47 protein-coding genes and 1 tRNA gene (1 of these 48 only partly in view) are annotated in these 56514 nt (G+C 68.5%); 22 read left to right on the forward strand and 26 right to left on the reverse strand.

Going from position 1 to position 56514, the window contains the following annotated elements; all coding sequences use genetic code 11:
- Nucleotides 1-271 precede the first annotated feature (271 nt).
- The 4 genes from CBM2588_RS11980 to CBM2588_RS11995 all read left to right on the forward strand — a co-directional run bounded on the left by CBM2588_RS11980 (nucleotide 272) and on the right by CBM2588_RS11995 (nucleotide 5461).
- Nucleotides 272-832, forward strand: coding sequence for a hypothetical protein (locus tag CBM2588_RS11980; RefSeq protein ID WP_115680686.1), 561 nt, complete (start codon nucleotides 272-274; stop codon nucleotides 830-832).
- Nucleotides 833-1046: 214 nt separating this feature from the next.
- Nucleotides 1047-3752, forward strand: coding sequence for an aconitate hydratase AcnA (gene acnA / locus CBM2588_RS11985; RefSeq protein ID WP_115680687.1), 2706 nt, complete (start codon nucleotides 1047-1049; stop codon nucleotides 3750-3752).
- 233 nt (nucleotides 3753-3985) lie between these two features.
- The gene (locus tag CBM2588_RS11990) at nucleotides 3986-4150 is read left to right on the forward strand and encodes a hypothetical protein (RefSeq protein ID WP_172581746.1); all 165 of its coding nucleotides are present in this window, start codon (nucleotides 3986-3988) and stop codon (nucleotides 4148-4150) included.
- 108 nt (nucleotides 4151-4258) lie between these two features.
- A complete protein-coding gene (locus tag CBM2588_RS11995) occupies nucleotides 4259-5461 on the forward strand; it encodes a DUF2863 family protein (protein WP_115680688.1) in 1203 nt (400 codons plus the stop codon).
- 63 nt (nucleotides 5462-5524) lie between these two features.
- On the opposite strand, the gene trmB is transcribed toward CBM2588_RS11995, so the two are convergent.
- The gene (trmB, locus tag CBM2588_RS12000; protein ID WP_115680689.1) at nucleotides 5525-6211 is read right to left on the reverse strand and encodes a tRNA (guanine(46)-N(7))-methyltransferase TrmB; all 687 of its coding nucleotides are present in this window, start codon (nucleotides 6209-6211) and stop codon (nucleotides 5525-5527) included.
- A 118-nt stretch (nucleotides 6212-6329) separates the two neighbouring features.
- On the opposite strand from trmB, the gene CBM2588_RS12005 reads away from it, so the two are divergent.
- A complete protein-coding gene (locus CBM2588_RS12005; protein ID WP_115680690.1) occupies nucleotides 6330-7970 on the forward strand; it encodes an ABC transporter substrate-binding protein in 1641 nt (546 codons plus the stop codon).
- A gap of 55 nt (nucleotides 7971-8025) precedes the next feature.
- Here the strand turns inward: CBM2588_RS12005 and CBM2588_RS12010 are convergent, their stop codons facing one another.
- The 6 genes from CBM2588_RS12010 to CBM2588_RS12035 form a co-directional block, all read right to left on the reverse strand.
- Nucleotides 8026-8898, reverse strand: coding sequence for a spermidine synthase (locus CBM2588_RS12010; protein ID WP_115680691.1), 873 nt, complete (start codon nucleotides 8896-8898; stop codon nucleotides 8026-8028).
- 64 nt (nucleotides 8899-8962) lie between these two features.
- Nucleotides 8963-9715 carry a tetratricopeptide repeat protein gene (locus CBM2588_RS12015; protein ID WP_115680692.1) on the reverse strand — a complete coding sequence of 251 codons (753 nt, stop codon included), beginning with the start codon at nucleotides 9713-9715 and terminating at the stop codon, nucleotides 8963-8965.
- A gap of 227 nt (nucleotides 9716-9942) precedes the next feature.
- Nucleotides 9943-10380, reverse strand: a complete 438-nt coding sequence (locus tag CBM2588_RS12020) for a universal stress protein (protein ID WP_111521449.1) — start codon at nucleotides 10378-10380, stop codon at nucleotides 9943-9945.
- A 231-nt stretch (nucleotides 10381-10611) separates the two neighbouring features.
- The gene (locus tag CBM2588_RS12025; RefSeq protein WP_115680693.1) at nucleotides 10612-11115 is read right to left on the reverse strand and encodes a DNA-deoxyinosine glycosylase; all 504 of its coding nucleotides are present in this window, start codon (nucleotides 11113-11115) and stop codon (nucleotides 10612-10614) included.
- A 99-nt stretch (nucleotides 11116-11214) separates the two neighbouring features.
- On the reverse strand, nucleotides 11215-13125 hold the full coding sequence (htpG, locus tag CBM2588_RS12030) for a molecular chaperone HtpG (RefSeq protein WP_115680694.1): 1911 nt from the start codon (nucleotides 13123-13125) through the stop codon (nucleotides 11215-11217).
- A gap of 118 nt (nucleotides 13126-13243) precedes the next feature.
- On the reverse strand, nucleotides 13244-14794 hold the full coding sequence (locus CBM2588_RS12035; protein WP_115680695.1) for a PLP-dependent aminotransferase family protein: 1551 nt from the start codon (nucleotides 14792-14794) through the stop codon (nucleotides 13244-13246).
- Nucleotides 14795-14878: 84 nt separating this feature from the next.
- Here CBM2588_RS12035 and CBM2588_RS12040 point away from each other — a divergent pair, with 84 nt between their 5' ends.
- The 7 genes from CBM2588_RS12040 (at nucleotide 14879) to CBM2588_RS12070 (ending at nucleotide 20447) form a co-directional block, all read left to right on the forward strand.
- Nucleotides 14879-15556: a VOC family protein gene (locus CBM2588_RS12040; RefSeq protein ID WP_115680696.1), complete on the forward strand. Its 678-nt coding sequence runs from the start codon at nucleotides 14879-14881 to the stop codon at nucleotides 15554-15556.
- 48 nt (nucleotides 15557-15604) lie between these two features.
- Nucleotides 15605-16318: an alanyl-tRNA editing protein gene (locus tag CBM2588_RS12045; RefSeq protein WP_115680697.1), complete on the forward strand. Its 714-nt coding sequence runs from the start codon at nucleotides 15605-15607 to the stop codon at nucleotides 16316-16318.
- Nucleotides 16315-16977 carry a LysE family translocator gene (locus CBM2588_RS12050; protein ID WP_115680698.1) on the forward strand — a complete coding sequence of 221 codons (663 nt, stop codon included), beginning with the start codon at nucleotides 16315-16317 and terminating at the stop codon, nucleotides 16975-16977. Before CBM2588_RS12045 ends, CBM2588_RS12050 begins: the two co-directional genes overlap by 4 nt.
- Nucleotides 16978-17096: 119 nt before the next feature.
- Entirely contained in the window at nucleotides 17097-18014 is a 918-nt protein-coding gene (locus CBM2588_RS12055; protein WP_115681472.1) for a DMT family transporter, read from the forward strand.
- An 11-nt stretch (nucleotides 18015-18025) separates the two neighbouring features.
- Nucleotides 18026-18493 (forward strand): RidA family protein, encoded by a 468-nt coding sequence (locus tag CBM2588_RS12060; RefSeq protein ID WP_115680699.1) that lies wholly within the window; start codon nucleotides 18026-18028, stop codon nucleotides 18491-18493.
- Nucleotides 18494-18568: 75 nt separating this feature from the next.
- A complete protein-coding gene (locus CBM2588_RS12065; protein WP_115680700.1) occupies nucleotides 18569-19753 on the forward strand; it encodes a PLP-dependent aminotransferase family protein in 1185 nt (394 codons plus the stop codon).
- A gap of 49 nt (nucleotides 19754-19802) precedes the next feature.
- Nucleotides 19803-20447 (forward strand): glutathione S-transferase family protein, encoded by a 645-nt coding sequence (locus CBM2588_RS12070; RefSeq protein WP_115680701.1) that lies wholly within the window; start codon nucleotides 19803-19805, stop codon nucleotides 20445-20447.
- Between the two features lie 27 nt (nucleotides 20448-20474).
- On the opposite strand, the gene CBM2588_RS12075 is transcribed toward CBM2588_RS12070, so the two are convergent.
- On the reverse strand, nucleotides 20475-21125 hold the full coding sequence (locus CBM2588_RS12075; protein WP_115680702.1) for a LysE family translocator: 651 nt from the start codon (nucleotides 21123-21125) through the stop codon (nucleotides 20475-20477).
- Nucleotides 21126-21539: 414 nt separating this feature from the next.
- On the opposite strand from CBM2588_RS12075, the gene CBM2588_RS12080 reads away from it, so the two are divergent.
- The gene (locus CBM2588_RS12080; protein WP_115681473.1) at nucleotides 21540-23222 is read left to right on the forward strand and encodes an L-lactate permease; all 1683 of its coding nucleotides are present in this window, start codon (nucleotides 21540-21542) and stop codon (nucleotides 23220-23222) included.
- A gap of 179 nt (nucleotides 23223-23401) precedes the next feature.
- Nucleotides 23402-25231, forward strand: coding sequence for an ABC transporter ATP-binding protein (locus CBM2588_RS12085; protein ID WP_115680703.1), 1830 nt, complete (start codon nucleotides 23402-23404; stop codon nucleotides 25229-25231).
- Between the two features lie 161 nt (nucleotides 25232-25392).
- Here the strand turns inward: CBM2588_RS12085 and parC are convergent, their stop codons facing one another.
- From parC to CBM2588_RS12100, 3 genes are all read right to left on the reverse strand, one after another.
- Nucleotides 25393-27735 carry a DNA topoisomerase IV subunit A gene (parC, locus tag CBM2588_RS12090; protein WP_115680704.1) on the reverse strand — a complete coding sequence of 781 codons (2343 nt, stop codon included), beginning with the start codon at nucleotides 27733-27735 and terminating at the stop codon, nucleotides 25393-25395.
- 79 nt (nucleotides 27736-27814) lie between these two features.
- Nucleotides 27815-28612: a lytic transglycosylase domain-containing protein gene (locus CBM2588_RS12095; RefSeq protein ID WP_439897431.1), complete on the reverse strand. Its 798-nt coding sequence runs from the start codon at nucleotides 28610-28612 to the stop codon at nucleotides 27815-27817.
- Between the two features lie 158 nt (nucleotides 28613-28770).
- Nucleotides 28771-30762, reverse strand: a complete 1992-nt coding sequence (locus CBM2588_RS12100) for a DNA topoisomerase IV subunit B (protein ID WP_115680705.1) — start codon at nucleotides 30760-30762, stop codon at nucleotides 28771-28773.
- Between the two features lie 340 nt (nucleotides 30763-31102).
- Between CBM2588_RS12100 and CBM2588_RS12105 the strand changes: the two genes are divergently transcribed.
- On the forward strand, nucleotides 31103-32314 hold the full coding sequence (locus CBM2588_RS12105) for an MFS transporter (RefSeq protein WP_115680706.1): 1212 nt from the start codon (nucleotides 31103-31105) through the stop codon (nucleotides 32312-32314).
- Complete coding sequence (locus CBM2588_RS12110) at nucleotides 32314-32454, forward strand: hypothetical protein (protein WP_172583583.1); 141 nt, start codon at nucleotides 32314-32316, stop codon at nucleotides 32452-32454. Before CBM2588_RS12105 ends, CBM2588_RS12110 begins: the two co-directional genes overlap by 1 nt.
- A 28-nt stretch (nucleotides 32455-32482) precedes the next feature.
- Here CBM2588_RS12110 and CBM2588_RS12115 read toward each other — a convergent pair whose 3' ends face one another.
- Nucleotides 32483-34417: an ATP-binding cassette domain-containing protein gene (locus tag CBM2588_RS12115; RefSeq protein ID WP_115680707.1), complete on the reverse strand. Its 1935-nt coding sequence runs from the start codon at nucleotides 34415-34417 to the stop codon at nucleotides 32483-32485.
- Between the two features lie 354 nt (nucleotides 34418-34771).
- On the opposite strand from CBM2588_RS12115, the gene CBM2588_RS12120 reads away from it, so the two are divergent.
- Nucleotides 34772-35950 (forward strand): benzoate/H(+) symporter BenE family transporter, encoded by a 1179-nt coding sequence (locus CBM2588_RS12120; protein WP_115680708.1) that lies wholly within the window; start codon nucleotides 34772-34774, stop codon nucleotides 35948-35950.
- 19 nt (nucleotides 35951-35969) lie between these two features.
- On the opposite strand, the gene CBM2588_RS12125 is transcribed toward CBM2588_RS12120, so the two are convergent.
- Nucleotides 35970-36488 (reverse strand): hypothetical protein, encoded by a 519-nt coding sequence (locus tag CBM2588_RS12125; protein ID WP_115680709.1) that lies wholly within the window; start codon nucleotides 36486-36488, stop codon nucleotides 35970-35972.
- A gap of 264 nt (nucleotides 36489-36752) precedes the next feature.
- Between CBM2588_RS12125 and CBM2588_RS12130 the strand changes: the two genes are divergently transcribed.
- Nucleotides 36753-37085 (forward strand): DMT family transporter, encoded by a 333-nt coding sequence (locus CBM2588_RS12130; RefSeq protein WP_115680710.1) that lies wholly within the window; start codon nucleotides 36753-36755, stop codon nucleotides 37083-37085.
- Between the two features lie 96 nt (nucleotides 37086-37181).
- Here CBM2588_RS12130 and CBM2588_RS12135 read toward each other — a convergent pair whose 3' ends face one another.
- The 3 genes from CBM2588_RS12135 to CBM2588_RS12145 all read right to left on the reverse strand — a co-directional run bounded on the left by CBM2588_RS12135 (nucleotide 37182) and on the right by CBM2588_RS12145 (nucleotide 38014).
- Nucleotides 37182-37460 carry a hypothetical protein gene (locus CBM2588_RS12135; protein ID WP_115681475.1) on the reverse strand — a complete coding sequence of 93 codons (279 nt, stop codon included), beginning with the start codon at nucleotides 37458-37460 and terminating at the stop codon, nucleotides 37182-37184.
- A 124-nt stretch (nucleotides 37461-37584) separates the two neighbouring features.
- The gene (locus tag CBM2588_RS12140) at nucleotides 37585-37806 is read right to left on the reverse strand and encodes a DUF2188 domain-containing protein (protein WP_115680711.1); all 222 of its coding nucleotides are present in this window, start codon (nucleotides 37804-37806) and stop codon (nucleotides 37585-37587) included.
- A 133-nt stretch (nucleotides 37807-37939) separates the two neighbouring features.
- A tRNA-Arg gene (locus CBM2588_RS12145) sits at nucleotides 37940-38014 on the reverse strand.
- A gap of 315 nt (nucleotides 38015-38329) precedes the next feature.
- Here CBM2588_RS12145 and CBM2588_RS12150 point away from each other — a divergent pair.
- Both CBM2588_RS12150 and CBM2588_RS12155 read left to right on the forward strand, forming a co-directional pair.
- A complete protein-coding gene (locus CBM2588_RS12150) occupies nucleotides 38330-38623 on the forward strand; it encodes a hypothetical protein (RefSeq protein WP_115680712.1) in 294 nt (97 codons plus the stop codon).
- A 62-nt stretch (nucleotides 38624-38685) separates the two neighbouring features.
- A complete protein-coding gene (locus CBM2588_RS12155; RefSeq protein ID WP_115680713.1) occupies nucleotides 38686-39462 on the forward strand; it encodes a PP2C family protein-serine/threonine phosphatase in 777 nt (258 codons plus the stop codon).
- Nucleotides 39463-39489: 27 nt separating this feature from the next.
- On the opposite strand, the gene CBM2588_RS12160 is transcribed toward CBM2588_RS12155, so the two are convergent.
- From CBM2588_RS12160 to CBM2588_RS12200, 9 genes are all read right to left on the reverse strand, one after another.
- On the reverse strand, nucleotides 39490-40833 hold the full coding sequence (locus CBM2588_RS12160) for a sigma-54 interaction domain-containing protein (RefSeq protein ID WP_115680714.1): 1344 nt from the start codon (nucleotides 40831-40833) through the stop codon (nucleotides 39490-39492).
- Nucleotides 40830-43943 (reverse strand): peptidase domain-containing ABC transporter, encoded by a 3114-nt coding sequence (locus tag CBM2588_RS12165; RefSeq protein WP_172583584.1) that lies wholly within the window; start codon nucleotides 43941-43943, stop codon nucleotides 40830-40832. Before CBM2588_RS12165 ends, CBM2588_RS12160 begins: the two co-directional genes overlap by 4 nt.
- On the reverse strand, nucleotides 43924-44676 hold the full coding sequence (locus CBM2588_RS12170; protein WP_115680715.1) for a peptidylprolyl isomerase: 753 nt from the start codon (nucleotides 44674-44676) through the stop codon (nucleotides 43924-43926). The genes CBM2588_RS12165 and CBM2588_RS12170 overlap by 20 nt, the downstream gene beginning before the upstream one ends.
- Before the next feature lie 78 nt (nucleotides 44677-44754).
- Complete coding sequence (locus CBM2588_RS12175; protein ID WP_115680716.1) at nucleotides 44755-46137, reverse strand: HlyD family efflux transporter periplasmic adaptor subunit; 1383 nt, start codon at nucleotides 46135-46137, stop codon at nucleotides 44755-44757.
- A complete protein-coding gene (locus CBM2588_RS12180) occupies nucleotides 46134-48851 on the reverse strand; it encodes an FHA domain-containing protein (protein ID WP_115680717.1) in 2718 nt (905 codons plus the stop codon). Before CBM2588_RS12180 ends, CBM2588_RS12175 begins: the two co-directional genes overlap by 4 nt.
- 228 nt (nucleotides 48852-49079) lie before the next feature.
- Nucleotides 49080-50543, reverse strand: a complete 1464-nt coding sequence (locus CBM2588_RS12185; protein ID WP_115680718.1) for an efflux transporter outer membrane subunit — start codon at nucleotides 50541-50543, stop codon at nucleotides 49080-49082.
- A 183-nt stretch (nucleotides 50544-50726) separates the two neighbouring features.
- A complete protein-coding gene (locus CBM2588_RS12190) occupies nucleotides 50727-50993 on the reverse strand; it encodes a hypothetical protein (protein WP_115680719.1) in 267 nt (88 codons plus the stop codon).
- A gap of 304 nt (nucleotides 50994-51297) precedes the next feature.
- Nucleotides 51298-51726, reverse strand: a complete 429-nt coding sequence (locus CBM2588_RS12195) for a DUF4399 domain-containing protein (RefSeq protein WP_115680720.1) — start codon at nucleotides 51724-51726, stop codon at nucleotides 51298-51300.
- A gap of 58 nt (nucleotides 51727-51784) precedes the next feature.
- A complete protein-coding gene (locus CBM2588_RS12200; RefSeq protein ID WP_115680721.1) occupies nucleotides 51785-52210 on the reverse strand; it encodes a DUF4399 domain-containing protein in 426 nt (141 codons plus the stop codon).
- Nucleotides 52211-52658: 448 nt separating this feature from the next.
- On the opposite strand from CBM2588_RS12200, the gene CBM2588_RS12205 reads away from it, so the two are divergent.
- Nucleotides 52659-53753 carry a formylglycine-generating enzyme family protein gene (locus CBM2588_RS12205; protein ID WP_439897432.1) on the forward strand — a complete coding sequence of 365 codons (1095 nt, stop codon included), beginning with the start codon at nucleotides 52659-52661 and terminating at the stop codon, nucleotides 53751-53753.
- Between the two features lie 49 nt (nucleotides 53754-53802).
- Here the strand turns inward: CBM2588_RS12205 and CBM2588_RS12210 are convergent, their stop codons facing one another.
- The gene (locus CBM2588_RS12210) at nucleotides 53803-55887 is read right to left on the reverse strand and encodes a serine/threonine protein kinase (protein WP_115680722.1); all 2085 of its coding nucleotides are present in this window, start codon (nucleotides 55885-55887) and stop codon (nucleotides 53803-53805) included.
- 408 nt (nucleotides 55888-56295) lie between these two features.
- Between CBM2588_RS12210 and CBM2588_RS12215 the strand changes: the two genes are divergently transcribed.
- Nucleotides 56296-56514 carry the 5' portion of a hypothetical protein gene (locus CBM2588_RS12215; protein ID WP_062801216.1) on the forward strand. The gene runs 51 nt beyond the window's last position, so 219 of the gene's 270 nt are visible here — the first part of the coding sequence; it begins with the start codon at nucleotides 56296-56298; its stop codon lies beyond the right edge, outside the window.

Raw genomic sequence — 56514 nt, forward strand, 5'->3', positions numbered from 1 at the left:
TTGAGCAGCGCATCGACAACAAGATCATCCGTCCCAGCGCCAACTACACCGGGCCGGAGAACCTGAAGTTCGTGCCGATCGGCAAGCGCAAGTGAAGCCGGCCCAAGTGAAGCCGGCCCAACAGCGGCGCCGATTATGTAACCAAAGCCCAGAGCACTACGCCGCCCAGGCCAAATCGTAGAGAATAGCGGCGGCAATGATCCCAGCGCCGCCCGCCTGCCGGGGGCACATGACCATAAATCGATTTCAGTATCCGAAAGGCACTCACAAAATGAAACATCTTGTCCTTGCCGCCTGCATCGGCGCCTTCAGCCTGACCACCGCCACCGCCGTGATGGCGCAGGAGCCGGCCAAGAAGACCACCACCAAGAAGAAGTCGTCGACCAAGAAGAAGGCCGCCGCCGGCGCGGCCGCCGCGGCCGGCACCGCTGCGGCGGTGACCCCGAGCGGCGAGAAGTGGCAATGCGAGCTGGGCAACAGCCTGTATATCGCCGGCGACATGCTGCGTGACGAAATCCTGACCGTGCACTGGCAAGGCCGCGACTACAAGCTGCCGCGCCAGGCCACGGTGACCGGCGCCGACCGCTACTACGACGCCCGCACCGGCCTGGACCTGGTGGTGATCCCGAGCAAGGCCATGCTGTTCAACAAGAACCTGGGCCAGCGCCTCGCCGACGATTGCCAGAGTGCCGCCATGCAGGCCGGCGCCGCGGCCCCGACCCAGGCCGGCGGCCTGCGCGCGCCGGCCACCACCCCGCTGCTGGTTACCCCGCCGGACGGCCAGACGATTCAGCCGGGAAGCACCCAGCAAACCGCCGCGCCCAAGCAGTAAGCCGTACCGGGGCGCTGGCGGCCGCTGCCTTGCGGCCGCCAGCGCCCTTTTGCCTTGCCGTGCCGGGTGGCGGCCAAGCCGCACCCCGGTTAGAGTATGCAGTTGCAGTGCGCTGCCTGCCTCGGACCGCGGTCAAACGCCGTGGCAGCGCACCGGGGTCTCGATTCAGGTCCGAGCCAATGCCATCGCATCATCCTTCGATCGGAGTACGGCAATGCCCCACAACCTCAAGAACACGCTAAAAGAATTCAGCATCGGCTCTTCCGGCAAGGGCCAGTATTACTCCCTGCCCCAGCTGGGCGAGGCACTGGACCTGGACATCGGCCGCCTGCCGGTGTCGATCCGCGTGGTGCTGGAATCGGTGCTGCGCAACTGCGACGGCAAGAAGGTCACCGAGGAACACGTCCGCCAGCTGGCCAACTGGAAGCCCAACGCCGAGCGCGTCGACGAGATTCCCTTCGTGGTGGCGCGCGTGGTCTTGCAGGACTTCACCGGGGTGCCGCTGCTGGCCGACCTGGCGGCGATGCGCAACGTCGCCGAGAAGATGGGCAAGAACCCCAAGCAGATCGAGCCGCTGGTGCCGGTGGACCTGGTGGTCGACCACTCGGTGCAGATCGACCACTTCCGCGAAAAGAAGGCGCTGGACCTGAACATGCAGCTGGAATTCCAGCGCAACAACGAGCGCTACCAGTTCATGAAGTGGGGCATGCAGGCCTTCGACACCTTCGGCGTGGTGCAGCCGGGCTTCGGCATCGTGCACCAGGTCAACCTGGAATACCTGGCGCGCGGCGTGCACCGCAAGGACGGCGTCTACTACCCTGACACGCTGGTCGGCACCGATTCGCACACCACCATGATCAACGGCATCGGCGTGGTCGGCTGGGGCGTCGGCGGCATCGAGGCCGAGGCCGGCATGCTGGGCCAGCCGGTGTACTTCCTGACGCCGGACGTGGTCGGCGTCGAACTCAAGGGCCGCCTGCGCGAAGGCGTCACCGCCACCGACCTGGTGCTGACCATCACCGAGATGCTGCGCAAGGAGAAGGTGGTGGGCAAGTTCGTCGAATTCTTCGGCGAAGGCACCGCCAGCCTGGCCCTGCCCGACCGCGCCACCATCGGCAACATGGCGCCCGAATACGGCGCCACCATGGGCTTCTTCCCGGTGGACGAGAAGACCATCGAATACTTCCGCGGCACCGGCCGCACCGACGAGGAAATCGCCGCGTTCGAGGGCTATTTCCGGGCGCAGGACATGTTCGGCATCCCCGGCGCCGGCGAGATCGACTACAGCAAGGTGGTGACGCTGGACCTGGCCACGGTGGCGCCGTCGCTGGCGGGCCCCAAGCGCCCGCAGGACCGCATCGAGATCGGCAACGTCAAGAGCACCTTTGCCTCGCTGTTCAGCAAGCCGGTGGCCGAAAACGGCTTCAACAAGGATGCCGCCGACCTGAACCGCAGCTACAGCACCGCCGACGGCATCGAAGTGCGCAACGGCGACGTGCTGATCGCCGCCATCACCTCGTGCACCAACACCTCCAACCCCAGCGTGCTGCTGGGCGCCGGCCTGCTGGCCAAGAAGGCGGTCGAAGCCGGCCTGAGCGTGGCGCCGCATATCAAGACCTCGCTGGCGCCGGGCAGCCGCGTGGTCACCGAATACCTGAAGGCCGCGGGCCTGCTGCCCTACCTGGAAAAGCTGGGCTTCGGCGTGACCGCCTACGGCTGCACCACCTGCATCGGCAATGCCGGCGACCTGACGCCCGAGCTGAACGAGGCCATCACCAGCAACGACCTGGTCGCGGCCGCGGTGCTGTCGGGCAACCGCAATTTCGAGGCCCGCATCCATCCCAACATCCGCGCCAACTTCCTCGCCTCGCCCCCGCTGGTGGTGGCCTATGCCATCGCCGGCAACGTCACGCGCGACCTGATGACCGAGCCGGTCGGCAAGGGCAAGGACGGCCGCGACATCTGGCTGGGCGACATCTGGCCAAGCTCCGACGAGATCCACGCCCTGATGAAGTACGCGATGGACGCCAAGACCTTCAAGGGCAACTACGAGCAGGTCAAGAAGCCGAGCAAGCTGTGGGGCGCGATCCAGGGCACCAAGGGCCAGGTCTACGACTGGCCCCGCTCGACCTATATCGCCGAGCCTCCTTTCTTCCAGGACTTCAGCATGGAGCCGTCGGCGACCTCGGCGAGCGTGCGCGGCGCGCGCGCGCTGGGCATCTTCGGCGATTCGGTGACCACCGACCATATCTCGCCGGCCGGCTCGATCAAGGACACCTCGCCGGCGGGCAAGTACCTGCTCTCGCACGGCGTGCTCAAGGCCGACTTCAACAGCTACGGCTCGCGCCGCGGCAACCATGAGGTGATGATGCGCGGCACCTTCGCCAACGTGCGCATCAAGAACCTGATGATCCCGCCGACGGCGGACGGTGCGCGCGTGGAAGGCGGCATCACCATCCACCAGCCCACCGGCGAGCAGATGTCGATCTATGACGCGGCGATGAAGTATGTCGCCGAGGGCACGCCCACGGTGGTGTTCGGCGGCGAAGAATACGGCACCGGCTCGTCGCGCGACTGGGCCGCCAAGGGCACCCAGCTGCTGGGCGTGAAGGCCGTGATCGCGCGCAGCTTCGAGCGCATCCACCGCTCCAACCTCGTCGGCATGGGGGTGCTGCCGCTGCAGTTCAAGGGCGCCGACAGCGCCCAGACGCTGGGTATCACCGGCAACGAGACCTTCGACATCGAAGGCATCGAGGGCGACCTGAAGCCGCAGCAGGACGTGGTGCTGGTGATCACGCGCGCCAACGGCGACGTGCAGCGCGTGCCGGTGCTGCTGCGCATCGATACGCCGATCGAGGTCGACTACTACAACCACGGCGGCATCCTGCCGTTCGTGCTGCGCCAGCTGCTGGCCGCCTGAGCGCCATCAGCGCCATCAGCGCCATCCGCGCCAACGACGCCGCCCGTCCCGCCCTTTCCAGGTCCGGGGCAGGCGGCGTTTTTTCATTGGCGCTTGCGACCCGGGCATCACCTGCGGGCCCGCGCGCCGCGTGTAAGTTTGACGCAAGCCATGGCTGTCAAACTGTGTCGCACAAGAACGCGGCCGAACGACCGCAAGCCGGACCCCGGCATCACCCAGAACCAGGAGACACCATGGTCAAGATCCTCATCGCATTCATCGTGGTCGCCGGCGCGGCCCTCTACCTGCTGACCAAGGGCGGCAGCGACGTTTCCATTTCCGGCGAATCGCACAGCGTCGAGAGCCATGCGCCCGCGGCCCCGGCAGCGTCCGCGGCCCCCGCCCCGGCCGAGAAATAATCGTCGCGCAGGCAGCAGCATCCACAACGACCGCACGCATATAGCGGTCTCCCTGTCAACGCAACGAGTAGAATACCGTTTTACGCAAAAAACGGACGGTTTCTTTCTATGGCAGGTTTTCGCCCCAAGGCTTCCCCGCGACTCTCTCCCGACGCCGAGCGTCTGGTGGCCGATGCGCTCGCCCTCGACGCATCGGGCAGCCGCATGGAGGACGGATACTGGGAGCGGCGGCTTTCGCAGCGCCTTGGCCGCCTGCTGAAGAACGGTAGCCAGACCGCGCTCGACGCGGCGCTGGAGCACCTGTTCAAGCACAATGCCGACGCCTCCGACGTGCTCGCCGAGCAGGCCGAGACGCTGGCCGAATCCGCCTCGATCGAGGTCGACGGCCAGCACTATGACGCGCTGCTGATCGCCGCGCCGATCCTGGCGCACACCCGCTACGCGATCCCGTCCGGCACGCTCAAGCCCGAACTGGCGCAGACCCTGGCGGTGCACCTGCAGGCACATGTGCTCGCCAACGGCACCAAGGTCGCGCTGTCGCCCTACCTGTACAGCATCGACCAGCTGCCGCGCACGCACAGCGACACCTTCGCGCTGACGCACAAGCTGGCCGCGGCCGCCCTTGCCGGCGCGGTGCCCAAGGTCGACCTGCGCGACCTGCCCGAGACCGCGCCGATCCTGGCCGATCCGCGCTACCTGCTGGCGGTGGTGGTGGCGCCGCGCGAACAGGCGCTGTTCCGCTGGCAGGAAGACGCCAAGGACCATCACGCCGAGCGCTCGACCTGCCTGGAACAATGGCGCAGCCAGGTGCAGCCTTCGGTGGCGCTGCTGCTGCCGGGCTGCGAGTTCGAGCTGCTGCTGCCGGACGCGTTCTTCCTGTCCTGCCGCGAATCTGACAAGAGCATCCGCCCGCTGACCGTGCGCGCCGCCGTCAACTACCTGTGCGGCACGCTGGACATCTCCGCGGGTCAACTGGCCGCGGTGGTGGCCGCCTTCGGCGAGGAAGTGGTCGAGGAATACCGCGTCGGCTTCACCATGCGCGGCGAGAAGGATGTGATCTACGGCATCGTCTGGCCGGTCTACGGCCGCGAAGCCGGCGAGGTCGATGCCGACGAAAAAGGCAATCCGCTCGAGCAGATCTGCGAGGAACTGCGCAATGCCGGCGTCGAGGACATCTTCCGCCACGCCGCGCTGTTCGATCCGGAATACTGCGAAGATTGCGGCACGCCGCTGTACGCCGACCGCAACGGCGAGATCGTCCACGCCGAGCTGCCGGAAGACGCGCCGACGCAGCAGCCGCTGTTCCACTAAGACGCGCTGGCAGCGAGCCAGGCAGCGAAACGGCCCGCATGCGGGCCGTTTTTCATCGAGCGTTCAGCCGGGCTGCCGCTCGCTGACGCAGCGCCACAAGCCATGGCCGGAGGCCGCGTACTTGCGCTCGAACGGCGTCATCGGCTGCGCCGGCGCCCAGGCCTCGATCCGCGCCGGCCGTCCCGCCAGTTCCAGCGCCTGCGCGAACTCGTCGATATAGATGCGCCAGTTGCTGCGGCACTCGAGGTAGTCGCCGCACGCCGCCAGCGCCGGGAACACCGCGTGCCCTTGCCAGCGCCGCCCCAGGTGGCCGATTTTCGGCCACGGGTTCGGGTACAGCACGTAGTGGCGCGCCACCGGCACCGCATCCGCCTGCAGCAGCCGCCAGACATCGACCAGATCGGCGCGGGCCCAGCAGAAATTCGCCGGCATCGGCGCTTCGCCCCACCAGTCCTTGCCGGCGGCCAGGCGCTTTTCGGACTGGTCGACGCCGATGACGAAATGGCCGGGGAACTGCGTGGCCAGGCGCAGCGTGCTTTCGCCGACGCCGCAGCCGGCATCGAGGATCAGCGGCGCGCCGCCAGTCTGCTGCCAGCGCTGCAGCGCCGCGGCCAGCTCGCGCCGGCTGGGCTCGCCGATGGGCTTGCGGAACGGCTCTGCCAGGTGGCGCGCGACGCGCGCGGCGAGGTGTTCATGGACATCGGACTGCGCCGAGACGATGGTGCGGGAATTGGCGAACATGGACGCCATTTTACCGGGCAGCCCTGCCAGCAAGGCTGCAACCATGCCACTTTAGCGGCACAATGCGGGACAAACCCGTCTGAGAACCCGTCCGCGACCGCGCTAACCCGTACGAGGAGCCTGCCCGATGACCATGATCCACGCCCTGCCGCCGCAACGTCCGCCGCGCCGCCGTGTCACTCCCGCGCGCCGCGCGGTGCTCCGTGCCGCCGCGGCGCTCGTCTTCGGCAGCGCCGCCTTCACCCTGCTGCCGGCCGGCGCCGCGCATGCCGAAGACCTGCGCATCGGCCTGGCCGCCGACGTCACGTCGATGGATCCGCACTGGAACAATGCCGGTCCCAACAACGCCATTGCCCTGCACGTGTTCGAGTCGCTGGTGTTCATGGACAAGAACGCGCGCTACATCCCCGGGCTGGCGCTGTCGTGGAAGCCGGTCAACGCCATCACCTGGGAAATCAAGCTGCGCCCCAACGTGAAGTGGCACGACGGCTCGCCCTTTACCAGCGAAGACGTCAAGGCCTCGCTGGAGCGGCCGGAGAAGCTGGTCAACAGCCCGGGCTCGTTCACCAGCTACACCAAGCCGATCGCCCGCATCGACACGCCCGACCCGCTCACCGTGCGCCTGACCATGAGCGTGCCCAACTACGCCAACCTGGCCAATGACCTGAACAGCGTGCCGATCATGCCAAAGAAGGTCGCGGCCACGCTGACGCAGAACGATTTCGACTCGGGCAAGGCCATGATCGGCACCGGCCCGTTCAAGTTCGTGCGTTTTGCGCGCGGCCAGGAAATCGTGATGGCACGCAATCCCGACTACTGGGGCCCGAAGCCCGAGTGGGACCGCGCGGTGTTCCGCATCATCACCGACAACGGCGCGCGCAGCGCCGCGCTGCTGGCGGGCGATGTCGACGTGATCGAAAGCGTGCCCTCGGCCGACGTCGCCAAGCTCAGGCAGAACCCGAAGTTCAAAATCGAGCAGCAGGTGTCGTGGCGCACCGTGTTCTGGCAGATGGACCAGTCGCGCGACAACCCGCCCTTTGTCACCGACAAGGCGGGCAAGCCGCTGGGCAAGAATCCGTTCAAGGACGCGCGCGTGCGCGCCGCGGTCAGCAAGGCGCTGAACCGCGACGCCATCGTCAGCCGCATCATGGAGGGCCTGGCGGTGCCGGCCTCGTCGATCGTGTCGCCGCAGATCTTCGGCCATCCCGGCACCAAACCCGAAGCCTACGACCCGGAAGGCGCGAAGAAGCTGCTGGCCGCGGCGGGCTACCCGGACGGTTTCGCCCTGACGCTGCACGCCACCAACAACCGCTACCTGAACGACGCCGCGGTGGCGCAGGCCACCGCCAGCATGCTGACCCGCATCGGCATCCAGACCAGGGTGGAAACCATGCCGGTGGCGGCCTACTTCACGCGCGCGCGCCAGGGCGAGTTTGCCTTCCAGATGCTGGGCTGGGGCTCGGCCGCCGCCGACGTGGCGCTGCGCTCGATCACCGGCACGCCCAACCCGAAGACCGGCTACGGCACCTGGAACTGGGGCAAGTACAGCAACCCGCAGCTGGACCAGCTGATCGAGAAATCGCTGACCACGGTCAGCAGCGACAAGGCGCGCGAGGACAATGCCCGCGCGGCCGCCAGGTTTGCGCTGGCCGACCACGCGATCATTCCATCGCACAGCCAGCTGGCGATGTGGGCGATGAAGAAGGGTCTGAAGTACGAGGCGCGCACCGACGAGTGGTCGCTGGCGCAGTTCTTTCACAAGGAGTGAAGGCGTCCGCGCGCCCGGGGTTTCCTCCTCTCTCCCGCTTGCGGGGGAGAGGTGCTTAAATCATCAACCGCTCTTCCTGCCGCGCATTGGCCGCGCGCAGCTTCTGCACCCAGTCCCGCGCCGGCAGCCCGGTGGTGTCCTCGATCACGTCGGCGCGCGCTTCCAGCACGTCCCACGCCACATCGATTTCCGGCCCGTTGAAGGCCAGCGCGATGATGTTGCCGTCATGCACTTCCGGGAACACCAGCACGCGGTTGTCGAAGGCATCGCAGATGCGCGCGATGTTCTTCGGAAAGCTGTCGTGGTCGCCGAACAGGTTGATCGTCATCACACCCGGCGCCTTCAGCGTGCGGCGGCAGGCGCGGTAGAACGCGGTGGTGTCCAGCACCGGGCCGCGCGCGGTGGCGTCGTACAGGTCGACCTGCAGCACGTCGACGGCGCCGGCGTGGGCGCCGTCCATCACGTAGTCCCAGGCGTCCTGCTCGCGCACGGTCAGCCGCGCGTCGTCCTCGCGCAGGCCGAACATGCTGCGCCCGGCGACGATCACGGCGGGGTTCAGCTCCACAGCGGTCACGCGCGCGCGGCTGAACTGGCGATGGCAGAACTTGGTCAGCGCCGCGGCGCCCAGGCCCAGCTGCACCACGTGGAATTCATCGACCGACGGCGACAGGAACAGCAGCCAGGCCATCATCTGCTGCGCGTATTCCAGCTCGATCGCATCCGGCTTGCGCAGCCGCATCGCGCCCTGCACCCACTCGGTGCCGAAGTGCAGGTAGCGCACGCCTTCCATTTCCGAGAACGTCACCGGCGCGAAGCGCGGCGTCATGCGTTTTTCTTCGCGGGCTGGCGCCTCGCCACGGGTGCGGGTGCCGCGTGCCGGACGGCGCGAGGCCACGGCTTCAATCGATTTGCGTTTCAGTAGGGTCATGTCGTCGAGAAAGGCGTTCGCCGCCCACGCCGAGGCGATGGAGGCGATGGGAACGAACGCGGATTTACCTGGCCAGCGCCGCCTGCGCGCGCTGCAGCCAGGCGCGGTTGTGGTCGCGGGCGTGGCGCGGCCAGTGGCGGGCGTCGTGGATGATTTCGGCATACAGCCGCTGCGCGCGCTCGCGGTCGGCCGGGTCGGGCTGGGCCGCCAGCCAGTCGGCGAACAGGCAGCGCGGGGCGGCGTCGCTGGCGCTGGTCAGCGCCTGCTCGAAGGCGGCGCGCGTGCCGGCCGCGCCGGTGGCGGCCAGGGCTTGCGCGTACAGCAGGGCCGGCTCCGGCTGCTGGCGCGCGCGCGGCTGGGCCGCGAACAGCTTTTCCAGCGTCGCTTGCGCGCCGGGCGCATCGCCGGTGGCGAACTGCGCCTGCGCCAGGCCTTGCAGCAGCGCGGGATCGGTCGCGAATGGGCCGTTGGCGGCCGCCTGGTAGTGCTGCAGCGCCTCGGCCGGCTCGCCGGCGGCCAGCAGCGCCGCGCCCAGGCGCATGCGGTGCGCCACCGTCGGGGCCCGATCGAAATCCGAGCGGGCCTCGCGCACCGCGCGGTTGGGATCGACCAGCTGCGTGATGGCGCGCGTCGCCGCGCGCGCCCCGCGCGACTGGCGCAGCTCGGGCAGGTAGATCGCAAAGAAATAGACCACGCTGCCGAGGCCCGGGAACAGGAACAGGATCAGCAGCCAGTACATGTTCTGGTGCGTGCGCACCGCGTGCACGGCAAAGAACAGTGCAACGATGATATGGATGCTGATGCCGAAAATACGCATAGGGAAATCACCTTTGAAACCACGGCGGGCGCGCCAGCCGCCGGCATTGTGACAGAAAGGCGCGGCGGCGGCCCGGGCGCGGGCGCCGCATAGGGTTGCAAACGGGGCTGCGGACAGGCCCTCAGGATGCCAGAAGCGCCTCGCGGCGGAAAAAAAATGCGGCCCCGGCAGCGCCGGTTTTGCAACCGGTGCCCGCCAGGGCCTGCTGGTTGACGCGCGTCGCCGTGCTAGCGATAGACCAGCACCGGGATCTTGCTGTGCGTCAGCACCTTCAGCGTCTCGCTGCCGATCAGCATGCCCTGGATGCCGCGCCGCCCGTGCGATGCCATCACGATCAGGTCGCAGCCCTTGTCCTCGGCGGTCTTGATGATGGCTTCGTAGGGATGGTCGTTGACGGCGTAGGCGGTGTCGCACGGCACGCCCGCCGCGCTGGCTTCCTCGGCGCGCTCGCGCAGGTACTGCGTGGCGCCCGCCGCGGCTTCCTTGACGTAGGTTTCGCGCGTGTCCTCCAGCATCTCGACCTGGTAGGTCAGCACGTGGTAGTTCGGACAGACCCGCACCGCGGTGGTACGCGCCCCCATGTCCCGCGCCAGCGCGAGCGCCTTGCGGAACGCCGATTCAGACAGGTCGGAGCCATCGACCGCCAGCAGCAGATGCTTGAACATGATTGCCTCCTTGCCGCATATTTGCCGGCTCAGGCAACTCACTTCCGATGCATTCGCGCCATGCGTCAGAAAGTGCGAGCCCGCAAGGCGCACAAGGAGCGGCCGATACTCCCGGTTTGGAATCATGGGCCGGCCCGATTCCAGTATAGGTGCGCGATGGCCCACGACAATCCGGAACGCGTCACTTCCGGGCAGGCCGATTCCATACGCGCAATGCCGGCAGCGAGCCCCTCAGTCCAGCAGGCTGCGCCATAACGAAAGCTTCTGCTCGAAGCTGCGCGCGGCATGCGCCGGGCTGGACGAGGGCAGCACCACGGTCTCGTAGCCCTGCGCGGCGAACTGCGGCGCAAAGCGGCCTGAGGTGCCGCCGTTGAAGCCGATGCGCCGCAGCGACGGCGCCAGTGCGCGCAGGCGCGTGAAATCGTTGGCCTGCGGATAACGGATATTGCTGTCCAGGCTGCCTTCGCGCTGGCACGCGCCCAGCACGTCCCACACGCCGATGCGATGCGCCAGCAGCCGCACCAGCCGTTCGGCATAGGGCAGTTCCGCCAGCGGCTCGCCGGTCAGCGCGCCCAGCAGCGGCCAGAACTGGTTGCGCGGATGGGCGTAATACTGGCGCGCGGCGAGCGACGCGGCACCGGGAAAGCTGCCCAGCACCAGCACGCGGGTGTGGGCGTCGATGACGGGGGGCAGGCCCTGGTGGAGGTCGATCTTGGGGGGCGTAGTGGCGGACATGGCAAAGAGGGCGATGCAGACGGCCGCGAGTGTTGCCTGCCCTCTTCCATTTATGGGAGAGGCAGACAACCAACGCTGTGCAAGCCCGCATCGCAGCCGTCAGGCCAGCAGCTTGTTCACGCGCTGCACGTAGGCCGCCGGGTCTTCCAGCATGCCGCCTTCGGCCAGCAGCGCCTGGTCGAACAGCACCTGCAGGCGGTCGCTGAAGGCATCCCCCGATTGCTCGCCTTGCAGGTCCCGCAGCTTCTTCACCAGCGCGTGTTCCGGGTTCAGTTCCAGGATCGGCCGGGCATCCGGCGCCTTCTGGCCGGCCTGCTTGAGCAGGCGCTGCAGGTAGCCGCTCATGTCGCCCTCGTCCGACACCAGGCACGATGCCGATGCAGTCAGGCGCAGCGTCACGCGCACGTCCTTGGCCTTGCCGGCCAGCACGGCCTTGGCGCGCTCGACCACATCCTTCCAGTCGGCTTCGGCCTTTTCCTGCTCGGCCTTCTCGGCCTCGTCGGCAAGCTTGCCCAGGTCGAGGTCGCCGCGCGCCACCGACACCAGCTCCTTGCCGTCGAATTCGCGCAGGAACGACAGCATCCATTCATCGACACGGTCGGTCAGCAGCAGCACTTCGATGCCCTTCTTGCGGAACACTTCCAGGTGCGGGCTGTTCTTCGCGGCGGACCAGGTGTCGGCCGTGACGTAGTAGATCTTGTCCTGCCCTTCCTTCATCCGGCCGACATAGGCGGCCAGCGACACGTTCTGCTCGGCGGTGTCGTTATGGGTCGAGGCGAAGCGCAGCAGCTTTGCCACGCGCTCCTGGTTGGCCTGGTCTTCGCCGGCGCCTTCCTTCAGCGCCTGGCCGAATTGCTGCCAGAAGGTGTCGTACTTGGCGCGCTCGGCTTCGTCCTCGCTGTCGGCCATCGATTCCAGCATCGACAGCACGCGCTTGGTGCAGCCCTCGCGGATCGCCTTGACGTCGCGGCTCTCCTGCAGCAGCTCGCGCGACACGTTCAGCGGCAGGTCGGCGGAATCGACCACGCCCTTGACCCAGCGCAGGTAGCCCGCCAGCAGCTGCTCGGCGTCGTCCATGATGAAGACGCGCTTCACGTACAGCTTCAGGCCGGCCTTGTGGTTGCGATCCCACAGGTCGAACGGCGCGCGCGCCGGGATGTACAGCAGCTGGGTGTATTCGCTGCGGCCTTCGACGCGGTTGTGGGTCCACGCCAGCGGCGCCTCGTTGTCGTGCGCGATGTGCTGGTAGAACGCGGTGTACTGCTCGTCGGTGATGTCGGACTTGGCGCGGGTCCACAACGCGCTGGCCTGGTTCACGCTCTCCCACTCGTCGGTGCGCTTGTAGGCGCTGGCCTCGGCGTCCCACACTTCCTTGGGCATGCGGATCGGCAGCGAGATATGGTCCGAATACTTCTGGATGATGCTCTTCAGGCGCCACGCCGACAGGAAATCGTCCTCGCCCTCGCGCAGGTGCAGCGTGATGGTGGTGCCGCGCTCGGCGCGCGCGATCGCGTCGACGGTGAACTCGCCGTCGCCGCTGCTTTCCCAGCGCACGGCTTCCTCGGCGCCCAGGCCGGCGCGGCGGGTTTCCACCGTGACCTTGTCGGCTACGATGAAGGCCGAATAAAAGCCCACGCCGAACTGTCCGATCAGCGCCGCGTCCTTCTGCTGGTCGCCGGACAGCTGCTGGAAGAATTCCCTGGTGCCCGAACGGGCGATGGTGCCGAGGTTGCGGATGGCCTCGTCGCGGCTCATGCCGATGCCGTTGTCGGTGATCTTCAGCGTGCGTGCCTGCGCATCGGCCTCGATGCGGATGGCCAGGTCGGCGTCGTTCTCGAGCAGGGACGGATTCGCGATCGCCTCGAAGCGCAGCTTGTCAGTGGCGTCCGAAGCATTAGAGACCAGCTCGCGCAGGAAAATTTCCTTGTTGCTGTACAGCGAGTGGATCATCAGGTGCAGCAGCTGCTTCACTTCCGCCTGGAAGCTCATCGTCTCGTGCGGTGCGGTCATGGTTCTCCTCTTGAAAACAGGCGAATCTGGATAGGTTGGCTGGCCACCGGGGCCGTGCCGGCAAAAATAGGGACGCCCGGGCCATTTTCAAGACCCGGGGGACGCGCCGGGCGCTCGGCTACAGCCGCTCGAGCTGCCGCGCCAGGAAGCGCAGCATGTCCGGATCGCCGCTGCTGGCGACGTTGAAGCGCATCCAGCCGGACGGCATCTGCGACGGCGAAAACAGGCTGCCCGGGGCGAACAGGTAGCCTTCTTCATGGCCGGCGGTGGTGATGGCGTTGGAATCGCGGCCGGTGTCGGCCCACAGGTACATGCCGGCATGCTGGCCGGGGAACAGGCGCAGGCCCAGCCGCTCCAGCTCCCGCCGGGTCTCGTCGCGAGCGCGGTCGAGCCGGGTGCGCACGCGCTCGACGTGCTTGCGGTAATGCCCTTCGGTCAGCACCTTGTACAGCACCCGCTCGTTGATCTCGGGCGTGGCCAGCCCGGCCAGCAGCTTGCCGTCGGTCAGGGCCGCGGCCGTCTCCGGGTGCGCGGCGACGAAGCCGACGCGCAGGTTGGCCGCCAGCGTCTTGGAAAAGCTGCCCAGGTAGATCACCCGGCGCAGCTGGTCCAGGCTGGCCAGCCGGGTGGCGGCGTGGCCGGGCGGGCACAGGTCGCAGTAGATATCGTCCTCGACGATCAGGAAGTCGTACTGCTCGGCCAGGCGCAGCAGCTGGAACGCCTTGGCGGCAGACAGCGAGGTGCCGGTCGGATTGTGCAGCACCGAGTTGATCACGAACAGTCGGGGCCGGTGCGCCTGCACGATGCGCTCCAGCGCCTCCAGGTCCGGGCCCTCGCCGGTATAGGGCACGCCGATCACCTGCGCCCCCTGCGCGGCAAAGCGGCCGAACATCACGAACCACGCCGGGTCGCCGACCAGCACCGCGTCGCCGGGCTGCAGGTAGAGCCGGGCAATCAGGTCTAGTGCCTGGGTGATGCCCGAGGTCAGCACGATCTGCTCGGCGCCGGCGCGGATCTCCAGTTCTTCCAGCCGGGTGCGCAACTGCTGGCGCAGCGGCAGGAAGCCCTGCGGGGTGCCGCTGGCCAGGAAATGGTTGCCGGGCTGGCGGCCGAGCCCGCGCAGCGCGCTGGCGATCAGCTCGCCGTCGAGCCAGTCGTTGGGCAGGAAGCCCAGCCCGGGCGCCTTGTGCGCCTCGGCGGTATGGAACATGCTGCGCAGCAGCCAGGTCACGTCGATCTTGCGCGCCGCCGGCGCGTCGCGCGAGACCGGCGCCGCCGGCGCGGCCGGCGCCCGCTCGCGCACGTAGAAGCCCGAGCCCCGGCGCGATTCCAGGTAGCCCAGCGCCACCAGCCGCTCGTAGGCCTCGACCACGGTAAAGCGCGAGATGCCCTTCTCCTGCGCCAGCTGCCGGATCGACGGCATGCGCATGCCGGCGCGGAACACACGCTCGTCGATGCGCATGCGCGCCCATTCGGTCAGCTGCTCGACCAGCGTCATCTGCGCCGATGGCACCGGGTCCGGCAAGCGCGCGGTGGACGACAGCACCAGCTGCAGCGCGCGCGCGGCTGCGGCGCCGGCTGGGGCTTGCGCGCCGCCTCGGCTATCCTTCTGGCGGGCCACGGCGGCGCTGTCGCCGCCGGCGTCGCCCTTGCTGGACTGGGCATCCATGTGCTGCTCCTGCAACTGTACTGAAGACGATCCGTGCAACTGTACCGGTACTGTACCGAGTACCTTGTCTACCATCAAGCCAAGATGAAGCTAGCCCTCGATCACCTCATCGTTGCCGCCCCCGACCTCGGCACCGGCACCGACTACGTTGCCGGCGTGCTGGGCATTGCGCCCCAGGGCGGCGGCGCGCATGCGGCCATGGGCACGCACAACCGCGTGCTGGGCCTGTTCGGCGGCATCTACCTGGAAGTGATCGCGATCGATCCGGCCGCCGCCGCGCCGGCACGGCCGCGCTGGTTCGGCCTGGACAGCGAAGCGGTACAGCAGCGCCTGCGCGATGGCCCGTTCCTGCTGCACTGGGCCGCGCGCGTGGAACGGCCCGCCGACATTAGCCGCTGGCAGGCCCAGTATCCCGAACGCATCGCCCCGGTGATCCCGATGAACCGCGGCAGCCTGCAGTGGCGCATCACCGTACCCGCCGACGGCAGCCTGCCGGCCTGGCCGGGCGAAGCCGGCAGCGCCGGCGACGGCGCGCTGCCCAGCCTGATCCAGTGGGACGTGACCCCTGCCCCCGGCGCCAGCCTGCCGCGGCAGGACCTGGCGCTGCGCCGGCTGTCCGCGCGCCACCCGCGTGCCGAGCTGCTGCGCCAGGGGCTGGCATGGCTGGGCGCCGACCACCTGCTCGCAGTGGAGCAGGACGACGGCCCGCCCGGACTGATTGCCGAGATCGAAACCGCGCAGGGCATCCGCACCCTGCGCTAGCCGTCCCCTGCGCTAGCCGTCCCCACCACAAGCCCCAAGGAGCCCCCGATGTCCGCCACCCGCAAGCGTTTCGACGAAGACCCGTACCTCGACCACTGCGCCGCCACCGTGGTGGCCGCCAGCGCCGAGGGCATCGAGCTCGACGAGACCGTGTGCTACGCGCGTAGCGGGGGCCAGGCCGGCGACACCGCCACGCTGACGCTGGCCGACGGGCGCACCGTGGCCATCGTCGACACGGTCTACGCCGACGACCGCCGCCGCATCCTGCATGTGCCGGCCGCCGAGGCGCCGCTGCCGCGCGCCGGCGAGCGCGTCACCGTGGCGATCGACTGGGACCGCCGCCACCGGCTGATGCGCCTGCACACCTGCCTGCACCTGCTGGGCTCGCTGATCCCGGTGCCCGTGACCGGCTGCGGCATCTCGCCGGACAGCGCGCGCATCGACTTCGACCTGCCCGAATCCACGCTCGACAAGGCCGACCTGAGCGAGCGCCTGAACGCGCTGATCCGCGCCAACACCGCGGTGCGCACCACCCTGATCACGCCGCAGGAACTGGCCGCGCAGCCCGACCTGGTGCGCACCATCGGCGCCGCGCCGCCGGCGGGCACGGCCAGCATCCGCATCATCGAGATCCCCGGGGTCGACCGCCAGCCGTGCGGCGGCACGCACGTGGCCAACACCGGCGAGATCGGCGCGGTGGTGGTGACGAAGATCGAAAAGAAGAGCCGCACCAACCGGCGCGTGGCGGTGGCGTTGGCATGACGACTTCCACACTGTTCAGCGGCCTGCTCACCGGCCTGAGCACGGCACAGTTCGCGGCGCTGCTGACGCTGCTGACGGTCGGCCTGTTCACACCCGGACCCAACACCACCATCGCCGCGGTGAGCGGGGCCAACTTCGGCCTGCGCGCGACGCTGCCGCATTGCGTCGGCGTCGCCTTTGGCTTTGCCAGCATCCTGGCGCTGTGCGCGCTGGGCGTGGGTGCGCTGGTGCTGGGCCAGCCCGCGCTGGCCGCCGCGGTGCACGCGGCCGGCGTCGCCTACCTGCTGTGGCTGGCGTGGAAGATCGCGCGCAGCACCGCGCTGGCCGAAAAGCAGGTGCTGCGCCCGCTCAGCGTGTGGCAATCGGCGGCGCTGCAGTACGCCAATATCAAGGCGTGGATGCTGGCGCTGGCGGTGGCGGCCTCGTACATGGCGGGCGCGGCGTCGCCGGTGCGGCGCGTGCTGCTGGTGTGCGGCGTGTTTGGCGTACTGGGCTTCGTCAGCAACGGCGTCTATGGCGCGGTGGGCGCGTCGCTGCGGCAGTGGCTGCAGCACGGCCAGCGCGTGCGCTGGTTCAACCGCGCCATGGGCGCGGCGCTGGCGCTGACGGCGCTGTGGATTGCGGTCGGGGCCCGCCCCGGCGTGCCCGCGGCAGCCTGACCCGCGAGATCAACACCCTGACAACACCGAGGCCAACCATGCCCGCCAGCCGCCCCGCTCCGCCAACACCCTTGTCATCGACGACACCCCCGGCTGCTGCCGTGCCGGCCTCCGGCGGCATGCTGCTGGGCCTGGTCGGCGTGGCGATCTTCAGCCAGACCCTGCCGTTCACGCGCATGGCGGTGGCCGAACTGGACCCGATCTTCGTCGCGCTGGCGCGGGCCGTGCTGGCCGCGCTGCTGGCGCTGGCGCTGCTGGCCTGGCGCGGCGCGCTGCGCGCGGGCCGGCGCCCGCGCGGCGGGCAATGGACGCGGCTGGCCGTGACCGCGCTGGGCGTGGTGGCGGGCTTTCCGCTGTTTTCCTCGCTGGCCATGCGCGAGGTGCCGGCCAGCCACGGCGCCATCGTGATCGGGCTGCTGCCGCTGGCCACCGCGGTGTTCGCCGCGTGGTTCGGGCGCGAGCGGCCGTCGCCGGCGTTCTGGCTGTCGGCCGTGGCCGGCAGCGCGCTGGTGGTCGGCTTTGCCGCGTGGCAGGGGGCCGGCGGCCTGCAGCATGCCGACTGGTTCCTGTTCGGCGCGGTGCTGCTGGGCGCGCTGGGCTATGCCGAGGGCGGCAAGCTGTCGCGCGAGCTGGGCGGGCTGGAAACCATCAGCTGGGCGCTGGTGGTATCGCTGCCGGTGCTGGTGCCGGTGGTGGCCTGGCTGACGCTGCGCGACCTGCCGGCGATCGCCGCGGCGTCGCCGCGGGCGTGGGGCGGCATGGCCTATGTTTCGGTGTTCTCGATGTTCGTGGGCTTCCTTTTCTGGTACGCCGGCCTGGCAAAAGGCGGCGTGGCCCGCGTCGGCCAGATACAATTGCTGCAGCCGTTCCTGACGCTGGCGGGCGGCGCGCTGATCCTGTCCGAGCCGCTCGACGCTGCCACCATCGCCTTCGCGGTGGCGGTGATTGCCGTCGTGGCCCTGGGCCGCCGCGCCGCCGTGCAGCAATCCGCACCTGCCCCGGAACCCTCACCGATCCTTCCCGGACGCATTCACTGACTGGAGCCTACATGTCCCAAACCTCGGTCTACGATACCCTTGCCCGCCTCGGCATCGAACTGCCGGCCGTCAGCGCCCCCGCCGCCGCCTACGTGATGGCCGCGCAGACCGGCAACACCGTGTTCCTGTCCGGCCATATCGCGCGCAAGGACGGCAAGGTCTGGACCGGCAAGCTGGGCCAGGAGATCGACACCGAAACCGGCAAGGCCGCCGCCCGCGCCGTCGCCATCGACCTGCTGGCGACGCTGCATGCGCATGTCGGCGACCTGAACCGCGTCACCCGCATCGTCAAGGTGATGAGCCTGGTCAATTCGACCACCGACTTCACCGAGCAGCACCTGGTCACCAACGGCGCCTCCGAGCTGCTGGCCGAGGTCTTCGGCGACAAGGGCAAGCACGCGCGCAGCGCGTTCGGCGTGGCGCAGGTGCCGCTGGGCGCGTGCGTCGAGATCGAACTGATCGCCGAAGTGCAGGGCTGAAGCTTTATCGTTGACTGAGCGGCCGGCCGTTGCCGTGCCGCTCTCCCAAGAATCACCGCAGACTAGAGACACATCATGAAATGGGCCATTTCCCGCCGGGCGCAGCAACTCACCAGCTCGGCCATCCGCGAAATCCTTAAGGTCACCGAGCGTCCGGAAGTCATTTCGTTCGCCGGCGGCCTGCCGTCGCCGGCGTCGTTCCCGGTAGCGGCGATGGAAGCCGCGACGGCCCGCGTCTTCGCCGACAACCCGCAGGCGGCGCTGCAGTACGCCGCCACCGAAGGCTACCTGCCGCTGCGCGAGTTCGTCGCCCGGCGCCATGACGTGGCGGTCGAGCGCGTGCTGATCACCACCGGCTCGCAGCAGGCGCTGGACCTGATCGCCAAGGTGATGATCGACCCCGGCAGCAAGGTGATGGTGGAAACCCCCAGCTACCTCGGCGCGCTCCAGGCGTTCTCGCTGTTCGAGCCGGAATTCGTCTCGATCCCGAGCGACGACAAGGGCCTGCTGCCCGAGGCGCTGACGCCCGAGCTGACCGCCGGCGCGCGCTTCCTGTACGCCCTGCCCAACTTCCAGAACCCGACCGGGCGCCGCCTGCCGCTGGAGCGCCGCCAGGCGCTGGTGGCGCGCGCGCAGGAACTGGGCGTGCTGCTGGTCGAGGACGATCCGTACGGCGCGCTCAGCTACACCGGCGACCAGCTGCCGAGCCTGCTTTCGATGAACCCCGATGGCGTGATCTACATGGGCTCGTTCTCCAAGATCCTGGCCCCCGGCATGCGCCTGGGCTACGTGATCGCCCCGCCCGAGCTGCATTTCAAGCTGTGCCAGGCCAAGCAGGCCTCGGACCTGCACACGCCCACGTTCACGCAGCGCGTGGCCTACGAGACCGTGCGCGACGGCCTGCTCGACACCCATATCCCGACCATCCGCGAGCTCTACGGCAAGCAGTGCCAGACCATGCTGGATGCGCTCGAGCGCCACATGCCCGAGGGTGTCAGCTGGAATACGCCCGAAGGCGGCATGTTCATCTGGATGGAGCTGCCCGAGGGGCTGGACAGCATGGTGATCCTGGAGGAAGCGGTCAGGCGCAACGTCGCCTACGTGCCGGGCGCGCCGTTCTATGCCAACAACCCGAAGCGCAACGCGCTGCGCCTGGCCTTCGTCACGGTGCCGGCGGAGCGCATCGAACAGGGCGTGGCGATCCTCGGCGAGCTGTTCCGCGAAGCCATTGCCGCGGCGCGGCAGCCGCGCGCGGCCTGATGCCACGGATAGACGGATAAACGCGGGCGCACCTGACTTGGGAGACGACATGTTGCGTATCTGGGGCCGGCTTTCCTCCATCAACGTGCAGAAGGTGGTCTGGTGCGCGCGCGAGCTGCACCTGGACCATGAGCGCGTCGATATCGGCGTGACCAAGGGCGACCTCGACACCGAGGCCTACGTGCGCCTGAACCCTAACCGCCAGATCCCGGTGATCGAGGATTTCCGCGGCACGGATGTCGGCGGCGAGCCCTTCGTGCTGTGGGAGTCCAATGCGATCGTGCGCTACCTGTGCGCACGCTACGGCGAAGGCACGCTGTGGCCCGAGGACGTCAAGGCGCGCGCCTCGGCCGACCGCTGGATGGACTGGCAGACGACCGCCTTCAGCCCGGCGATGGTGACCGCGTTCCTGAACCTGGTGCGCAAGCCCGAAGCCGAGCGCGACCCGGCCGCCATCGACGCCTCGTGCGAGCGCACCGAGCCGCTCGCCGCGCTGCTGGACAAGGCGCTGGCCGGACGCGAGTTCATCGGCGGCGACCGCTTCACCATGGCCGACATCTCGCTGGCCTGTGCCGCGCACCGCTGGATGGGACTGCCGCGCCAGCACCAGCCGCGCCCCGAGCTGGAGCGCTGGCTCAACGCCATGCGCGCCCGCCCAGCCGCCGGCGGCATCCTCGAACTGCCGCTGCGCTGAGCCGCGGCAGTTTTTTCACCCGCCCTTCTACTTCGGCGCGCGCGAGCCCGATGCCGCGGTAAACACCCCCAGCCCGATAAAGGCCGCGCCGGTCAGGTAGCGGCCCAGCGCGCGCGCGCGGCCGGCGCGGCGCAGCGCCGGCATCACCGCGGCGGCGGCCATCACGTAGCACGCATCCGTGGTCGCGGCGATCAGCACGAAGGCCACGCCCAGCGCCAGGCTCTGCGCCAGCGCCGAGCCCGCCGGGTCCATGAACTGCGGCAGGAAGGCGGCGAAGAAGATCGCGGTCTTGGGGTTGAGCAGCGCCACCACGAAGCCGTCGCGCACCACCTGGCGCAGGCTGCGCGGCGACACCTCGGGGGCGCCGCCATCGGCCCCGCCGCCGCCGCGCAAGGCTCGCACGCCCAGCCAGATCAGGTAGGCCGCGCCGGCGTACTTGACCACCGTAAAGGCCAGCGCCGACACCGAGAACAGCACCGCCAGCCCCAGCGAGGCGCCGATGGCATTGCCCAGGTTGCCCAGCGCCACCGCGCCGATCGAGGCCAGCCCGGCCTGCCGGCCCTGCGCCAGCGTGCGCGTGACGATATAGACCACGGCCGGGCCCGGCGTGATCGCCAGCGCCAGGCTGGCCACCACGAAAGCTGTCAGCAACGGCCACGGCGGAAGAAATTCGGTCATGGGGAAACCTCGCCTGATATTGGAATGGCGCCCGCGGTGTGCCGGCGCGCTGCCCGCCAGTATGGCGCCATGGCCGCGCCCGCGCCAGCCGGCCGGAATCGTCGCCAGGGCCAGTCATGCGGGCGCGCGGCTGGCTTGCATACTTTTGCAGCGGGCGCCGTTTAGAGTACTCTGGCCGGGTGTGCCGCAAGGGCCCCATGTGCGCCGCCATGCTCTCCGGACAAACCCTGATCCCTGAATGTGGCTCATCGCGATCATGACGCGATGTACGGCGGGCGCCGGCGGGCCCCTTTTTAAAATCCTTGTTCTTTGCCGGCGCGGCGGATACCGCACGCCGGTGCAAAGCGCATGCGGGAGTTCCAGGGCACGCAGATCGCCCGGGCGCCCGAGCCAAACCAGAGGAGGATTTCGATCGTGTGGAGTCAAGTCTATGACCCGCTAGGCAATATGGCGCTGTCGACCATTGCCGCGGGCATTCCCGTCGCCGTGCTGCTGGCAGCGCTGGCGTTCTTTCATATGCAGGCGCACCTGGCGGCGGGCCTGGCGCTGGTGATCGGCATCGTGGTGGCCTCGACCGTGTTCGGCATGCCGGCGGCCATGGCGGGCAAGGCGGCGGGGCTGGGCATCGTGTCCGGGCTGTTCCCGATCGGCTGGATCGTGCTGAACATCATCTTCCTGCACCGGCTCACCACGCTGAACGGATCCTTCAAGGTCTTGCAGAACTCGATCTCCGGCATCACCGAAGACCGCCGCCTGCAGCTGCTGCTGGTGGCGTTCAGCTTCGGCGCCTTCTTCGAGGGCGCGGCCGGCTTCGGCACGCCGGTGGCGGTGACCGGCGCGATCCTGATCGGGCTGGGTTTCTCTCCGCTGGCGGCTTCGGGCCTGGCGCTGATCGCCAACACCGCGCCGGTGGCATACGGCGCGCTGGGCGCGCCCATCATCGGGCTGGCCTCGGTGACCGGACTGGACCTGCTCGACCTGTCGGCGATGATCGGGCGCCAGCTGCCGTTCTTCTCGGTGATCGTGCCGTTCTGGCTGATCTGGGCCTTCGCCGGCTTCCGCGGCATGCTGGCGATCTGGCCGGCGATCCTGGTGGCGGGCGTGAGCTTCGCCGTGCCGCAATACCTGGTGTCGAATTTCCACGGCCCGTGGCTGGTGGACGTGATCGCCGCGCTGGTGTCGATGGGTTCGCTGACGCTGTTCCTGAAGGTCTGGCATCCGAAGGAAATCTGGACCTCGACCAAGATCCTCGGCCGCCACGACGACTCCAAGGTCGACCACCCCGAAGCACTGGAAGCCGACGCCCGCGCCAGCGCCGCCTCGGCCGGGATCTCGGTGGCCAAGGCCTGGATGCCGTGGGTGATCCTGACGGTGTTCGTGTTCGTCTGGGGCATCCCCGAATTCAAGAAGCTGATGGACAGCCTGTGGGCCTGGAAATTCCCGGTGCCGGGCCTCGACAAGGCCATCGTCAAGGTGCCGCCGGTGGTACCGAAGGAAGTCATCGAAGGCGCCGTGTTCAACTTCAACGTGCTGTCGATGGCCGGCACCGGCATCTTCGTCTCGGCCATCGCCGGCGGCCTGCTGATGGGCTACTCGGTGCCGCGGCTGTTCCGCGAGTACTGGGAAACCATCAAGCTGGTGCGCTACTCGCTGCTGACCATCTGCGCCATGTTCGGGGTCGGCTACCTGACCCGCTACTCGGGCCTCGATGCGACGCTGGGCCTGGCCTTTGCGCACACCGGCGTGTTCTACCCGCTGTTCGGCACCATGCTGGGCTGGCTGGGGGTGGCGCTGACCGGCTCGGACACCGCCTCGAACGTGCTGTTCGGCGGCCTGCAGAAGACCACCGCCGAACAGCTGGGCCTGTCGCCGGTGCTGATGGCTTCGGCCAACAGCTCGGGCGGCGTGATGGGCAAGATGATCGACGCGCAGTCGATCGTGGTCGCGTCGACCGCGACCAAGTGGTATGGCCACGAGGGCGACATCCTGCGCTACGTGTTCTTCCACTCGATCGTGCTGGCGATCCTGGTGGGCCTGTTCGTGACGCTGCAGGCCTACGTGCCGCCGTTCACGCATATGGTGATCCATCACCCCTGACGCGGCCGGCGCGGCCGACGCCGCGGCGGTTTTCGCAGCGCGTATCAGACAAGGCCCCGCCCCCGGCGGGGCTTTTCCATTGCGCAAGGCGCGTATCATGTTGCGTCTGATCCGCCGCAAGCGCCCGGCATCCCACCAGGACGAGCAGGCGTGCCGTGGCACACAACGGGAACCCTGCCATGTTGCGTCGCCTGGAAAGACTGATCGACCCCTTCCGCCATATGCCGGACCGCGAGCCGCCGGGCCAGGTGCTGCGCTTCTACACCTGGTACCTGCGCGAGGTCTGGGGCGTGTTCGTGCTGCTGTTGCTGGTGGGCCTGGTCGGCGCGCTGATCGAGGTGGCGCTGTTCAGCTTCCTCGGCCGGCTGGTCGACATGGCGCAGACCACGCCCGGCGCCGAGTTCTTCAGCCGGCACCGGAACGAGCTGGTGTGGATGGCGGTGGTGGCGGTGCTGCTGCGTCCCATCTTCTTCGGCCTGCATGACGTGCTGGTGCACCAGGTGATCAGCCCCAGCCTGTCCAACCTGATCCGCTGGCAGAACCACCGCTACGTGCTCAAGCAGAGCCTGTCGTTCTTCCAGAACGACTTTGCCGGGCGCATCGCCCAGCGCATCATGCAGACCGGCTTCTCGCTGCGCGACTCCGCGGTGCAGGCGGTGGACGCGCTGTGGCACGTGGCGATCTATGCGGTCAGTTCGCTGGTGCTGTTCGCGCAGGCCGACTGGCGCCTGATGATCCCGCTGCTGCTGTGGATCGCCTGCTACGTGGCCGCGCTGCTGTACTTCGTGCCGCGCGTCAAGCAGCGCTCGGTGATCGCCACCGAATCGCGATCGCGGCTGATGGGGCGCATCGTCGACGGCTACACCAATATCACCACGCTCAAGCTGTTCGCGCATACCCGGCAGGAAGAAGACTACGCGCGCGACGCCATGGCCGAGCAGACCGAGAAGACGCGGCAGGCCGGGCGCATGGTCAGCGGCATGGACGTCACCATCACCGCGATGAACGGCGCGCTGATCGCCGGCACCACCGGGCTGGCGGTATGGCTGTGGAGCACCGGCCACGTCACCACCGGCGCGATCGCGCTGACCACCGGGCTGGTGATCCGCATCAACAATATGTCGGGCTGGATCATGTGGGTGGTCAACGGCATCTTCGAGAATGTCGGGCAGGTGCAGGACGGCATGAAGACCATCGCGGTGCCGCGCCAGGTCACCGACCGCGCCAACGCGCAGCCGCTGCGCGTCACGCGCGGCGAAGTCCGCTTCGAGCAGGTGGGGTTCCACTACGGCAAGGGCTCGGGCGTGATCGAGGGCGTCAACCTGACGGTGCGGCCGGGCGAGAAGATCGGGCTCGTGGGCCCGTCGGGCGCGGGCAAGTCGACGCTGGTCAACCTGCTGCTGCGGCTCTACGACGTCGAGCGCGGGCGCATCCTGATCGACGGCCAGGACATCGCCACGGTCACGCAGGAGAGCCTGCGCGCGCAGATCGGCATGGTCACGCAGGACACTTCGCTGCTGCACCGCTCGATCCGCGAGAACCTACTCTACGGCAAGCCCTCGAGCACCGATGCCGAACTGGCCGCCGCGCTGCACCGCGCCCGCGCCGACGGGTTCATTCCCCATCTGGTCGATGCCCACGGCAATACCGGGCTGGAGGCCCAGGTCGGCGAGCGCGGCGTGAAGCTGTCAGGCGGCCAGCGCCAGCGCATCGCGATCGCGCGGGTGCTGCTCAAGAACGCGCCGATCCTGATCATGGACGAAGCCACGTCCGCGCTCGACTCCGAAGTGGAAGCCGCGATCCAGGAAAGCCTGGAAACGCTGATGCAGGGCAAGACCGTGATCGCGATCGCGCACCGGCTCTCGACCATCGCGCGGATGGACCGGCTGGTGGTGCTGGACCGCGGGCATATCGTGGAAAGCGGCACGCATGCGGAACTGCTGGCGCATGGGGGGCTGTATGCGCGGCTGTGGGCGCATCAGACGGGAGGGTTCGTGGGGGTGGATTGACCCGCTTGTTTGCTCCCCTCTCCCGCTTGCGGGAGAGGGGCCGGGGGAGAGGGCAGGACTTCGGCAAGCATGAAAGCGCGTCACTTCGTGGACAAGCCGGCCCTCTCCCCCGCCCCTCTCCCATAAATGGGAGAGGGGAGCAAACACTGGCTCGGCGAAACTCAGTTGCCGCCGCCCGGCGCCTCCACCCGCACCGGCTCGATCCTCGGCTCCTTCAGCTTCGCCTCGATCGGCTTGCCCTTGCGCGCGCGCTTGCCCACGTACGGCAGCAGCGACTGCCCGGCCAGCTTCTGCGACGACGGTTTGCCGCCGCGGCCCGCGCCCGACAGCACCAGCCCGGGCGCGCCCACGGCCACCGCCTGCAGCAGCTTCTCCTTGGCTTCCAGCTCCATCAGGATCACACCGCGCCCGCCGGCGGACAGCACCTTCACTTCATCCAGCGCCACCAGCAGCAGGCGGCCGTTGCCGGACAGGCACGCCGCATGGGTGGCCTCGTCGCCGATCGGTGCAGGAGGCAGCGGGGCATCGCCGTCGTCCAGCGTCAGGAACGACTTGCCGCCCTTCTGCCGGCCGGTCATGTCGCCCACCGTGGTCTGGAAGCCGTTGCCGTTGGCCGTGGCAATCAGCACGCGCTGGCTGGCGCTGCCGGCAAAGGTGTGCGCCACCTGGCTGCCGGATTGCAGCTCGATCAGCGTGGTGATGGGCACCCCGTCGCCGCGCCCGCCCGGCAGGCTGGAGACCGGCACGGAATAGACGCGGCCATTGGTGCCGAACACCAGCAGCACGTCGACGGTGCGGCAGTCGAAGGTGTTGTAGAGCGCATCGCCCGCCTTGAAGGTGAACTGCTGCGGATCGTGGCCATGGCCCTGGCGCGTGCGCACCCAGCCCTTCTGCGACATCACCACCGTCACCGGCTCGTCGATCACGCGCACCTCGGCCGCGGCGCGGCGCTGTTCCTGGATCAGCGTACGGCGGGGGTCCTTGTCTTCCGGGCTGTATTGCTTGGCGTCGGTCTCGATCTCCTTGATGATGCGACGGCGCATCATGGTCTCGGACTTGAGCAGCACGTCCAGGTCGGCCTGCTCCTCGCGCAGCTCCTTCAGCTCCTTCTCGATGCGGATCGCTTCCAGGCGCGCCAGCTGGCGCAGCCGGATTTCCAGGATGTCCTCGGCCTGGCGGTCGCTCAGGCCGAAGGCCTCGATCAGCGCGGGCTTGGGCTCGTCGCTCTCGCGGATGATGCGGATCACCTCGTCGATATTGAGCAGCACCAGCATCCGGCCTTCGAGGATGTGGATGCGGTCCTCGACCTTGCCCAGGCGATGGCGCGTGCGGCGCGTGACGGTGTCGAAGCGGAACGCGATCCACTCGCCCAGGATCTCGCGCAGGCCCTTCTGGCGCGGACGGCCGTCGGTGCCGATCATCACCAGGTTGATCGGCGCGCCGGATTCCAGGCTGGTATGCGCCAGCAGCGTCTGGATGAACTCCTGCTGGTCGATGTTCTTGCTCTTGGGCTCGAACACCAGCCGCACCGGCGCGTCCTTGCCGGATTCATCGCGCACCGCGTCGAGCACCGCCAGCACGGTGGCCTTGAGCTGCTGCTGGTCCGGCGTCAGCGCCTTCTTGCCGGTCTTGATCTTGGGATTGGTGATTTCCTCGATCTCTTCCAGCACCTTCTGCGCCGAGGTATTCGGCGGCAGCTCGGTCACCACCAGCTGCCACTGGCCGCGCGCCATTTCCTCGATGGTCCAGCGCGCGCGCACCTTCAGGCTGCCGCGGCCGTTCTCGTAGATCTGCGCGATATCCGACGCGGGCGAGATGATCTGGCCGCCGCCGGGATAGTCCGGCCCGGGCATCAGCGCCAGCAACTCGGCCAGCGCGATGTTCGGGTTGCGGATCATCGCCACGGTCGCGGCGGCGACCTCGCGCAGGTTGTGCGGCGGGATCTCGGTCGCCATGCCCACCGCGATGCCCGAGGCACCGTTGAGCAGCACGAACGGCAGCCGCGCCGGCAGCAGCCTGGGCTCCTGCATCGAGCCGTCGTAGTTGGGGATGAAGTCGACCGTGCCTTCGTCGATCTCGTCGAGCAGCAGCCGCGAGATCGGCGTCAGGCGCGCTTCGGTGTAGCGCATCGCCGCGGCGCCGTCGCCGTCGCGCGAGCCGAAGTTGCCCTGGCCGTCGATCAGCGGATAGCGCAGCGAGAAGTCCTGCGCCAGCCGCACTAGCGCGTCATAGGCGGACTGGTCGCCGTGCGGGTGGAACTTGCCCAGCACGTCGCCGACCACGCGCGCGGACTTGACCGGCTTGGCGTCGGCGCGCAGCCCCATCTCGTGCATCGCGAACAGGATGCGCCGCTGCACCGGCTTCTGGCCGTCGGCCACCTCGGGCAGCGCGCGCCCCTTGACCACGCTGACGGCGTAGTCCAGGTAGGCGCGCTCGGCGTAGCGGGCCAGCGTCAGCGAATCGGCCGGCTCTTCAGGTTGAAACGTGATGTCTTGTTGTTCCATGGATAGGCAAGGATTCGGCGCGCCACGCGTTCGACCTCGACGGCCGGCGCACCGGTTGCTTGTGATTCTTGGGTGCCGCTCAGGGCATGGGCCGGCGCGCGCCGATCACCATCTTCACGCGCGGGCCGTCGTCGCCACCGGCGCTGGCACGCTTTAGCACCACGCCCTGCTGCGGCTGGTACAGCCTGTAGAACTGCAGCACGGTGCTGACATACTGCCGGGTCTCGGGATAGGGCGGGATACGGTTGTTGTAGCGCTGCACCGCGCCCTCGCCGGCGTTGTACGCCGCCAGCACCAGCTCGAGGTTGCCGGGGAACTGCTGCATCAGCCAGCTCAGGTAGCGCACCCCGGCGGTGATATTGGTGCGCGGGTCGGCCAGCTTCTGCTCGATGGTGCGGCGCGCATCGGCGCTGACGCCAAAGCGCGCGCCGGTGTCGGGAATCACCTGCATCAGGCCGATCGCGCCCTTGGGCGACACCGCCGCCGGGTTGAAGCCCGACTCCACCGCCATCACCGCCTTGACCAGCGCGGGATCGACATCCTGCTTGCCGGCGATCTGGTGGATCAGCGGCTCGACGGTCTTGATGTTGGGATGGTTGAGGACGTAGCGGTACAGCTTGTGCTGCTCGAAGTCGATGTCGCCGCGCGCCGCCTGCGCCTGCTTCGCCGCCAGGCGCCCGGTGTCGAGCCTGCCGCCGTCCTTCATGAACAGCTTGTAGCGCGCGTCGAGCTTCTGGTCGGCAAAGTGCGCCACGCCGTCGGCGTCGATAAAGCCCCACAGCTCGGCGTGCGCCGCCGGCACGCAGGCAAGCCCGGCCAGCGCCAGCAGCGTGGCTGCCAGGTTGCGCCTGAGTTTGCCGGAGGGTCTCATCGTCATCGTGTGTTCCTTCTGGTGAGCACCTTGCCAAAATCTACTGTCATTCCGCGTAGGCGGGAATCCAGCGTCTTCAAAGTCGCTGGGTCCCCGCTTCCGCGGGGACGACGTGCAAGCGAACTGGGCGATTATCTACCCAATCGCCGGCCGGCGCTCCCCAATCAGATATCGGCCTCGACCTCGTTGCCCTTCTCTTCCAGCCAGCTGCGGCGCTGGGCGGCCTCGCCCTTGCCCATCAGCATGTTCATCATCTCGACGGTTTGCGGCAGGTCGTATTCGCCCAGCATCACGGGCAGCAGGCGCCGCGTGTCGGGGTTCATGGTGGTTTCCCACAGCTGCTCGGCGCTCATCTCGCCCAGGCCCTTGAAGCGCGAGATCTGCCACGAGTTTTCCTTGACGCCGTCCTTGAGCAGCTTGTCCTGGATCGCCTCGAGCTCGCCTTCGTCCAGCGCGTACAGCTTCTGCGCCGGCTTCTTGCCGCGCGCCGGGGCATCGACGCGGAACAGCGGCGGGCGCGCCACATAGACGTTGCCGGTCTCGATCAGCTTGGGGAAATGCCGGAAGAACAGCGTCAGCAGCAGCACCTGGATATGCGCGCCGTCGACGTCGGCATCGGACAGTATGCAGATCTTGCCGTAGCGCAGGTTGGACAGGTCGGGCTCGTCATTGGCGCCGTGCGGGTCCACGCCGATCGCCACGGCGATGTCGTGCACCTCGTTGTTGGCAAACAGGCGGTCGCGCTCGGTCTCCCAGGTGTTGAGCACCTTGCCGCGCAGCGGCAGGATGGCCTGGAATTCCTTGTCGCGGCCCATCTTGGCCGAGCCGCCGGCGGAGTCGCCCTCGACCAGGAACAGTTCGTTGCGGGTCACGTCGGTGGACTCGCAGTCGGTCAGCTTGCCGGGCAGCACGGCCACGCCGGAGCCCTTCTTCTTCTCGACCTTCTGCGCCGCGCGCGTGCGCGCCTGGGCCTGGCGGATCACCAGCTCGGCCAGCTTCTTGCCGTACTCGACATGGTGGTTCAGCCACAGCTCCAGCGCCGGGCGGCTGAAGGTGGACACCAGCCGCACCGCGTCGCGGCTGTTCAGGCGCTCCTTGATCTGGCCCTGGAACTGCGGGTCCAGCACCTTGGCCGACAGCACGAACGAAGCGCGCGCGAACACGTCCTCGCTCATCAGCTTGACGCCCTTGGGCTGCAGCGCATGCATCTCGATAAAGCTCTTGACCGCCTGGAACAGCCCTTCGCGCAGGCCGGACTCATGCGTGCCGCCGGCCGGCGTGGGAATCAGGTTGACGTAGGACTCGCGCACCGGCGCGCCGTCCTCGGTCCAGGCCACCACCCACGACGCGCCCTCGCCGTCGGCAAAGCCTTCCTCGCCGGGATTGGCGTCGGGGTCGGCAAAGTGCTCGCCCTCGAACATCGGGATCACCAGCTCGGCGCCGCTGCCCTGCGCCAGCGCCTCCACCAGGTAGCCCTTCAGGCCCTGGTCGTACTGCCAGGTCTGGCGCTCGCCGGTCTTCTCGGTCACCAGCGTGACCTTGACGCCCGGCAGCAGCACGGCCTTGCTGCGCAGCAGGCGCTGCAGCTCGGCCAGCGGGATCGCGGCCGAATCGAAATACTTGGCGTCGGGCCACACCTGCACGCGCGTGCCGTTCTTCTTCTCGCCGCGTTCGAGCTTGCGCGAGGCCAGCGGCACCGTTACGTCGCCGCCCGAGAAGGTCAGCGTCGAGCACATGCCGTCGCGCCAAACGGTCACGTCCAGCTGCGTCGACAGGGCATTGGTCACCGACACGCCGACGCCGTGCAGGCCGCCGGAAAAGGCATAGGCGCCGCCCTTGCCCTTGTCGAACTTGCCGCCGGCGTGCAGCCGGGTAAAGACGATCTCGACCACCGGCACGCCCTCTTCCGGGTGAATGCCCACCGGGATGCCGCGGCCGTCGTCTTCCACGCTGAGGCTGCCGTCGCGATGCAGGGTCACCAGGATCTCGGAGCCGTGGCCGCCGAGGGCCTCGTCCGAGGCATTGTCGATCACCTCCTGCACGATATGCAGGGGGTTGTCGGTCCGGGTGTACATGCCCGGGCGCTGCTTGACCGGCTCCAGGCCTTTCAGGACCCGGATGGAGGATTCGCTGTACTGACTGGTTTTGCTCGCCATGGAGTCGCTACGAAAGTGATGGTCCCGGCTGCCGCGAGGCGCACAACTGTGCACGCGCCAGGGCACCGGGCACTGCATTGTAATGGAAGCGCGCGACGCCAATCCCGCAGAAAAAAGCCAACGCCCGCACCGGCTCCGGCTTGCCGGGCGCCGCCGGCAGTTTTTGCCGGAGCGCCGCGTCTGCGGGCTGCGCCGTACGCGTTTTCCCGAGGCAGAGTAAACTCCCCACCACCCGGCCCCGGCAAGCCTGATTGCCGTTCCGGCGCGGTAAAACAACAAGCACAGACAATCCTGTCGGCGCCGCTTCACCCGGCGCGGCCGCCGCACACCGAGCCAAGACATGCAGAACCGACAACTCTCCCTGACCACCGTGCTTGTGTGCGGTGGCCTGCTGGTCACGCTTTCGATGGGCATCCGGCACGGCTTCGGCCTGTTCAACCTGCCGATCACCCAGGCCCACGGCTGGAACCGCGAGACCTTTGCCTTTGCGCTGGCGCTGCAGAACCTGATGTGGGGCGCCAGCCAGCCCTTCGCCGGGGCCCTGGCCGACAAGTTCGGCGCGCTGCGCATCATGCTGGTGGGCGTGGCGCTGTACGTCGCCGGGCTGGTGGTGATGGCGCTGGCGACCAGCGGCACCGCCTTCGCCACCGGCGCCGGCGTGATGATCGGCATCGCCCAGTCCGGCACCACCTACAGCATCGTCTATGGCGTGATCGGCCGCGTGGCCAGTCCGGAAAAACGGGTCTGGGCCATGGGCATTGCCGCCGCGGCGGGCTCGTTCGGCCAGTTTCTGATGATCCCGGTGGAACAGGGGCTGATCTCCGGCCTGGGCTGGCAGAACGCGCTGTACGTGATGGCGCTGATGGCGTGCGTGATGCTGCCGCTGGCGCTGACCCTGCGCGAGCCGCGCGAGGCCGCGCACACTGGCGGCCACCACCAGACCATCGGCCAGGCCATCCACGAAGCCTTCGGCAACCGCAACTTCCAGCTGCTGACGCTGGGCTACTTCGTGTGCGGCTTCCAAGTGGTCTTTATCGGCGTGCACCTGGCACCGTACCTGAAGGACCAGGGGCTGACCGATCCCAAGGTGGCCGTGGTGGCGCTGGCGCTGATCGGCCTGTTCAATGTCTTCGGCACCTATACCGCCGGCGCGATGGGCCAGCGCCTGCCCAAGCGCTACCTGCTGGCGGCTATCTACCTGGCGCGCTCGGTGGTGATCGCCGCCTACCTGCTGCTGCCGCTGACAGTCGCCAGCACCTGGGTGTTCGCGGCGGTGATGGGTTTCCTGTGGCTGTCGACCGTGCCGCTGACCAACGGCATCATCGCGCAGGTGTTCGGGGTGAAATACCTGTCGATGCTGTCGGGGGTGGTGTTCTTTTCACACCAGATCGGCAGTTTCCTGGGCGCGTGGCTGGGTGGTTATCTCTACGACCGCACCGGGGGCTACAACACGGTGTGGATGATCGCGATCGCGCTGGGCGTGCTGGCGGCGCTGGTCAACCTGCCGATCCGCGAGCAGGCGGTAGTGCGGGCGCAGCCGGCGGCGGCGTGATGAGCACGGCCCAGGCGCGCATGGCTAAGGCAGCCGGGCTGGCGGTGCTGGCCGGGGTGCTGGCGCTCGGGTTCGTGGGTTACCTGCGGCCGGGGTTCATGGTCGACCTGACCAATATGGTGCTGGCCTGGTGTGGGTGAGGTCCGGCGCTTGCCGGACCCTCGGGCCTCAGGCGCCTTCGCCCTTCGACTTCGCCTCCAGCACTTCCCAGCGCTCCAGCGCTTCCAGCAGTTCCATCTCGATCTCGTCATGCCGCGTGCCGAGCTGCGCGGCCTTGGCCGCATCGCTGACATAGAGCGAGCCGTCCGCGAGCTGCGCCGAAATCGTTTTCTGCTCGGTCTCCAGCGCAGCGATGCGCTCGGGCAGCCCATCCAGCTCCCGCTGCTCCTTGTACGACAGCTTGACCGTGCGATTGGCCCCGCGCGCCTCGCGCGAATCCTTGCCCCTGGCCGGCTCGGCCGCCTTCTGCTCTGCCGGCTTGCGTGCCGCCTGCAGCGCCGCGCTGCGCGCTGATTGCTCGACCCAGTCGGAATAACCGCCCACCGACTCGCGCCAGACCCCATCGCCTTCGGCGGCCAGCGTCGAGGTCACCACGTTGTCGAGGAAGGCGCGGTCGTGCGATACCAGGAACACGGTGCCGCCGTAGTCCTGCAGCAGCTCCTCCAGCAGTTCCAGCGTGTCGATGTCGAGATCGTTGGTGGGTTCGTCCAGCACCAGCACATTGGCCGGCCGCGCAAACAGCCGCGCCAGCAGCAGCCGGTTGCGCTCGCCCCCCGACAGCGACTTGACCGGCGAGCGCGCGCGCTCGGGCGCAAACAGGAAATCGCCCAGGTAGCTCATCACGTGCTTGCGCTGGCCGTTGACCTCGACCCAGTCGCTGCCCGGGCTGATGGTGTCGGCCAGGGACTTCTCCAGGTCCAGCGCGGTGCGCATCTGGTCGAAGTACGCCACCTGCAGGTTGCTGCCGTTGCGCACGGTGCCGCTGTCCGGCGCCAGTTCGCCCAGGATCAGGCGCAGCAGCGTGGTCTTGCCGGCGCCGTTGGGGCCGATCAGGCCGACCTTGTCGCCGCGCATGATGGTGGCGGTGAAATCGCGCACCACCACCTTGTCGCCGTACGCCTTGCTCACGTCGGTCAGCTCGGCCACGATCTTGCCGGAGCGGTCCGCCTGCGAGACCTCGAGCTTGACGTTGCCCTGCACCTCGCGGCGCGCGGCGCGCTCGTTGCGCATCGCCACCAGCCGCTGGATGCGCGACACGCTGCGGGTGCGGCGCGCTTCCACGCCCTTGCGGATCCACACTTCTTCCTGTGCCAGCAGCTTGTCGAACTTGGCCTGCTCGACCTGCTCGGCGGCCAGCATCTCGGCCTTGCGCGCCTGGTAGGCGGCGAAGTTGCCGGGAAAGGACACCAGCCGCCCGCGGTCCAGTTCGACGATGCGCGTGGCGACCCGGTCGAGGAAGGCGCGGTCGTGGGTGATCAGCAGCACGCTGCCGCGAAACTGCAGCAGCAGGTCTTCCAGCCAGCGGATCGCTTCCACGTCGAGGTGGTTGGTGGGCTCGTCCAGCAGCAGGATGTCGGGCTCGGCCACCAGCGCCTGCGCCAGCGCCACGCGCTTCTGCAGGCCGCCCGAGAGCGCATCGACGCGCGTGTGCGAATCCAGCCCCAGCCGCGCCAGCGTGGTTTCCACGCGGGTGCGCAGCTGCCAGGCGCCGGCGGCATCGAGCTCGGACTGCAGCCGGTGCAGTTCGGCCAGCGCCGCTTCGTCGTCATGGTGCTCGGCAACGCGGTCGGCGGCGGCCTCATAGCGCACCAGCAGGTCGTGCGCGTCGCCCATGCCCTGCGACACCGCGTCGAACACGGTGATGCCGGGCGCGAACTGCGGCTCCTGCGGCACGTAGGCGCTGGTCACGCCGCTCTGGCGGGCGATCAGCCCGTCATCCGGCGCCGACAGCCCCGCCACGATCTTCAGCAGCGAGGACTTGCCCGAACCGTTGCGCCCGATCAGCCCCACGCGCTCGCCGGCCTCCAGCGAAAAGTCGGTGTGATCGAGCAGGGCCACGTGCCCGAAGGCAAGCTGGGCGTCGGTGATGGAAAACAGGGCCATGGAAGGAAGACGAGACAGCGAGGGAAGAAGGGACGGGCCGGCGGCGCGGGCGCGCCCGGCGGCAGCCCGCATTGTAGACGACCGGCAGCGTAAGCCGGCCGGGCAAAAAGAAGGGCCCGCGCAGTGCGGGCCCAAGAGTCTCTCCTCGGTGCCCTGCTCGCAAGGCACGAATCCAGCATAACAACCGCCCACGCCCCGCTCCAGTCGGACAAGTCCGTAAGGGAAAGCCCCGTCAACGGCGGTCGCCGCGCCGCAGTCCCGCCGAACCCGGTCAAATTGGTACGGCCAAGGCACTCATGCGAAGATGGCGGCCGTACCCAAGTGCCTGCTGCACGTCGCCATGACCACCTCGCCATGACCACCGCCTCCCTCAAATTTTCCGACCTGTCCGTGTCCGCGCTTGTCGCCGGGCTGGTCGCCACGCTCACCGGCTACACCAGTTCGCTGGTGCTGATGATCCAGGCGGGACACGCGGCCCACCTGACCGACGCGCAGATCTCGTCATGGATCTGGGCGCTGTCGATCGGCATGGGGATCACCACCATCGGCCTGTCGCTGGCGTTGCGCGTGCCCATCGTGGTGGCGTGGTCCACCCCCGGCGCGGCGCTGCTGATCGCCAGCCTGCCCGGCGTGCCCTATGCCGAGGCGATCGGCGCCTTCCTGATGGCGGCATTGCTGATGACCGCGGCCGGCATGACCGGCTGGTTCGACAAGCTGATGCGTGCCCTGCCCGCCAGCATCGCCTCGGCGCTGCTGGCCGGCATCCTGTTTCGCATCAGCGTCGACGTGTTCGTGCAGGCGCAGCACCAGACCGTGCTGCTGCTGGCGATGTTCGCCGCCTTCCTGCTGGGGCGGCGGCTGTGGCCGGCCTATGCGGTGCCCGGGGTGCTGCTGGCCGGCGTGGCGGTGGCGGGCGTGCTCGGGCAGCTCGATTTCTCGGGCGTGCGGCTGGAACTGGCGGTGCCGGTGTGGACCACGCCGGCGTTCTCGATGCCGGCCTTCATCAGCCTCGCCATTCCGCTGTTCATCGTCGCGCTGGCGTCGCAGAACATCCCGGGGCTGGCCGTGCTGCAGGCCGATGGCTACCACGTGCCGGCCTCGCGCCTGATCACCGTCACCGGACTGGCCTCGGCCGCGCTCGCGCCGTTCGGCTCGCACGGCATCAACCTGGCCGCCATCACCGCGGCGATCTGCACCGGCCCGCAGGCCGATCCCGACCGACATCGGCGCTATACCGCGGCGGTGGTCTGCGGCGTCGGCTACCTGGTCGCGGGCACGCTGGCCGCCAGCATCGCGGCGCTGTTCGCGGCCTTCCCGCAGGCGCTGGTGGTGGGCGTGACCGCGTTCGCGCTGCTGGGCTCGATCGCCAACGGCCTGACCGTCGCCATGCAGGTCCCGGCCGAGCGCGAAGCCGCCCTGCTGACCTTCATGATCACGGCCTCGGGCATGACCCTGGCCGGCATCGGCTCGGCCTTCTGGGGCGTGGTGGGCGGCATGCTCGCCTACCACGTGCTGCGCCGCCGGGCAGGCTGACGGCAGATCCGGCGCGGGGCTACAGCAGCAGGAAAGCCAGGTCGGACAGGCCGATGTCCTCCGGCGGCACGCCCTTGCGCCGCTGGAACAGGATGTGCTGCAGCACGCGGTCGCGATTGCCGGCAAAGGTTTCCGGATCCAGCCGCAGCGCCACGCGCGCGTAGTGCTCGGCCAGCAGCCGGTAGACCCGGTGCCGCACCCGCAGCATCTCGTTCTCGGCATGCAGCTGGCTCATGGCGCCGGTATTTTCTTCTTCCAGCTGCCGCATGCTCACCACCACCCTGGCGTGCATGCCGCGGTAGCGGTCGGTCTCCGCATGGGCCTTGCGCAGCTCCTCGCGCAGCGCGCGCAGGTCCTGCAGCTGCTTCAGGTTCTGCTGCACGCCGCGCTGGATGCGCGCGGCCTCTTCCAGCGCCTGGTCCGCCGCCGCGATGGTGTCGTGCCAAGGATTGCCGTCCGGCGCCATGGCCGTGTCCCCGGACGCCGAGGATGCCAAGGACGCCGGGACGGGTGCGCCGTCGATGCCAGTGTGTTGCATACCGCTCCCCTATACCCCATGCCCGCCGCCGGCATCGTCAGGAATGTGCCGGCCTGGTCAGGCGAGACTGCCGCGACTGCCTGGAACGACCGTCTTGCCGCGGGCCGGCCTGCGCCTGCCTGCTGCGGTCTTGTGCGGCACATTCAACCGTGCGTTGCCGCTTCGCACAACCACCGCGAGGGAGGGACGCGGCTTTGGCGCAACATGCGCGGGACGCTAAGATGCCGGCTCAGGCCCATTGCCGGCCAGCCTCTTCTGCATGCCATGAACGGATACGTGCTTCTCGCCCTCGCCATCGTCGCCGAGGTCATCGCCACCAGCAGCCTGAAAGCCTCGCAGGGCTTTACCCGGCTGCTGCCCAGCGTGCTGGTGGTCACCGGCTACGTCGCCGCCTTCTATCTGCTGATGCTGGTGATGCGCACCGTCCCGGTCGGCATCGCCTATGCGATCTGGAGCGGCGCGGGCATCGTGCTGGTATCGCTGATCGCAGTGGTGTTGTACCGGCAGGTGCCGGACCTGGCGGCCTGTGTCGGCATCGGGCTGATCATTGCCGGGGTGGCGGTGATCCAGCTGTTTTCCAAGACCAGCGCACATTGACAGGGCGGGAAAATCCAACACCGGTCAGTTCCGGGACGCCGGATTCCCCGCATTGCCGCGCACTTGCCGAGCGCCGCTTGGCCGACTCCAGGTCGGCTAGTTGTGAAACCGGGCCACGCGGGTACGCCCGGCACCGCGCCGGGCCATAGCATGCACCACCAGCGCGCGATGCATGACGAGCTGCTTGAGGCTCGCGCGCATGTTTGCCAGCATCGATTCCGCCGTGTCGGCGTTGACGCGCTCGCGCTTCAGCTGCGCGACCCGCAGCTGCTGGGCATCGATTCGGTTGGACAGGCGCTCGATCGCCTGATCAGTTTCGTCCAGATCCTGGAGATCCTCCTCGATGCTGCGCAGGGGCTCGACTCCCGGTTGCATGGCCATCTCCCATCTGAGCGATATGGTTAGGTGATAGGCCAGATGCAAAGCCCTGTGTATCAGGCTCCGTCCTACAAATCGGTAATTCACCGGGCAACGCGAATCATTCGCGCTGACAAGGGCATTATGGGTGGATCCGATCCTTGTCCTTGCCAAAGGAGATGCGCCTGCCGACGCGGCCATCGCGCGTGTGGACGATCAGGTCGACGCGATCTTCCTCGGCCTTCGCCGTGCCGGCCGCGATGGCCGCCTCCCGGCTGGGGAAAAGCAGACGGCCCTCGCTGCCGCACGCGCGTTCCACCACCCACTGAAGTCCCTCGATCCGTAAAACGTGAACGTCCGACATGGCTGCTCCAAAACTGACGGAGAGAGTATCTGCAGTCGGCCCCCGGGTCGGTATCGGATTTTGTCCGACAGGGCGGATTTGCAACGGCGGAGGGGAGGAGGGATTTTTGGCAGACGGTTGCCAATAGAATCGGTGGTCCCGCCGACAGGAATCGAACCTGTATCTAGCGCTTAGGAGGCGCTCGTTCTATCCATTGAACTACGGCGAGGGACAGGACTGCCAGGACCGGAAGCCGCGGGCGCGGTGATCCTGGAGACGGGCGGGAGTATATCAAAATCCGCACGCCCGCGGCCCGGCGCCGCCGGGGTGGTGGGTATTGGCCGACACCGGCATGCCGGGGTGTCGGCGCGCATCCAACTCGGCGGCGCCGGCGGCAAGCGGCGGCTGGCCCCCGCCCTGCCAGGAACCCGCGTCAGGCCCCGGATTCCGGCCCGAGCCGGCCCGCTGGCCGTCGGTGGCACGCCGCTTGCTCGATAGCTCGTACCGCCCCCGGCGCATCGGCGCCTTCCACCGGAGACCGCATATGGCCACCCTCTCGATCAATGACCTTGCCGGCTGCCGCGAACTGGCTCCCGCCGCCATGGCGCGCGTACGCGGCGCGGGTGGGCAATGGGTATTCGGCTGGATCCGGCCGTTCGTGCCGTCGTCGCCGGCGCCGCTCGGCACGGTGATCAACTTTTACGAGATCAACTACAGCTTCTATGCTGATCAGATAAACAACCAGTTCCAGAACATCGATATCCGCAACAACGCGCCGAACGCCAATATCAATGTGCGGGGCGACCAGGGTGCCAGGAACGACGGCCGGCTGGTCTGATCCCGCCGTCGGGTGCCCTCCGGCGCCGGCGTGGAGCGTTGCGGATCGCAGCGGAGACCAGCTTGGGTTTCGACTCGCATTTCCGGTGGACCTCGGCGGCGTGCACCGACGTCGGGCGCGTGCGCGAGCGCAATGAGGACGCCTGCCTGGACCTGCCCGGGCAGGAACTGTGGGCCGTGGCCGACGGCATGGGGGGCCATGCCGTGGGGGATTTCGCCAGCCAGGCGGTGGTGCGGGCGCTGACAGCCCTGCCGCCGCAGGCGCGGCTGGAAGACCGCATCGACGCCACGCGCGCGGCCTTGCAGGGCGTGAACCTGGCGCTGGTCGACGAAGCCGCGCGCCTGGGCGTGCGCTGCATCGGCAGCACGGTGGTGGTGCTGCTGGCCGGCGACAGCCGCTGTGCCTGCCTGTGGGCCGGCGACAGCCGCCTGTACCGGCTGCGCGGCGGCCAGCTGGCGCGCCTCACGCGCGACCACAACCAGGTCGAGCGCCTGCTCGCGCGCGGGCTGATCACGCCGGAGCAGGCGCGCCACCATCCCGCCCAGAACACCATCACCCGCGCCGTCGGCGCGGCGCCGACGCTGGCGCCGGAACAGCTGCTGACCGACGTGGCCGACGGCGACGTCTACCTGTTGTGCAGCGACGGCCTGAGCAACGAAGTCGACGATGATGCGATCGCCGCGGTGCTGGCGCAGCAGGACGTGGCGCAGGCCGCGCTGACGCTGGTGCAGAAGGCGCTCGACGCGGGCGGGCGCGACAACATCTCGGTGGTGGTGCTGCGCGCGGCCGATCCTTGCGGATCGGACCGCACCCTGGTCAACCCCGAGCTCGACACCTGACGCCTGACGCCAGAAACCCGCCGCGCCCTAGCCCTTGCCGGCTTCGGCCTGCCGGCTGGCGCGGAAATCCTTCGAGTGGATGCCGTGCTTCTTCAGCAGCATCTGCAGGTGCGAGCGGTTCATGTCGAAGCGCCGCGCCAGTTCGGCGACGGTGCCGCCCACCTCCTGCAATCCGCGCTCGAGAAAGGCGCGCTCGGCCTCGTCGCTGGCCGCGCGCTTGGCTTCGCTGAGCGAGGTGGCCATGGCGATGTCAGCGCCGGGTGCGCTGGCGCCGACCACCGCCAGCGCGGCAGGCTTCGGGCGGATGTCCTGCGGCAGGTGCGGCAGGTCGGCGGTATCGCCGGCCAGGCAGCTCAGCCGGTACAGCAGGTTGCGCAGCTCGCGGATATTGCCGGGGTAGTCGTAGTGCAGCAGGAAGTCGCGCAGCCGCGGCGTCAGCCGCACCGGCGCGCGCCGCAGCATGCCGGCAGCCTCGTCGCTGAAGTACGACACCAGCAGCGGGATCTCGTCGCGCCGTTCGCGCAGCGCCGGCAGGCTGACGTGGATCACGCTCAGGCGATAGAACAGGTCCTCGCGGAAGGTGCCGGCCTGGCTCATGCGGCGCAGGTCCTTGTTGGTCGCGGCGACGATGCGCGCATCGACCGAGATGATCTCGTCCGAGCCGACGCGCTGGATCTCGTGCGCCTCCAGCACGCGCAGCAGCTTGACCTGCCCGGTCAGCGGCAGTTCGCCGATCTCGTCCAGGAAGATGGTGCCGGTATGCGCGCTCTCGAACTTGCCGCGCCGGTCGTTGCTGGCGCCGGTGAAGGCGCCCTTCTTGTGGCCGAACAGCTCGGATTCGAGCAGGCTGTCCGGAATGGCACCGCAGTTGACCGAGATGAAGGGCTTGTCGGTGCGCGCACCGTTGGCGTGGATCACCTTGGCCATCAGCTCCTTGCCGGTGCCGCTTTCGCCGTCGATCAGCACCGGCAGGTCGGTCGGCGCGGCCTTCTCGGCGATTTCCAGCGCCTCGAGCAGCCGGGGATTGTCGCCGAAGGTCCCCTCGAAGATAAAGCTGCGCTCCATCAGCGCCTGGCGGCGCTCGCGCGGCAGGCGCTCGACCTCAGGCTGCGGCGGCGCATCTGTGGCCGTGGATCCTGCCGCGGCGTCGGCAGACGATGCCGCCTGCACGAAGCGCTCCTTGTGCGACAGCCCCATCACCTCGTCGCGCAGCGTGGTGGCCTGCTTGAGCAGCTTCTCGATCTCGGGCCGGTCAAGCTTCGACGCCCAGCGCAGCGTCGAGCGCAGGATCTCGATCTTCTCGATCAGCCCGGCGAACGACACCGGCGAAGTCACCGAGACGGGGGTGGCACCCTGGTTGTATAGCTTCATGCGGCACTCAGTTGCTTCTGCACCAGTTGGAAATACATGCCCTTGCGCTCCAGCAGCTCCTCGTGCCGGCCCTGCTCGACGATGGCGCCTTCGTACAGCACCAGGATCTTGTCGGCCTGCATGATGGTGCTGAGCCGGTGCGCGATGATCACCGCCGTGCGCCCGCGCAGGATTTCCTGCATATTGGCCAGGATGTTGCTCTCGGACTGCGTATCCAGCGCCGAGGTGGCTTCGTCGAACACCAGCAGGCGCGGGTCGTGGTACAGCGCGCGCGCAATGCACAGCCGCTGGATCTGCCCGCCCGACAGTCCGATGCCGCGTTCGCCGACGACCTGCTCGTAGCCCAGCGGCAGCTTGCTGATAAAGGCATGCGCGTCGGCCATGCGCGCCACTTCCTCGATGCGGCGCCGGTCCGGGCTGTCGTCGCCGCAGGCGATGTTCTCGGCGATGGTGCCGGAGAACAGCAGGTTGGACTGCATCACATAACCGACCTGGGCGCGGTAGAACGCCGCATCGATCACGTTGAGGTCGTAGCCGTCGACCGTCATCGAACCCTCGGTGGGCTTGTAGAAGCCCACCAGCAGCTTGGCCAGCGTGGTCTTGCCCGAGCCGCTGCGGCCGACGATCGCCACCATCTCGCCGGGCCGGATGGCGAAGCTGATGTTCTCCAGCACATAGGGCGTGTCTTCGCCGCCGTAGCGGAAGTACAGGTCCTTCATCACGATCTCGCCCTGCAGGTCGGGCAGCATCACGCGCGACAGCACGTCCTGCGGCTTCTGCTCCGGCTCCAGATCGAGCACGTCGCCAAGCCGCTCCATCGCCACGCCGGCGTCGTTGAGCTGGCCCCACAGCGCCACCAGCCCCATCAGCGGTGCCAGCACGCTGCCCATGAAGGCGTTGAAGGCCATCAGCTGGCCGATGGTCAGCTCGCGCTCCAGCACCAGCGTCGCGCCCACCCACAGCACCGCGATGGTGGTGGCGGCATTGAGCAGTTGGCTCGCCAGCCCCACCAGGATATGGAACTGCTGCGCCTTGTATTGCGATTCCAGCGCCTTGGTGTACTTGCGCTCCCAGCGCAGCCGCACCGGGCGCTCGATGCCCATGCCCTTGACGGTCTCGGCGCCGCCCAGCGTTTCCATCAGGTAGGCCTTGGCATCGGTCGAGGTCGCGAACACGTCGCGCGCATAGCCCTTGACCCGCGGCGTCACCACCACCGTCAGCGCGGCGATCGGGATCACGAAGGCGATCAGCAGCAGCGTCAGCTTGACGTTGTAGAGAAACATGATGGTGAAGTAGATAAACACCATCAGCAGGTTCAGCGCCGTGGTCACCGTCGATTCGGTCAGGAAGGCGCGGATGGTCTGGTTCTCCTGGAAGCGCGCGAAGATGTCGCCGGTCTTGCGCTTGGCGAAGAACGACAGCGGCAGCGACAGCGTGTGCCTGAAGAAATGCGACATCATGGCGAAATCCATGTTGCGCACCATGAAGTTGGCCAGGTAGGCGCGGATGGTCGACATTAGCTGCGAGAACACGCTCGAGATGATCAGCCCCGCGATCAGCAGGTGCAGCAGCCCGACGTTCTGGTGCACCACCACGCCATCGAGAATGTTCTGGATGATCAGCGGCGGCACCACCCCCAGCATCTGGATCACGAAGGTCGCCAGGAACAGGTGCGCCAGGATCTTCTTGTACGGCGCCAGGTAGCCGATGAAGCGCAGCCACGGCGAGCGCTGCACCGACAGCTGCGTCATGCTCTCGCCCGGCGTGAACAGCAGGCAGGTGCCGCTCCAGCCGCGCTCGAATTCCTCGGCACTCATCTTGCGGAAGCCGATGGCGGGATCCGCCACCCACACCCAGCGCGACGAGATCCCGTACACCACCACGTAGTGGTAGCCCTCCCAATGGACGATGAACGGCAGCTCGAATCCCATCAGCGAATCACGCGTGCATTGCACCCCGCGCGTGGTGAAGCCCAGCGATTCGCCGGCGCGCGCCAGGCTGTCGAGCGTGGCGCCCTGCGTGGTGACGTTGGCCAGCTCGCGCAGCTTGCCCAGCGTCATCGGGATGCCGTAGTGCCGGCAGATCATCGCCAGGCAGGCCGCGCCGCAATCCATTTCCTCGGCCTGCTCCACCAGCGCGAAGCGGCGGATCAGCTTTTCGCCCAGCTCGGGCCGGGAGGCCAGGTCGAGCAGTACCGGACGCTTGCGCCGCTCGGCCAGCTTCTTCTGCCGATGCAGCTCGCGGTCCAGCACCCGGATGCGCTCCTCCAGCACCTCGCGCAGGCGCGGATTGCGCTCCAGGATCAGCTGCACGGTTTTCTCGGGAATCACCAGCAGGCGCACGTCGGTCTCGGCCATGGCCGACGCCAGCTGCTCCTGCCGCATCACGCAGGCGCGCTCGCCGAAGATATCGCCCTGGCCCAGCGTCGCCAGCGGAAACTCGCTGCCGTCTTCGCTGCGCACGATGCGCACCGTGCCCTGGCGCACCACGTACAGGCGCCGGTCGTCGCGTCCGTCCTGCTTCAGGATTTCCCGGCCGGCCGCGACGCGCTTCACGCCGACGCTGCGCACCGCGTCTTCCAGTTCCTGCTTGTCGAGCTTGCCGCGCAGGTCGAACAGCCGCGCCACAAAGCCGCCGGCCGAACTGATCGCGACATAGCTGGTGATGAAGGCCAGCGCCGCGGGATTGCCCGCCACCACGGGCTCGCTCACGCTGCGCGGGATCATCAGCAACTCGGTCTTGCCCGAGGCGCGCACCGACGACTCGTGCCGGTATTCGCGCAGCAGCGCGAGATCGGCAAAGACCTCGCCGGTCTTGCGCACCCCCATGCTGATTTCCTTGCCGTGCTCCTCGTTGAACACGCGCACCGAGCCGGACCTGACGATAAACAGGCCCGGCGCGGCTTCGCCGGCATTGCAGACGGTGTCGCCAAAGCCGAAGCTCAGCACCTGCGCGGCGTCGGCCAGGCGCGCCAGTTCATCCGGCGTCAGCACCGACAGGATCTCGACCGTCGCCAGGAAAGCGGCCAGCGCCGGGCCCGCTTCCGGCGGCTGCGGCGCGGCGGTGGCGGCGTCGGCCGGACCGGCCTCGCTAGCGGGCTTCGATGACATGTTCCTGCGCCCTGGCCATCAGCCAGTCCTCGCGCAGCAGGCGCCGCACTTCGACCGCCACCTCGCTGTCGAGCGTCGCCGGGTGCTTGGCCCGCACCAGGAAGACCTCGAAGAACGAACGGTCGGCGGCCGGGAACGGCCCCAGCAGGTCGCCCGGCTCGGCATTGAAGACCTTGGCCTCGATCTCGGTCTTGAGCGAGCCGCGCAGCACCTTGCCGATCTCGCCGCCGCGCTCGCGCGTGTCGGCGATGGAATGCTCGCGCGCCATCTCGGCAAAGGCGTCGGGATCGTCCTGCAGGTACGAGATCAGTTCCCTCGCCTTCCCTTCGCTGTCGACCACGATATGGCTGACCTCGATGCTGTCGAAGCGCGGCGAGTTCAGCGCAAAGTATTCCTGCACCGCCGCATCGCTGCACACCTGCGCCATCATCCGCTCCTGATAGAGGCTGTCGGTGATGAAGGCCTCGAACTCGTCCAGGCTGACGTTGAGCGCATCCAGGTAGTGGTTCATGTCGGCGGCGCGGTGCAGGCCCTGCACGCGGCGGAACTGGTCGGCGCGTTCCTGGATCTCTTCCGGCGTGACCACCAGCCCCTGGCGCCTGGCGGCGTGCACGGTCAGCTTGTCGCGCACGACCTGCTCGACCAGCCCTTCGAACTGCCCGGTCAGCTTGAGCAGGCGCACGAACTCCTCGACCCCAAGCACCTCGTCGTCGATACGCACGATGCCAGTCATTTTTTCGACTCCTTTGGCGGCCCGGCGCGGCGGCGCGCCAGGGCTGGCCAGATGCTGTTCCAGTGTGCCACCGCGGCGCTAGCCCGCCACCTCGCGGAAGGGATCGAGCCCGAGGTCGATCAGGCGCCGTTCGCGCACCACGATCTCCGCCGTCGCGGTCATGCCATAGCGCAGCGGATACTTGTTGTCGGCCACGGTGTAATAGTCGCGCGCCAGGCGCACGCGGCCCTCGTAGACCGGCTGCTTGTCCGGCCCGCCGGGCTTGGTCGCGGGCGAGATGAATTCCAGCGTGCCGTCGATGATCCCGTAGCGCTGGTACGGGAAGGCATTGAACTTGAGCTTGACCGGCAGCCCTTCGCGCAGGAAGGCGCGGTCGCGCTCGGCAATCACGATCTTCACCACCGGGCGCGCATCCTTGGGCGCGATGCCGCCCAGCGGCGTATTGGCCTGCACCTTGTCGCCGCGCTGGGTCGAGGTGACGTCGGTGATCACGCCGGACACCGGCGCCAGGATCAGAAGGAAATTGTCCTTGTCGATGTTCTCGAAGCGGATGCGCGCGGCGGCGTCTGCCACCAGCCGGGCGGTCTGCACCTGCAGGCGCAGCTTGTCCTCGGTATTGGCGATCTCGCGCAGCGCCGCGTCATATTGCACGCGCAACCCAGCGAGGTCCTGGCCGCTGCTTTCCAGCTCGGAGCTGGCCTGGGTCAGCTCGCGGCCCAGGCGCGCCTCCAGTTCGCCCAGCCGCGACTGCGCCACGCGCAGGTTGTTGTCCGCATCCTGCGCCGCGGCACGCTTGGCATCGACCTGCGATTGCGAAACCCCGCCCCCGCCGGGCAGCGCCAGCAGGCGCGCATAGCGGTCCTGCTCCTGGCGCGCGAACTCGCGCGCGCGGCGCGCATTGTCCAGGTTGCTGCGCGCTTCCTGCAGTTGCGCGCGCTGCTGCTCGGCCAGCCGCGTGGTGCCTTCGGCGATGCGGGTCTCGTGCTGGCGCGTGGCCACGTCGATCTGCTGCTTGAGCGCCGCCGCGCGGCGTTCCATCAGCGCCTTCTTGTCGGGGAACTGCTTCCACTCGCGCTCGGAGTCTTCCAGCTTGAGCTGCGCCTCCAGCGCGTTGGCGGCGGCTTCGATCGCGCCACGCGCATTCAGGCGCGCCAGCACATCGTCCTTGGACACGGGCTGCCCTTCCGCCACGTAAAGGTCGGCCAGCTCGCCGTCCACCGGGGCATAGAAGCGCCGCACCTCGGATTCGGGCGCCAGCGTACCCTGCGCGGTGACAATGACATCGGCGTGGCCGACGAAGGACCAGACCAGCCCGCACAACACCAGTGCGAAGGTGGTGACGATGGTCAGCAGGCCCAGCCGCGACGGCTCCGCGCTGAGCAGGCCGATGCCTTCGGCGCCGTGGTCTTCGAGCGCCTCGGACAGCGGCTTGAGGCCGGCGTGGCGGGCATCGTCCTTCATGGCTTCCCCTGTGGCGGGACCGTGGCTGCAGCCGCAGACGCAGCCGCGACGGACTCCGGCGCCTTGCCGCTGTCTTCACCGCCGATCAGCGCCAGCTTGGCCTTGAGCACGGCGGGGTCGAGCACCGTGCTTAGCTCGCGCAGCGCGTGCCGCTGCTGCTCGGCCTCGGCGCGGATCTCCTGCTCGACCTTGGCCAGTTGCGCCAGGTCGGCGCTCTCGCCCGCACGCAGTTGCGTGAAGATGCGCATGCCCTGGCGCGCGTCGTCCTGCGCCTGCGACAGCAAGCGCGCCTGCGCGCGGAACTTCGGCGAGATGCCGGGCTCGAGCCGCTGCTCGCCGCCGATCACGCCGTTGGCGCGATACTGCTTCCACGCCGCGAGCGCGCTCGCCATCAGCTCGCGCGCGCGGCGCAGGGCGCTGTCGCGCACGCCGTTGACATCGGCCTCGACCGCCTTGGCGAAATAGCCGTCCTCCTCCGCCTCGAGCATGGCGTAGAAATCGAGCAGGCGGTCCTCGTAGCCACGGCTGCCGCGCGCGGACTGCAACGCGGCATACTGCGCCGCCACCTTCTGCTTGTGCGCCAGGTCGCGCGCCAGGTCGTCGGCCCACGGCCCGCCACGGATCTGCCCGAGCGCCGCCAGCGCAGCGGTGCTGTCGCCGCGCTGCCACGCCCGGGCCGCGGTCGCATACGCGCGCGCCACCTCGGCCGGCGGCAGGCGCGCGCCCAGCGTGGCCAGCTGCGCCTGGAACGGCGGCGTGGCGAAACGGCTGTCGGCCAGCAGCGCCACCAGTTGCCCCGGCCGGCGCGCGCGCAATGCCTGCAGCAGGCCGGTGTAGCGATCCAGGTCCGACTGCAGCCGGTCCAGGCCGGCCAGGCGCGGATACTTCTCGCGGTATTCGGCAAGCACCGGCTGCAAGGCCTCCGGGCGGTCGCGGCCCAGTTCGGCAGCGATGGTGGCATTGAGCCGGTCGATCGCCGCCAGATACACCGAGGCATCGTTCTGCAGCCGGCGCACATCGCTGAGCGCATCGGCATACAGGTCGCGGAACGCCGGCACGTCGGCCGCGATGCGCCCGAGCGCGCGCTGGTGCGCGGCGGTGTCCTGGTTCCAGTACGCCAGCAGCTGGCGCATCGGCGTCTCGTCGGTGTAGAGCCGGATCGGCGCATCGACGGCGCGCGGCGCGGTGAAGCGCTCGAGCTTGCCGACCCAGTCGAGCTCGGCCACCAGCGGCCGTGCTTCCGCGTTGTGCGTGCTGAGCTGGCGCAGGCGCGCCAGCACGGCATCGGCGCCGGCCATGTCGCCGGCCTTCAGCCTGGCGGCAAAGTCGGGCACGTAGGCGCGCAGCAAGGCTTCGGTGCCGACGGCCTGGACTTCGACATCGTCGGGATGCCGCGCCAGGTAGCTGTCGGCCGCCTGCGCCGCTCCCGCGTGGTCGCCCGCGGCGAAGCGCGACTGCACCGCGCGCTCCGGCGCGCCACGCCAGTAGACCGCGGCGCCCGCCACCAGCGCGAGCAGCAGCAGGGCCCCGCCCCAGCGCGCCGCGCGCCGCACGCGCGCGGGCTGGCCCAGTCCGAACAGCCGCGCCCCTTCCGCCAGCAGCAGCGCGGCACGGCCGCGCGCGCGGTGCCCGCGCGCGCCGTCGGCGGCGGCGGTGGCTGCCGCGGCCTGGGCCTCGGCTTCGCTGTTGACCTCGTCTTCCTGATGGGCGGCATAGTCGACGCAGAAGATATCGAGGAAGGAATCGGGCGCGCCGACAAAGGTGGTGCGGTCGCCGTCGTCGCGGGCGGGCGGCGGGGCAACTGCGGCAGCCACCGCGGCATGCGATGCGGGCGTGCCGGGCGTGCCGGGCGTGTCAGGCGCGGCCGGCGGGTCTGGAAGCTGCAGCAGCGAACGCGTCGCCGTGGCGTCGCCGGCGCCGTCGGACCGCACCTGGGCCTGGTAGACAAAGTGGTTGCCGCCGAACGCGATCAGGTCGCCATCATCCAGCGGCACGCCGTGGTCGGCCAGGCGCTTGCCGTTGACGAAGGTGCCATTGGTGCTGCCAAGGTCCTCGACGAAGGGGATGCCGCCCTTCAGGTAGATATGGGCATGGCGCCGCGACAGGTAGTTGACCTGGTGCGGATAGCTGTCGCGAAAACGCGCGAAGGCATCGTCGCCCTTGCTGATCAGGTAGGGGAACTGCTCCACGTGCAGCGGCTGCAGCCCGACGTCATGGCGTTCCGGCACCAGCGTCAGCGCCACCCGCGGCGGCTCGGGCCGCAGCGCGCGCGGCGACAGCCGCACCCGGAACGACAGCATCGGCCCGAACGCGACTTCATCGCCATCGCTCAGCTGCGCCGGCTGGCGCGCCACGGCCGTGCCGTTGACGCGCGTGCCGTTCTTGCTGCCGAGGTCCGCCACATAGACTGCGCCATGCTCGGCAAAAATGCGCGCATGGCGCCGCGACAGCGTTGCGGCCAGCGCTTCCGGGTAAGTCGCGAACGGCAGCTCCCTGCGGCCGACCGCGAACAGCGCTTCCTCGATGCGGATTACGCCAAGCTCGGGGCGCGCCACCGGCGTCAGGAAGATATCGAATTCCTGCGCCGCGTCTTGCGCGGCGTTCGGCACCGCGTCCGGCGCCACGTCCTGCGCCGCATGCTGAGCGAGTTCCCGTGCGGATCCCTGGGCCATTTTCACCGGCATTTCCATGATCAGTGCTTCGTCAGGAGCCATGTTTCCAGCGAGCCAACAGCGCGGCTGCCGCGGTGGCGGGCCAGGGGGGATGAAGCGACTAAGAACATAGTAGGCGACGGCCTAGGCTAGTCAATCGGCCACGGCAGGCGTGGTTGGGGTGGCAGCGGCATCGGCTTGAAGCCAGCGGCCGGCGTGCGCACAGGCGTTGCGCAACGCGTTGCTTGCGCCGGCATCACCTTTGCACCGGCACGGCATCGCCGGCACCACTTACTGCGGTGGATTCAGGGCGGTGTTGCGCACATCGGCCTCGGGCCAGCCGCCGCCGAGCGCCTTGTAGAGCGTGATGGTGTCGCCCAGGATTTGTTGGTGGACCGCCAACAACTGCAGCTGCGCGGCCAGCAGCGAGCGCTCGGTCTCGAACACTTCGAGCTGCGAGACCACGCCTTCCTTCAGCTGCGCCTCGATCTGCGCGGATACCACGCGCAGCTGTTCCACCTGCTGCTGCAGCTCGATGCGCTGTTTCTTGTGGGCGTCGACGTTGACCAGCGCGGTTTCGACTTCCTCGAACGCGGTCATCACGGTGCGGCCATATTCGTTTTCCGCCACGCCCACCTGCGCCTCGGTGGTCTTGACCCGCGCACGCACGTTCGGGTCCAGCATCGGCAGGTTGATGCTCGGCATGAAGCCGAAGGTGAAGGACTTGAGCAGGTCGCTCAGCGCGAAACTGGCGGTGCCGCCGCGCGCGGTCAGGCTGATGCTGGGCAGCTGCGCCAGGCGCGCCTGGCCGACGATGTTGTAGGCGGCCAGCACGCGGTACTCCGCCGCCACCACGTCCGGGCGCCGCGCCAGCAGCTGCGACGGCAATCCCGCCGGCACCGCCGGCGGCTGCACGCGATCCTGCAGGCGCCCGGCCGGCACCTTGAGATTGCCGGCGGGCACGCCCACCAGCGTCGCCAGCGCGTTCTCCGCCACATCGCGCGAACGGCGCAGCTCGAGCAGGTCCTTGTTCAGGCGATTGATTTCCGCCTGCTGCTGCATCACGCGGATCTTCGGCACCAGCCCGTTCTGGTACATGGCCTGGTAGGTCGACAGGATCTGCTGGTTCCTGGCCACGGTGCGCGACTGCTGCTCGATCTGCTCGTCGAACTGCAGGATCTGGAAGTACGTGGTCGAGACATTGGCCACCAGCGTCAGGTAGCCGGCGCGCCAGTCGGCCTCGGTGGCGCGGAACTCGGCCGTCTGCGCCTGCACGCCCTTCTCGACCTTGCCCCAGATATCGATGTCCCAGTTCAGCTGGGCGCCGGCGCTATAGGTCCATGTGGACTTCTGCCCGGTGCTTTTTTCGAAGCTCGCGCCCGCGCCGATGTCGATCACCGGCAGCCCGCCGGCGCGGGCCTCGCCGATCTGCGCGTTGGCCACGCGGATGCGCGCCGCCAGCACCTTGATGTCGTAGTTGCCGCCAAGCGCGCGTTCGATCAGCTGGTTCAGGTACGGGTCCTTGAAGCCCAGCCACCAGTTGGGCTGCACCGCTTCGGACGGCGATACCGTGATCGAGTCCTGGCGCGACCATTCGGCCTTGGCGGGCGTTTCGGGACGCTGGTACACCGGCGGGCGGAAATCGGCGCAACCCGCCAGCAACGCCAGGCCGGCCGCCAGCGCGGCAAGCCAGGCCACACGGCGCGGCGCGCGGATCACCGCAGGCACGGACGGAGCGATGGGGAATTCGGGCACGATGTGTTCCTGCGTGCGACGGCGGCGTTCGGCAGGGCTATGCCGGTTCGCCGGTCCAGCGGGGCCGCCGCGTCTGTCTGTATTGTGGTGCGCGCGGGCGCGCGCTCCAACCCCGATCGGCACGGGGTCGGCAAAAGCGCCGCGGGGTCGCCCCCGCGGCGCTGCGCCATCTCAACCATCCTCTCAACGATAGATATTGTTGCTGGCGTTCTGGTTGGTATCCACATGCGAACGGACATGGTCGAGGAAGGCCGAGCCGTTGCCGTTCAGGTTGGTGACCGACTGCATCTGCGCGATCTCCTGCACGGCGGTGATGCTCTTGTCGAACGACAGGTTCAGCGGCTGGAACACGGCCACGAACGGCAGCGCGCGGCCGCCGCGCACGGCGTGCATGCCCTTGCGGTCCAGGGTTTCGACGGTGGTCAGGTCGGTGAGGGTCAGCTTGGTCATGATGGTCTCCGGTAGAGGAAGGGTGTTGCCTGGGGTTTCGGGGTTCGAGCATCGGGTTGGTGTCGCGCTCGGGAGGGACAAACGCAGGGACTGTGCCAGCGCGCCCGCGATGCCGGGGCAGAGGGCCGAAGTGCCTGTAAACACAGGGGTTTTTCGTTTCCGGCGCGTGGCCGGGAAGGACTGCGGCACGATTGCCGCGCGGCGTGGTGGCGGGAGTGCGCCAACAGATGGGAGGATGCCTGTTGGGATCGGGCCAACAATCTGACCCGGTCCCGCGCCAGGTCACCAGGCTGCCTGCAGCAGGCTACTTCACGTAGATCGTGATCCGCTTCGAATACACCGGCGGGTTGGTCGGTATGTGCTTGTCATCGCCCATCAGCAGCTGCAGCGTGTGCTTGCCCGGCGCCAGCTCGATCATGGTTTCGGTCTCGCCCGCGCCGAAATGCAGGTGATTGCGGTCGTTGGGAATCTCCTTGTCCATCGGCGGCAACTCTACGTCGATCAGCAGGTGATGGTGCCCGGTATTGGGAAACTTCACGTCCTTGGGCGCCACCCCCATGTTGCGCAGCCCGAACCACACCTTGAACGGCTTTCCGGCGGGCAGGGTCTGCCCGTCATTGGGCCAGCCGATATACAGGTAGGCATTGGGCGGCGCGGCCGTGGGGCCGCCCTGCACCCACGATGACAGCAACAGGCTGACGGCGAAGACAGCCGCGGCAAGTAGTCGGGACATGGCGCTCTCCCTGTCTGTTGATCGGCATCTGCCAGCGTGCGCGGCGCACGCTGCGTCGCTATTTCACCGTGATCGTGATCTTCTTCGAATAGATCGGAGGCTCGAACGGAACATGCTTCGCGTCGCCCATCAGCAATTGCAGCGTGTGCTTGCCGGGCGGCAGTTCGACGCGCGCATCGGTCTCGCCCGCGCCGAAGTGCAGGTGATTCTTGTCCGAAGGGATTTCCTTGTCGAGCGGTGGCAGCTCGGTGTCGATCAGCAGGTGATGGTGTCCGCAGCGCGGCGATTCGACGCCCTTCGGGCAGACGCCCATATTGCGCAGGCCCATGCGCACCCAGAACTTGCCGCCACCGATGACAGCGCCGTCGTGCGGCCAGATGATATAGACCTCGGCATTGGGCGGCGCCGCCGTCGGCAACGACAGCGCAGGCGCAGCGGCCAGCGTGGCGGCCGCCAGCAGGCGGAGCAGGAATCGTCTGGACATACGCGTCGCCTCCCCGAGATCTATTCCCGAAACCCGATCACGTTGTCCCGAAAGCCCCTTGTTGTTGCTTGTTGGTCAGCGCTCGGCGATTCGTCATTCAGGTTAGAACGCAAGCGCGGAAAAGGCGACCCCGGTTTGCGGCGGCGACCTCGCAATGCTCCGCCGCATCCACACCCGCTGTGCTATCTTGAAGCAAGCCGGTCGACGTCCTGCCACACCCCAATGTGCCCAGCGCATGCCGGCGGGTACGGCATGCAATGGAATCGCGGCGCTCCAGCGAGGTGTGAAGATGTGGCGCAACCTACCAGTGGTACGCGTGGCTGCGATGATCCCGATAACCGCCACGGCCGCGCTGCTCGCCACGGCAATGCCCGCGGCTGGCGAATCGGCTCAAGATTCGGCGGCGCAAGATTCGGCGGCGCAAGACCGGACACTGCTCTCCGGCATCATGCCGAAGAACACCGACGAGCAGTATGAGCTGAGCTTCTGGGAATCGATCAAGAACAGCAACTACGCCGCCGACTACGAGGCCTACCTGAAGCAGTACCCCAACGGGCGATTCGCGGGACTGGCCAGGGCACGGCTCGAGCGCCTGGCGGGCAGCGCCCCCGCGCCCAAGGCGCAGGCGAGCGCGCCACGCGCCGGCGCCGCGCCCGGCGGACAAGCGTCGCGATCCTCGCCGCCTGCTGCGGCTTCGGCGCCCCCGCCCAAGGCCGCGCCGCCTGCGCCCGCGGCCGCGCGTCCTGCAGCGCCTGCACCAGCGCCAGCGGCCCAGGCGCCGCGCGCCGGCGCGGCGGGCGACGGGGTGGTCAGTACCACGCTGCGCACCGCTGAGATCCGCGATTGCCCGGCCTGCCCGGCGCTGGTGACGGTGCCGGCGGGCAGCTTCACCATGGGCAGCAGCACCAGCGACCCGGCCGAAAAGCCGCCGCATCAGGTCTCGATCGCCCAGCCCTTTGCCATCGGCCGCTATGAAGTCACGGTCGAGCAATGGAACGCCTGTGCCGACGCCGGCGGCTGCCAGCGCATTCCCACCGTCGCCGACAGCGCCAGGAACGCACCGGTACGCGACGTCAGCTGGGACGACGCGCAGCAGTACGTGGCATGGCTCAGCAAGACCACCGGCAAGACCTACCGGCTGCCCACCGAAGCGGAATGGGAATACGCGGCGCGCGGCGGCAGTGCCACCACTTACTGGTGGGGCGACCAGATGCGCAAGGGCAATGCCAACTGCAAGGACTGCGGCGATCCGTGGAGCCAGGATGCGCCGGCGCCGGTGGGTTCGTTCGCGGCCAATCCCTACGGCCTGCATGACGTCAACGGCAGCGTGTGGGAATGGGTGGCCGATTGCTGGCACAGCTCGTACAAGGGCGCGCCCGCCGACGGGCGCGCATGGAACGAGAACGCCTGCGGCGCGCGTGTCATTCGCGGCGGCTCGTGGCGCGAAGGCGCCAGCTACATGGTGTCGTCGACGCGCTTCAAATACAGCCCGAGCGTGCGGCAATCGCAGAACGGTTTTCGCGTGGCACGCGACATGAAGTAGCAAGCCGCTGCGGCGTAAAGCGCAAGCCCGCGCACCGTGGCCAGCGCCGTCAGCGTGCGCGCGTGGAAATCTGCACCAGGTCCGCGCTGATGCGGTCGCGGCCATACGTGCGCGCCATCTGCGCCAGCGGCTTTTCCAGCGCCCGCAAATACTCCTGCCGCGACTCGACCTCGGCACGGCGCGCCGCGAACAGCGGCGCCGGCGTGGTCAGCAGCACCACCAGTTCGTTGCCGAACGGTGCCGATACGACCCAGTCGCCGCTGTCGCCGATGGTGGCGTGATGCGCCGGCGGCGCCTGGTGGGCCGGTATGCGCTGGCTCGGCACCATATGCGCCACCTTGCCGTCGGCGGCAAAGTAATCGACATAGACATAGGAATCCTGCGCCGGCGTGCGCAGGTCGAGCACCATCGGCGCGCCCTCGGTCAGTTGCGTGCCCTTGCCGCGCAACTGCAGCGACGATGCCGTTTCGCCCTGCCGGTTGCCAGACCAGTACGGCGCGATCATCCTGGCCACTTCGCATTTGTCGGCGGCCAGCGGCTGGGCGTCGACCACTACCTCGCGCAGCGCCTTGGCGCCGGGCAAGCCACTGAGCTGTTCGCGCAGGCGCGCCGCACCCACGCTTTCCGCCAGGTAGCCGCGCACGTGCAGGGTCTGGTCCTGGCGCGCACCGGCAAGCAGCGAGCACGGCACCGCGGCCAGCAACTTGCCGACCTCGGCCATCGACAACTCCGCCGCAGCGGCCGGCGCGGGCGCTGGCGGCGCAGGTGCTGGCGCAGCGGGCGGCTCCGCCGCCGGCGCGGCAGCGCTGAGCGGCGCCGTCGTGCCGGCATCCGCGGCCGGGACTTCGGCCTGCCGTTGCGACTGCCAGGCGTAGTAGCCGAGTGCCGCCACGCCTGCCAGCGCGGTCAGCACGCCACCCGCCACCAGCGGCCCGGAGCGGCGCGCCGGACCGCTTACGGCGGCCGACGCCACGCTCATGCCCTGCAGGAAGCGCGCGACCGTCGGCGTGCGCGTCTCGCGGTCGAGCGAAAGTGCTTCACGCAGGGTCTTCCATTGCGTGCGGCCCAGCTGCTGCAGCGGCGCCGGCTTGAGCCCCGCTTCGCGCGCCTGGTTGGCCGACAGCCGCTGGTAGGGATGCTTGCCGCTCAGCAGTTCGTAGGTCACGCAGGCCAGCGCGTAGATATCGTCGCGGGGGTCGGGCTCGCGATGCTCGAACATCTCGGGGCTGGCATAGGCCGGCGTCATGCCGCCCAGCGAACCGGGATCGAATACGGTGCGGTCGGACTCGTCGGCCGGCGGCAGGAAGCCGCGCGCGATGCCGAAGTCGATCACCTTGACCTCGCCGTTGCCGGTCAGGAAGACATTGGCGGGCTTGAAGTCGCAGTGCACGAAGCCGCGCTCGTGCGCATACGCCAGCGCATTGCCCATGCCCTGGATGATGGGCATGGCGCGCGCCATCGGCATGCCGGCAAAGCCCGGGGCCTTGAGTACATGGTTGAGCGACGAGCCCGACAGGTACTCCATGGTGAGGAAGACCACCGGCCCGTCGCGGTCGAAGTCATAGACCGTGACGATGTTCCGGTGCGCCAGCGTCTGCGCCTTGCGCGCCTCGCGCTGCAGCGCCATCAGCGACTTGGGATGGCCGCTGAATTGCAGGTTAAGCACCTTGATGGCGATATAGGGCCGGCGGTCCGAGGCTTCCAGCTTGCGCAGGTCGAGCGCCTTGTAGACCGTGCCCATGCCGCCGACGCCCAGGCATTCCTCCAGCACGAAGCGGCCGTTGAGCGTATCGCCCACGCCCTTGGTGGCCGGCGTCTGCGGCAGCGTGCCGGGTTCGGGCGAGGCCGCATACATCGAGCCGGTCTCGGTGCCGGCCAGGCGCGTGGCGTCGGTGGCGCCGTCGTATTGGGTGGCGCCGCGGCGCTCGATGCGCCGCATCACTTCGGCATAGACCGCGGGCGGAAACGGAAAGCGCGTGTTTTCCTCGATCACCACCCGGGCCGCCTGGCTCGGCGTGGTGGGGTCTTGCGCCAGCGCCGTTTCGAACGACGCGACGAACTCGTCGTCGGAGAGACCACCGTTCTGGAACTTGCGGATCAGGTCTTTGAGACTGGCCACGGAATGCCCTGACATGGTTGCTGGCAGGGCCTGTCCCACCGTGCGGATATGCCCTCTCCTCGCTGGATACTAGTGCGCACCCAAGGCATGCGCAAACCATGCGAGGCCGGCATGCGACCGCACCCCGGCGCGCTTTGCATGCGCCATGGCCTGATGAATGCGGCACTGTCGCAGCGGCGCCAACACCGGCGCCGCCAGTGTTGGCCGCGGCCCGTCATATGGGACCTTCGCCAGCGCGGCGCAGGCCGTGCGCGCGAGCCGACATCGGGTGCAAATCCCCCTTGTTTTCAGGCACTTGCGCGTGGGCGGCGCGAATGCCGATGGCGCTGGCACAGTCCCTGCGATTGTCCCTCCCGAGCGCGACACCAACCCGATGCTCGAACCCCAAACCCAAGGCAACACCTTCCTCTACTGGAGACCATCATGACCACGCTGACCATCAAGGACCTGTCCTCCGCCGCCACCCTCGACAGCAAGCGCATGCACGCCGTGCGCGGCGGCATGTCGTACCTGCCCTTCGCCGCCGTCTACAGCCCCGTCAAGCTGTCGGTCGACAAGAGCATCACCGCCGTGCAGGAGATCGCGCAGATGCAGTCCGTCACCAACCTGAACGGCAACGGCTCGGCCTTCCTGGACCACGTC

Origin of the sequence: Cupriavidus taiwanensis, from assembly GCF_900250075.1 — a bacterium.
In the GTDB taxonomy this organism is placed as follows: domain Bacteria; phylum Pseudomonadota; class Gammaproteobacteria; order Burkholderiales; family Burkholderiaceae; genus Cupriavidus; species Cupriavidus taiwanensis_C.

Bases quoted from the DNA above. Each gene is read 5' to 3' on its own strand.
- CBM2588_RS11980 (WP_115680686.1), top strand. From the start codon at position 272: ATGAAACATCTTGTCCTTGCCGCCTGCATCGGCGCCTTCAGCCTGACC.
- acnA (WP_115680687.1), top strand. From the start codon at position 1,047: ATGCCCCACAACCTCAAGAACACGCTAAAAGAATTCAGCATCGGCTCT.
- CBM2588_RS11990 (WP_172581746.1), top strand. From the start codon at position 3,986: ATGGTCAAGATCCTCATCGCATTCATCGTGGTCGCCGGCGCGGCCCTC.
- CBM2588_RS11995 (WP_115680688.1), top strand. From the start codon at position 4,259: ATGGCAGGTTTTCGCCCCAAGGCTTCCCCGCGACTCTCTCCCGACGCC.
- trmB (WP_115680689.1), bottom strand. From the start codon at position 6,211: ATGGCGTCCATGTTCGCCAATTCCCGCACCATCGTCTCGGCGCAGTCC.
- CBM2588_RS12005 (WP_115680690.1), top strand. From the start codon at position 6,330: ATGACCATGATCCACGCCCTGCCGCCGCAACGTCCGCCGCGCCGCCGT.
- CBM2588_RS12010 (WP_115680691.1), bottom strand. From the start codon at position 8,898: ATGACCCTACTGAAACGCAAATCGATTGAAGCCGTGGCCTCGCGCCGT.
- CBM2588_RS12015 (WP_115680692.1), bottom strand. From the start codon at position 9,715: ATGCGTATTTTCGGCATCAGCATCCATATCATCGTTGCACTGTTCTTT.
- CBM2588_RS12020 (WP_111521449.1), bottom strand. From the start codon at position 10,380: ATGTTCAAGCATCTGCTGCTGGCGGTCGATGGCTCCGACCTGTCTGAA.
- CBM2588_RS12025 (WP_115680693.1), bottom strand. From the start codon at position 11,115: ATGTCCGCCACTACGCCCCCCAAGATCGACCTCCACCAGGGCCTGCCC.
- htpG (WP_115680694.1), bottom strand. From the start codon at position 13,125: ATGACCGCACCGCACGAGACGATGAGCTTCCAGGCGGAAGTGAAGCAG.
- CBM2588_RS12035 (WP_115680695.1), bottom strand. From the start codon at position 14,794: ATGGATGCCCAGTCCAGCAAGGGCGACGCCGGCGGCGACAGCGCCGCC.
- CBM2588_RS12040 (WP_115680696.1), top strand. From the start codon at position 14,879: ATGAAGCTAGCCCTCGATCACCTCATCGTTGCCGCCCCCGACCTCGGC.
- CBM2588_RS12045 (WP_115680697.1), top strand. From the start codon at position 15,605: ATGTCCGCCACCCGCAAGCGTTTCGACGAAGACCCGTACCTCGACCAC.
- CBM2588_RS12050 (WP_115680698.1), top strand. From the start codon at position 16,315: ATGACGACTTCCACACTGTTCAGCGGCCTGCTCACCGGCCTGAGCACG.
- CBM2588_RS12055 (WP_115681472.1), top strand. From the start codon at position 17,097: ATGCTGCTGGGCCTGGTCGGCGTGGCGATCTTCAGCCAGACCCTGCCG.
- CBM2588_RS12060 (WP_115680699.1), top strand. From the start codon at position 18,026: ATGTCCCAAACCTCGGTCTACGATACCCTTGCCCGCCTCGGCATCGAA.
- CBM2588_RS12065 (WP_115680700.1), top strand. From the start codon at position 18,569: ATGAAATGGGCCATTTCCCGCCGGGCGCAGCAACTCACCAGCTCGGCC.
- CBM2588_RS12070 (WP_115680701.1), top strand. From the start codon at position 19,803: ATGTTGCGTATCTGGGGCCGGCTTTCCTCCATCAACGTGCAGAAGGTG.
- CBM2588_RS12075 (WP_115680702.1), bottom strand. From the start codon at position 21,125: ATGACCGAATTTCTTCCGCCGTGGCCGTTGCTGACAGCTTTCGTGGTG.
- CBM2588_RS12085 (WP_115680703.1), top strand. From the start codon at position 23,402: ATGTTGCGTCGCCTGGAAAGACTGATCGACCCCTTCCGCCATATGCCG.
- parC (WP_115680704.1), bottom strand. From the start codon at position 27,735: ATGGAACAACAAGACATCACGTTTCAACCTGAAGAGCCGGCCGATTCG.
- CBM2588_RS12095 (WP_439897431.1), bottom strand. From the start codon at position 28,612: ATGACGATGAGACCCTCCGGCAAACTCAGGCGCAACCTGGCAGCCACG.
- CBM2588_RS12100 (WP_115680705.1), bottom strand. From the start codon at position 30,762: ATGGCGAGCAAAACCAGTCAGTACAGCGAATCCTCCATCCGGGTCCTG.
- CBM2588_RS12105 (WP_115680706.1), top strand. From the start codon at position 31,103: ATGCAGAACCGACAACTCTCCCTGACCACCGTGCTTGTGTGCGGTGGC.
- CBM2588_RS12110 (WP_172583583.1), top strand. From the start codon at position 32,314: ATGAGCACGGCCCAGGCGCGCATGGCTAAGGCAGCCGGGCTGGCGGTG.
- CBM2588_RS12115 (WP_115680707.1), bottom strand. From the start codon at position 34,417: ATGGCCCTGTTTTCCATCACCGACGCCCAGCTTGCCTTCGGGCACGTG.
- CBM2588_RS12120 (WP_115680708.1), top strand. From the start codon at position 34,772: ATGACCACCGCCTCCCTCAAATTTTCCGACCTGTCCGTGTCCGCGCTT.
- CBM2588_RS12125 (WP_115680709.1), bottom strand. From the start codon at position 36,488: ATGCAACACACTGGCATCGACGGCGCACCCGTCCCGGCGTCCTTGGCA.
- CBM2588_RS12130 (WP_115680710.1), top strand. From the start codon at position 36,753: ATGAACGGATACGTGCTTCTCGCCCTCGCCATCGTCGCCGAGGTCATC.
- CBM2588_RS12135 (WP_115681475.1), bottom strand. From the start codon at position 37,460: ATGCAACCGGGAGTCGAGCCCCTGCGCAGCATCGAGGAGGATCTCCAG.
- CBM2588_RS12140 (WP_115680711.1), bottom strand. From the start codon at position 37,806: ATGTCGGACGTTCACGTTTTACGGATCGAGGGACTTCAGTGGGTGGTG.
- CBM2588_RS12150 (WP_115680712.1), top strand. From the start codon at position 38,330: ATGGCCACCCTCTCGATCAATGACCTTGCCGGCTGCCGCGAACTGGCT.
- CBM2588_RS12160 (WP_115680714.1), bottom strand. From the start codon at position 40,833: ATGAAGCTATACAACCAGGGTGCCACCCCCGTCTCGGTGACTTCGCCG.
- CBM2588_RS12165 (WP_172583584.1), bottom strand. From the start codon at position 43,943: ATGTCATCGAAGCCCGCTAGCGAGGCCGGTCCGGCCGACGCCGCCACC.
- CBM2588_RS12170 (WP_115680715.1), bottom strand. From the start codon at position 44,676: ATGACTGGCATCGTGCGTATCGACGACGAGGTGCTTGGGGTCGAGGAG.
- CBM2588_RS12175 (WP_115680716.1), bottom strand. From the start codon at position 46,137: ATGAAGGACGATGCCCGCCACGCCGGCCTCAAGCCGCTGTCCGAGGCG.
- CBM2588_RS12180 (WP_115680717.1), bottom strand. From the start codon at position 48,851: ATGGCTCCTGACGAAGCACTGATCATGGAAATGCCGGTGAAAATGGCC.
- CBM2588_RS12190 (WP_115680719.1), bottom strand. From the start codon at position 50,993: ATGACCAAGCTGACCCTCACCGACCTGACCACCGTCGAAACCCTGGAC.
- CBM2588_RS12195 (WP_115680720.1), bottom strand. From the start codon at position 51,726: ATGTCCCGACTACTTGCCGCGGCTGTCTTCGCCGTCAGCCTGTTGCTG.
- CBM2588_RS12200 (WP_115680721.1), bottom strand. From the start codon at position 52,210: ATGTCCAGACGATTCCTGCTCCGCCTGCTGGCGGCCGCCACGCTGGCC.
- CBM2588_RS12205 (WP_439897432.1), top strand. From the start codon at position 52,659: ATGCCGAAGAACACCGACGAGCAGTATGAGCTGAGCTTCTGGGAATCG.
- CBM2588_RS12210 (WP_115680722.1), bottom strand. From the start codon at position 55,887: ATGTCAGGGCATTCCGTGGCCAGTCTCAAAGACCTGATCCGCAAGTTC.